The organism is Variovorax sp. GrIS 2.14 (assembly GCF_046115955.1).
GTDB lineage: Bacteria > Pseudomonadota > Gammaproteobacteria > Burkholderiales > Burkholderiaceae_C > Variovorax.
Map to the genome: position 1 here is coordinate 171,921 of NZ_JBJXIA010000003.1, position 57,255 is coordinate 229,175.

Below are 57,255 nucleotides of genomic sequence, written 5' to 3' on the forward strand. Positions count from 1 at the left end.
GCGCCGCACTCGCGAAGCACCTCGAACATGCGCGAAGGTGTGCTCTCCATCAGGCCGCGCGCCAGCTCTTGCCAAACCCGTTCGGGCACCAGCGCGTCGACCTCTCCAGCGGAGACCATCTCGCACATCAAGGCCATCGTCTCGGGCGCGATAGTGAAGTCTGAGAAGCGGGCAGCGAAACGGGCCACGCGGATGATGCGCACCGGGTCTTCGCGGAACGCGTCGGTCACGTGCCGCAGCACCTTGTCGTGCAGGTCGCGCTGGCCGTTGAAGGGGTCGACGAGCGCCTCGATGCGGAGATCGGCAAGGTGTGCCACGTCGGCTTGCCCGGCGGCAAGTGCGATCGCGTTGATCGTCAAATCGCGGCGCGCCAGATCCTGTTCGAGCGTGACGTCGGGCGAGGCGTGTACGACGAAGCCGCGGTAGCCCGGCGCGCTCTTGCGCTCGGTGCGGGCCAATGCGTACTCCTCGTGCGTTTTCGGGTGCAGAAACACCGGGAAGTCACGGCCGACCGGGATGTAGCGCAACCCCGCCATCTCTTCGGGCGTGCTGCCAACGACCAGCCAGTCGCGATCGCCGCCGGGCCGGCCGAGCAGAGCATCGCGGATCGCACCGCCGACGAGATAAGTTTGCATCCTGCGAGTTTAGGCAGGCGCTCGCGTCCTCAGTACTCCCTCAGCGCGCAGTACGGTAGGGCTCTTCGAAAGCGAGGAAGTCTTCTTCCACGAGCGCGTCGTCGATCCATGCCTTGACGCCTGGCAGCGCTTGCACGTGCTCGATGTAGTCGGTGACCGATTCGGGCACCGGCAGGCCGTAAGTCTTGATGCGCGAGCCGATCGGCGCGAAGTACGCGTCGGCGATAGTGAAGTGGCCGAACAACATGGGGCCGCCGTGGCGTTCGAGCAGGCCGGTCCACATCTGCACGATGCGGTCGAGGTCGTTTTTGACGGTCGGCTCGTCGCGCATGAGCCTTGCGCCGACTTCGGGCAGCGACGCCTCGATGTTCATGCCGCAATGGCCGCGCAGCCCGCCAAAGCCCGAGTGCATTTCGGCGCAGATGCTGCGAGCCCGCGCGCGGTCGTTGGCGAGCCGTGGCCACAACGCCTTTTCAGGGAAGGTTTCGGCCAGGTATTCGGCGATGGCCAGCGTGTCCCACACCACCAGTTCGCCGTCGACCAGCACCGGCACGCGGGCTGCAGGATTGAGCGCGCCAATGGCGTTCTTGAAGTGCGATCCGCGGTCGAAGGAATCGAAGCGGACCATGACCTCGTCGAACGGAATGCCGGCCTGCTTCATCAGGACCCAGGGCCGCATCGACCAGGACGAGTAGTTCTTGTTGCCGACGTAGAGTTTGCGCATAAAACCTTCAGTAGTCATCGATTCAGGGCAGGTCCTTGACGGGCTCGGGCACGCGCTCGTCGCGCGGGCCGATGGTGCCCAGGCGGGCCTTCAAAGATTGCGGCTGACCGGTCAACAACGCGGCGTAATTCGTGGTGTTGGCCAGCACCTTCTTCACGTAGTCGCGTGTCTCGGTGAAGGGCACGTTCTCGGCCCAGATGGCGGCATCCATGGTCGGTCCGTTGCGCCAGCTGCGTGGCCGACCCGGCCCGGCGTTGTAGGCCGCGGCGGCCAGTGCCATCGAGCCGCTGAAGTCATCGAGCGCGAGCTTCAGGTAGTTGGTGCCGATGGTGATGTTGGTTTCGCGGTCGTTGAGCTGGCCGGGCGTGAAGCCGGTCATGCCGATCTTGTTCGCCGTCCACTTGGCGGTGGCCGGCATCACCTGCATCAGGCCCGAGGCGCCGACGCCCGATCGCGCGTCCATGATGAAGCGGCTCTCTTGGCGAATCAGACCGTAAACGTAAGCCGGGTCGAGGCCGATCTCCTGGCTCTTGCGTATCACGGTGTCATGAAACGGCATCGGAAAACGTTGGTCCACATCGATCACGCCCTTGGTCCGCTCGCTGGTGTTGATGCAGCGGTCCCACACCTCGCGTTGGCAGGCCAGGTCTGCGGCTGCCAGCAGCGCGCGGTCGTCCATGCCGCCTTTGTCGTGCAGGTTGGTCGCGTAATTCCACTCGCGGGTGCCTTCGGGGCGAAGGCCCGTTGCGATGGCATAGAGCGCGCGGTTCAACGCGGGGTTGGCGCGGGCCGCGGCTTTTTCTTCGGGCGTGAGCGGCGACGGACGGGTCGGCACTGCGGCGCGTTGACCGAGCTCTTCGAGCGCCAGCAGTTCGTAAAAGCCACGCGTGCCTGCGATGGTGTTGTAGAGCATGCTGGCCTGGGCCTTGTTTTGCTCGCCCCCCAGTCCGGTAAGCGCACGGGCTTTCCAGTAGACCCAGGTCGGATCAAGCTGCGCTTCTTCGCTCATCGCATTGACGGCGGCCTGCACGTCTTTCCATTGCGCGTTGCGAAGGGCTGCGCGCACCTTCCAGCCGAGCATGTCGTCGGAGAGGTCGCTGTTCTTCGTCACGTTGGCAAAGTAGCTGTTCGCCAGCGGCGAAAGCTTGCTGGCAGCTTGCCGGCCGATAGCGCCCCACAGCCAGTTGCGCTCTTCGGGCGACAACATCGGCCCCCATTTGCTGTCGAGTTGCGCCGCGGCCATTTCCGGGTCGGCGATGGCGGTCTTGATGAGCGCCAACACCACCAGTTCCTTGCGCGACTTGGCGGCGACGAAGGCGCGTCCGATCAGGAACTTGGGCGCGCTGGCATTCAGCTCGTCGAACAGCGGCACCGCGTCGGGCGCCACCAGATTGACGGCGTTGCGCGCGGCCTGCGGACGATTGGCTTCGATCGAGAGCCGAGCCTTCTTCCAGGCGTCGTTCGGCGACATCAAGCGCGCCGAGATCATGCGGTCGGCAGCGGTGAGGCAACCATCGTCGGCGTCGCGCTGGACCAGCCAGCTCTTGCGAACCAGGTCCGCTTGCTCTTGCGTCGGCGCACCGGTCCGGGCCAGGCTCGACAGGATGGCATAGCAGCGCACCTGCGCGTCGTCGCCCATTCTGTAGGAGGGATGCATGCCGGCCACGCCGTCCCAGTCGCGACGTTGCCCGAGCACCAGCAGCCAGTCATTGCGCAACCGGTCTTCTTGATAAGTGCCGGCGTAGCGGATCAGAAAGTCTTGCACCTCGAGCGGGCTGGCCTCTTGGAGGCGCGCCTTGAGTTCCCAATAAGCGGCCCACGGTTCGAGCGCGCTGCCGCGGGCTTGCGGCAGCAAGGCGGTGAGGCGGCCCTTGTCTCCACGTTGAAACGCCTGCTTCATTTGCAGCATGACGTCGTCGTTGCCGGTTTGGGCGCAAGCCGGTTGCAGCACGGCAGCAAGTGCGAGCACAACGGCCGAACCTGCGACAGAAATCGCGACGGAAGAAGAGGAACGCGGGCGCAAGCGTTGGGGTGCCAAAATGCTTCGAAACTGCATAGCGGGATTATGGACAAAGCACACGATGGAAACGCCGGAGAAAACCGGTCGGAAACGGCTGCATTTCTCAAAGCGCAATTGCGCGCAGCCTTGATCGAACAACGTCTGGCCTTGCCCGACCGGCTACAGCGCGCCGATCTTTTGCAGCGCGTGATGCGCATCTGGCTGGTCGGAAGGCCCGACACCGTCATCGGCGCCTATTGGCCGATCAAGGGTGAGTTCGACCCGTTGCCGGCACTGCATCGCTGGAAAGAAGACGGCGAACTGCTCGATGAACCGCATCGCCGCCGCATCGGCCTGCCGGTGGTCGACCGTGTGCACAAGACGCTGACTTTTCACTCGTGGTACCCGGGGTGCCCGATGGAAAACGATGCTTACGACATCCCTAAGCCGAAAGACACAGAGATGATCGTGCCGACGCTGCTCTTCGTGCCTTGCCTCGGCTACAGCGCGGGCGGCTATCGGCTGGGTTACGGTGGTGGCTTCTACGACCGCACGCTGGCGACGCTGCAACCGCGGCCGTTCACGGTGGGACTCGGCTTCACGCAAGGTTTTCTGGACGACCTGGAGCCCGAGGCCCATGACATGCCGCTCGATGCGATCCTGAACGATAACGGCGTGGTCTGGCCAGTCGGCTGAAGCCGAATCGAAAGCCCCCGTCGACGCTCTAATCGATGTAGTCGACGGTATCCGGGTCAGGCGCTTCACCGATGACACCGCGCGTCGTGGCGGCCTGCAGCTCCAGCCACTCGCAAAACGCCTTGATCTCCGGACGCATCGCATTGCGCGGCCCGACGATCAGCCAGTAGGCCATCGGTGAGTCCATGCGGTGTTGCGGCAGCACCTCGACGAGATCGCCGTTGGCCAGACTTTCGGAAATGAGCGAGCTGCGCGCAAGCACCAGCCCCTGGCCGGTCAGCGCGGCTTGCACCATCTGGTAGGCGTAGTTGAAGTAGAGCCAGCGCTTGGGTTGCGCGCGGTCGAGCCCGTGTACTTCGAACCAGCGGCGCCAGGTCAGCCATTCGAGGTGCGTGCGGTGCGCGTCGCCAGCTTCGATCAGCGCAAAGCGCGCGATGTCTGCCGGCGTCTTGATGGGCGCTCCGCTCTTGATGAGCCAGGGGCTGGCGACCGGTGTCAGCGTTTCGCCAAAAAGCCGTATCGATCCCGCGGGCATGTGGGCGCCCGTGCCATAGCGCAATGCCATATCGACGTCGGCCACTTCGAGATCGACCGCCGTGTCGCTGGCGTCGATGCGGATGTCGATATCGGGATGGTCGCGCTGAAAGGCTTCGAGCCGGGGGATAAGCCACATCGAGGCGAACGAGGCGAAGGTGGTGAGCGACACGCTTTTGCGTCCCGCGCTTTGCCGGATCTGCCGCACCGCGCCGTCGATGCGCGGCAACGATTGCTGCACCGACAGCAGCAGCTGCGCGCCGGCACTCGTCAGCTCGACGGCGCGTGTATGGCGCAGGAACAGACTCACCCCCACTTCTTCTTCGAGCGCCTGAATTTGCCGGCTCACAGCCGATTGCGTCAGCGCCATCTCTTCGGCGGCGGCACGAAAGTTGAGGTGCCGCGCCACGGCTTCGAAGGCGCGCAGATTGCCTGCCGAAATCGGCCGGGAGCGCAGATGAGTTTGGGAGTGCTGCATATCGATTGATGCGAAAACGGAATCAATAGGCTACCGCGTTTTCATTGGACCGCCAACGGAGGAGAGGAGATCATTCATTCCCGAATCGCGCTATTGATGTCAAGGCGCTTCGGCAACACCGTTCAGGAGAACACCATGGCTGCCGCTTACACCACGTCTTCGCTTTCGCCTCTGTCGCTGCCGGTTCGGGCCGCCGCGGTTCCGCTGGCGGTGCGCCGCGGCGCCTGGCAGCTTCCGGTCGGTCAGGCAGCCAGTCTCAAGGCAGCGAGCACCAGCGTGTTGCGCGTGCGGCAAGGCCGGGTCTGGGTCACACGCGACGCCACCGATAAGTGGGGCAGCGAGGACGTCGTGCTGGCACCCGGCGAGTCGATGACGGTCGAAGCGGGTCAGCGCATCGTGATGGAGCCATGGGACGGCTTCGGCGCAACGTACACGTGGGACGCTGCCACGACGCTGGCGGGTTGAACCAACGTCGATGCCGTTCACGGCGATGGTCGGGTCATTCGAGATCGCCTACCTGGCGGCGAGGTCGCGCAGATCGGTTTGATAAGCGCGCAGCCGTTGCACGGCTTTCTGGCGCTGCTCCGGTCGCGTGGCGTTATGCAGCGTGGCGACGTACCGGCAGCCTTCCTCCAGCATGCCTTGCTGGTAGTCGCGCCATGCACCGGGCCGAGGCTCGGCGATGCGTTGCACGTAAGCGTGGATCACCGGTTGCGCGTCTGCGGCCGAGGTGCGCTCGGCGTTGAACCTGCGCAGCAACACGAGTGCTTCCTGCTGGCGTTTGCGGCGCTCGGCATCGACCCGCTTTGCATCGAACATCGACTGCGCCGTGAGGCGGTTCAAAAGGTCGCGCTGGTCGTTGTCCAGGCGGCCGTAGAAATCCTCGTTCTGTTCCAGAAACTTGTCGTAGCGTTTTTCCTGCTGCTGCGCCGGTGTGCGATCGACCCAGTCTTTCACGTATTCGGCGTCGTTCTTCGCGTACTTGCGCGCCAGGGTTTGCAACTGAGCCTCGCTCAGCGTGACGGCGAGCGCCGCGCCCGGCGCTTCCGCCCGTTCGGCTGCTGCTACTAGACGCGTTCGGACATCGCCCACCAGTTCGCACGCCTGCGCCGACGTGATGTCGTTGGGCGCCAGGGCCTCCGCTTTTTGCAGCACGGCGACGATCTTGGGCAACTCGGTTTCCCGATGCCAGGCGAGCAACGCCGTGAGGTCGTCCTTTGACTTGGGCGTCTGGGCCCCGCTGAAGTCGACATAGCCATCGAGCCACCAGTAGGCGACCTCGGGCAGGTTGTTGTAGGCGAGCTTGATGGCGCTGCAGCCGGTGAGCACGGCGCCGAACGCCAGCGCCGCGATAATTCCGCTCATCCGGGTGCAACGCATTCGGTAAAAAAGACGCATGAATCAGATTCCGCAACAAGAGATCGACGAGCCGGTCGACGTCGTCGTAATGGCGGCCGGCCGCGGCACGCGCATGAAGAGCAGTTTGCCCAAAGTGTTGCACCGTCTGGGTGGGCGCGCGCTGCTCTCGCATGTCATCCAGACGGCCGCGCAAATCGGCGCTCGCAACGTCGTGGTTGTCACAGGCCATGGCGCGGCCGAAGTGGAGCAGGCCATCGGCAGCAGCAACGCCGCGGTGCCGCTCCAGTTCGTGCGGCAGGTGCCGCAGCTCGGTACCGGCCACGCCGTGCAGCAGGCGATGCCCGTGTTGCCCGACGACGGCACGGTGCTGGTGCTCTCCGGAGACGTGCCGCTGATCGGCGCCGATACGCTGCGCGCATTGCTCGAAACCAGCGCCGGCCGTCGGCTCGCGTTGCTGACGATCGAGTTCGATGACCCGACCGGCTATGGCCGCATCGTGCGCGATATCGATGGCGAGTCGGTGCAGGCGATCGTCGAACACAAGGACGCTGACGAAGAGCAACGCGCCATTCGGGAGGTTTACAGCGGCGTCATGGCCGTACCGGCCCGCCTGTTGAAAGACTGGCTCGCACGGCTGGACAACCGCAACGCGCAGGGCGAGTTCTACTTGACCGATATCGTGAAGCTGGCCGCCATCGACGGTGTGCCGGTGCTGGCGAAACTGACGACCGATGCCTTGCAGGTGGCCGGCGTCAACAGTCCGACGCAGTTGGCTGCGCTCGAGCGGGCCTGGCAATTGCGGCAGGCGTCGACCTTGATGGAAGCCGGCGTGCGGCTGGCCGACCCGGCGCGCTTCGATTTGCGCGGCACGCTGTTCTGCGAGGCCGATGTGGAGATCGACGTCAACTGCGTGTTCGAAGGTGCGGTCTCGCTGGGAGCGGGGGTGCGCGTCGGCGCCAATTGCGTGATCGCCAATGCGCGCATCGACACGGGCGCGGTGATTCATCCCTTCACGCACATCGACGGCGAGAAGATGGGCGTGACGGTGGGCGCCGGCGCGCTGGTCGGACCTTTCGCGCGCCTGCGCCCCGGCGCACGGCTTGGGGCCGACGTGCACATCGGCAATTTCGTCGAGGTCAAGAACTCGACGCTGGCGGCGGGTGCCAAGGCGAATCACCTGGCCTACCTCGGCGATGCGACCGTCGGCGAGCGCGTCAATTTCGGCGCGGGCAGCATCACCGCCAACTACGACGGCGCTAACAAGCACCGGACCATCATCGGCGACGACGTTCACATCGGTAGCAACTGCGTGCTTGTCGCACCCATCACCATTGCCGCGGGCGGCACGGTGGGCGGCGGCTCGACGGTGACCAAATCGACGGAGCCGAATGTGCTGACCGTGTCGCGCGGACGGCAGGTGAGCTTCGGTGACTGGACGCGTCCCAAGAAGGCGCCGAAAGCCTGAGGCTCGGCGCAGTCAGGCCAGCGGCACCTTCGGCTCGAACTTGGCTCGCTTCAGGCTGAAGAACGCCTTCAGGTTGCGCACGTTGGCGTCGGCAGAAAAGAGACGCTGCGCCAGCGCAAGGTAGCCGGGCATGTCGCGCGCCGCGACGATCAGCACGAAATCCGGCCCCGGCGACACGCGATAGCACTGCTGCACCGCGTCCTCCGAGACGACGCGCGCCTCGAAAGCATCGAGGGCTTCGGCGCCCTGCCGATCGAGCGAGATCTCGACCACTGCCTGCAAGCCATGTCCCAGTACCGGGGCCAGGCGATCGGGCGACAACAGGGCAATCTGGCGCTCGATGAAGCCGGCCTTGCGCAGGCGCTGCACGCGCCGGAGACATGTGGGTGGCGAGATGTGCGCATCGGCGGCGAGTTGTTGATTGGTCTGCGACGCATCGCGCTGCAGGGCGTCCAAGAGGCGGAGGTCCAAGGCATCGAGTTCAATTGATTCCATAATATTAAATATTATGAAATAAAAGTTTAATAACCGTGGGTGTTGAACTTTAATTTCATTTAAATCGAAATTATGGAAACATCAATTTCTAGCAAGCGACTACGATTCTGCTTCTGAATCCACTTTTCAAGGCCTTCCCATGTGTGGCATCGTCGGCGCGGCTTCCCATCGAAACATTGTTCCCATCCTGGTCCAGGGACTGCAGCGGTTGGAGTACCGGGGCTACGACTCGTGCGGCGTCGCGGTGCACGCCAACGGCCTGACGCGGACGCGCACGACATCGCGCGTGGCCGACTTGCTGGTGCAGGTGCATGACGACCATGTCGAGGGCCGAACCGGGATCGCGCACACGCGGTGGGCCACGCATGGCGCGCCGGTCGTGCACAACGCCCATCCGCATTTCAGCCATGGTGCGGGCGAAGGCATCGACAGCCGCAAGCCAGCGCGCGTGGCGCTCGTGCACAACGGCATCATCGAAAACCATGATGCATTGCGCGCCGCGTTGCAGGCCCGCGGCTATGTCTTTTCGAGCCAGACCGATACCGAAGTGATCGCGCATCTGATCGACAGCCTCTACGACGGCGATCTGTTCGATGCGGTCAAGGCTGCGGTGTTGCAACTGCAGGGCGCCTATGCCATCGCCGTGATCTGCCGGGACGAGCCGCAGCGTGTGGTCGGCGCGCGAGCCGGCTCGCCGCTCATCCTCGGCGTCGGCAAAGACGGAGCCGAGAACTTCCTGGCGAGCGATGCGATGGCGCTGGCCGGCGTGACCGATCAAATCGTCTATCTCGAAGAAGGCGACGTGGTCGATCTGCAGCCGGGCAAATACTGGATCGTGGACCGTGCGCACAAGAGTGTCGGCACCAGCAAGCGACCGGTTCGCACCGTGCTTGCGCACAGCGGCGCGGTCGAACTCGGCCCGTATCGGCACTACATGCAAAAGGAAATATTCGAGCAGCCGCGCGCCATCGCCGACACGCTAGAAGGCGTCGAAGGCATCGTGCCGGAACTGTTCGACGGCATCGGCCACGACGGCAAAACCGGTGCCAGCGCGCACCGCGTTTTCAAGGACATCGACAAGGTGTTGATACTGGCGTGCGGAACCAGCTACTACAGCGGCTGCACTGCCAAGTACTGGCTCGAAGGCATCGCCAAAATCCCGACCCAGGTCGAGATCGCCAGCGAGTACCGCTATCGCGACTCGGTGCCCGACCCCAAAACGCTGGTCGTCACCATCACGCAGTCCGGCGAAACCGCCGACACGCTGGCCGCACTCAAGCACGCGCGCGCTCTGGGCATGGCGCATACACTGACGATCTGCAACGTCGGGACCAGCGCCATGGTGCGCGAGTGCAAGCTGGCGTACATCACGCGGGCCGGCATCGAGATCGGCGTGGCATCTACCAAGGCGTTTACGACCCAACTGGCTGGCCTGTTCTTGTTGACGCTCGCACTGGCAAAGGCCAAGGGTCGCCTAACGTCCGACGACGAAGCGCGCTACCTGAAAGAGATGCGGCATCTACCCGTGGCGCTGCAGTCTGTGCTGGCGCTCGAACCGCAAATCATCGCGTGGTCTGAAGACTTCGCACGCAAGGAAAACGCCTTGTTTCTAGGCCGCGGGCCGCATTACCCGATCGCGCTCGAGGGCGCACTGAAGCTGAAAGAGGTGACCTACATCCACGCCGAGGCCTATGCCGCTGGCGAACTCAAACACGGCCCGCTCGCGCTGGTGACGAGCGAGATGCCGGTCGTGACGGTCGCACCTAACGACGCGCTGCTCGAAAAGCTCAAGAGCAACCTGCAGGAAGTGCGCGCGCGCGGCGGCGTGCTCTATGTGCTGGCCGATGCCGACACGCGCATCGAGAACAGCGAGGGCCTGCACGTGATCCGCATGCCGGAGCACTACGGTGCGCTGTCGCCTTTGCTGCACGTCGTGCCGCTTCAGCTGCTGGCGTATCACACCGCCTGCGCGCGCGGGACCGATGTCGACAAGCCGCGCAACCTGGCCAAAAGCGTGACGGTAGAGTGACGGACGACGATCAGAGGCGGGATGGAGCGCTGAGAACAATCTGCTGCCGGTGTCGAGTCAAGCCGGGATCGCGGCCGGGACCGGCATCGGCGCGAGGCGATATCCGGCGCCGTAGATCGTCTGCAAATGCAATCCATGGGCCTCGAGTGCGAGTCGACGGCGCATGATGAAGATCTGGTTGTCCAGAATGCGGGTGTTCATCGTTCTCAAGTTCTGGTTGGTCGCTTCGAGCAACTCGAATCGCGTCACGATGTGCCCGAGATTTCGAAACAAGGCGAGCGCCAGGCTGAAATGGTGCTCTTTCAGTTCGACGATTTGTTCGGGTGGCCCTGCAAAGACCACGAATGCGCTGTCGTGCAGAAACGTCCAGTCGCCAAAGGTTTCTGCTGCGCTCCGCGCGTTGGTCTCAGGCGGCCGAAACCGGTTCACCCGTGCCAGCATCTCGACCGGCCTGAACGGCTTGATGACGTAGTCGTTGGCACCCACTGTCAGTGCCTCGGCCACTTCGCGCTCCGACCCGCGCGCGCTCAGCATGATCACGGGTGACATCGACTGCTGAAAGCTGCGTAGCCAGCGAACAATGTTCAGGCTGGTCATTCCTTCGGTCGTCGAATCGAGGATAAGAAGGTCGAACTTCTCGCGGCCCAGTGCGCGGCGAAGATCGTCGCCATTGTCGAAGCAGGAACAGGTCGTCTCGGCGTGCGAAGACGGCGCCGAGTTTTCCAAAATTGCGACCAGCAACGCCATTTGGACCGGCTCGTCTTCCAGAATCGCTATTCGCATGTTGACCCCGCCACAAACGCAGTAATGATTTGACGGTACCGGCATTGATTGAAGGTGTCCGTACGCTTGCGCACAGACCAGAGTCAGACATGACCTGACAGTACTTCAGTCGGCTTGTGCAGTTGCGCACGGTTTGCCACCCGCGTCGTTGCGGCCACCGAGCCCTCTGCGCAAAGTGCCAACAAGGTCACGCGCAGTCGATGGCGTTTGCAATCGGCAACGCCGATCATGGGATTCCAACTTCCGGAGCTTTCCATGAACAGCCGCACCCATCGAGTCCGCTACGCACGCCCCGCCACGCGCCAGCCGTCGCGTACGGCCCAGATGCTCGCGCGCTGTATTTCTGCGCTCACCGGCGCGCCGGCCAAGGTCGAAAAGCGGGCGCAAGAGCGCTTTGCTGCGCTGGCTCCCGATCAGCGCGTGCGCGAAATGGGTGAGTGGTAGCCGGATCGCTTTCGTCGCGCAGATTTAGTCAGGCGGTTCGTCAACAATCGTAAATAGACAGGAGGCGAACTTGCGTACAGCGTTGTTTAAGGACGACTCCATCCGGATGCAGCTGTTGGTGAGAGCGCTGGACAACAGGCCGGAAATGGCTCGCAACCATCGGCGACTGGCAGCTGCCTCACGAATTCGGCCTAACCGTTTGACCCTTTCACAATTTGGGTCGCGTGATCTTGCGGGCCTATCTGCCGGACGCAACCATCCAGGGTTTGCAAGACGGGAACATCCGCCTACTGGACAACAGGATCTTAAAACTGCGCCGAAAGTTGTCGGGGGTCGAAAAAAGCTTTTTCAACTGTAGACGGTCTGTGCAAAAGGGGTATGGTCTTTCGATGACGCACATCGGTTTGACGATTGGCGATGATGTTCCTGCATAGGTATTGGGAGGCACTCCGACGCATTTCACGACGCAATGTCGTGCCGCAGTTTTTGCTAGCAGTACTGTTGCCTCTCCTGATCGTTTGGAATGTCGATCCGGTTGCACCGCTTGCGGCGGATGAGATGGTGTACGACTGGGGGATGGCCGCCTTTCCGCCCCCGGCCGAATCCGCCGTCGAGATCATCTCCATCGATGATGAAAGCCTGAAAAAACTGGGGCCTTGGCCTTGGCCGGAATCGGTCCACACAAGATTTCTGCAGCAACTTGCCAAGCAGGCACCCAAGGCGGTTGTGCTTAACTTCAGGCTCGGCGTGCCGATGCAAGCTGGCGACGACGACGTCGCTCTCGGAAATTCGCTGAGGCTTGCACCTGTCTTTTTAAAGGTTCGCGACGGGCAATCGGCGGCCCTTTTGGACCAGAACGCCAGCCTGCGCTTTCGAACGCGAAGATTTGCGCCAATGGTTCAGGGCATCGGACACGCAAACCTTGCGTCGAGGGGTACGAGCGAGTCGGTGCGCTTCATTCGTCTTTTTTCGGGGAAGCCAGACTCCTTGCTGCCCTACTTGGGTGCGCTGGTCGGTCCGTCTCCGGAAGTGCGTCAGGCGGTTGCGAATACCACGCAGTTGCGCATTGGGGCTCACTTCAGGGGCGGAACAGCGCATTCATCTACACCCTACTTTCAAGTGCTCGAAGGCAACTTTCGCCCCGACCAGTTCAGGGGACGCACCGTGCTCGTGGGTCCGTCGCTTGGCTCGGCGATTGGTCTGCCGATGTACGTTGCGGGTGAGAAGGGGGCCGTCTTGGTGTCGTCTACCGAGGTGCACGCCAGCTTCATCGACTCGCTTCAACAGGGTACACAGGTGGCCGTGGCCACGCCGTTCGCGCTGTACGCGTGTCTCGCTCTGTTCATCTGGATTTCTTTTTTCTGGTTTGAAACAATGTCGAAGGCCGCGCCATTGGTGGGTATCGTGGGCCTCGTTGTCGCGCTTTTACTCAGCTTGGGAGCGCTGCGCTTCGTGCGCGTCTGGATACCGCCCTCGTTCTTCGGAATCGGGATCGGGGCTGCCTATGTGTTGTGGACCTGGCAACACATGAACAAGGTGCTCGGCTTTCTCAAGGCGCACATCGTCTCGTTGAGCCAGGTCCCAGCGGGAACCTTCGACCCCGGCGCCCCGCCCAAGTTAGGCGGGAGCGACACGATCGATCGCTATATCGGCGCGCTCGATCACGCGATCTTGCGGCTCGTGCGTTTGCAAACGTTCACCCAACAGGGCCTGGAACGACTCCCCATCGCCATTCTCATCTGCAGATTAGACGGGACTATTTCCCAGCTGAATGCAGCGGCCATGGCGCTGCTTCCAGAGTCTCTGGTCGGCTCACTGGTCAACGAGAGCCTTCCGTTGCTCGTCAAGCGCATGACGGTCAATGCAAACGTCCGGCACCCCGGCATGGATGGGCATTGGACGCAGGCGCTCGGTGGCGAATACAGCACGCCGCAAGGCAAGATCTTTCAAATCGATGCGGCGCGCCTCGGCGACCCACTTAATCAGGCGCCGGGCGCCTGGATCGTTGTGCTTCGCGAGCTCACGCAGCAGCGGCAGGCGGAACGGGAGCGCGCTGACTGGCTAAACTTTCTTTGGCATGACCTGCGCAGTCCGCAGATCAATCTCCTGAGCCTGCTGGAACTGTTCGAGATGAAGCCGTCGCGCATGGGTGTGGCAGAACTGGTGTCGGGCGTCCGGCACGAGGCCGAGCGAACCATGACACTGGCGCAAAATTTCATCAGCAGCAGCACGTCTGAAGCACGCGACTACCGATTTTCCGTGGCGAGCCTTTCTTCGTTGTTGGCCCAAAGCATCGAGGCGCTCGTTTCGTCCGCGAAAGCTCGCAATGTGCGCGTGCTGCTGAGTTCGGCGAACGGCCACCCCGACCTCGTTCGCGCGGACGGCGGCATGCTGACGCGGGCCTTCGTCAACGTGCTTGAAAACGCCATCCGGCACAGTCCTCCCGGCTCCACCATCAGGGTGCGATGCATCGTAGAGACAGACCGCGAGGCGGTCGCCACCATTCATGACGAAGGAACGGGCATGTCGGCCGCCAAACTTGATAACTTGCTTGCCCGCCGAGCCGAACCCGGCGTGGACGTCGGACTGGACGGCCCCTCACCATCTGGACAGGAGTTCGAAGTGGAGCCGGCCAATCGCGAGCCGCCACGCGGTCCCAACCATGGCTTCGGTTTTGCCATGGTGAGGCAGGTGGTCGCGGCGCATGGCGGCTAGATTTCGGGATGGAGCGTGCCGGGCGTCGGCACGACCTTCGCTATCGGATTCCCTCTGGCAAATGCTTAGTTTTTTTTCAAGCGCAAAAAGCTTTTAAAGCATGCAACGTCACCAGTCTGTGCGGTGCCGCACGTAAAAGGACTGAGTTGAACTTTTGTGCGGAACCGAACCGAACGCCAACACAGGCCAACAAATAATTGGGAGAATTATTGGATCGCTATTGAAAATTTATTCGAGATTTCTGGATGAAAGTTGCGCTACAAGAGCTGAATCACAACCTTTTGCTTTCAGCGCTCCCCGAGTCGGAGCGACAGCGGTGGTTGCCAGAACTGGAGCTCGTCGACTTGCCGCTCGGCCATGTGCTGTACGAGTCGAACAGCACCATGACGCATGTCTACTTTCCAACGACGGCGATCGTGTCTCTGCTTTATGTTCTGGAAAATGGCGCGTCGGCCGAGATTGCAGTGGTCGGCAACGAGGGTGTTGTTGGCGTGTCGCTCTTCATGGGTGGCGGGTCGACCCCCAATCGCGCGGTCGTTCAAAGCGCCGGACACGGACTCAAGCTCAACGCCTCCGCCATGCGCACAGAGTTCGACAGGGCTGGGCCGGTGCTGCATCTGCTGCTGCGCTACACGATGGCGTTGATCGTCCAGATGTCTCAAACGGCAGTGTGCAATCGCCATCATTCACTTGACCAGCAACTTTGTCGCTGGCTGTTGCTCAGTCTCGACCGGCTCGCTGGCAACGAGTTGTCCATGACGCAGGAACTTATCGCGAACATGCTGGGCGTTCGCCGCGAAGGCGTCAGCGAGAGCGCACTGAAGCTGCAGAAAGACGGGCTCATCCGCTATTCGCGCGGTCGCATCACGGTGCTCGACCGCCCCGGGCTCGAGCTTCGCACTTGCGAGTGCTATGCAGTCGTCAAGGCCGAGTACGACAGGCTGCTGCCGCTCCTGAAAGACGGGTCTATCGGTGCCGACTCGGCTGTCAAAAAATAACGCTCGATCAACCGAACAGATTGGCGGGCAGGCCCTCGGCGTCGACCTCGACAGCGAACAGCCCCCCCGCCAGCGGCTCGGCTTTCTGCTGCGCCGGCGTAAGCCCGGTGGCGGCGCTGGTGATGAACAAGGTGCGCATGTCAGCCCCGCCGAAAGCGCAATCGGTGATGTGTCGCGTCGGCAACGTGACGCGGCACAGCTCGGCGCCGCTGATGGGCTCGTGGCAGCTGACGCAAGCGCCGCCCCAGTGCGCGATCCAGAGTCGGCCCGCTGCATCGGTGGTCATGCCGTCGGGCAGGCCGTCGCCTTTGGCGAAGCGCAGCCATTGGCGCTTGTTCGACACGCTGCCCGTGGCCATATCGAAGTCGTAGGCGTAGATGCGCCCGGTGACGGTGTCGTTGAAATACATCGTCGTGCCATCGGCGGACCAGGTCGGGCCGTTGGTGACCGCAAAGCCCTGGTCGTGACGTGAGCAGTCTCCGCCGGGGTCTTTTTCGTGGAGCTGATAGCGGTACAACGAACCGGTCGGCGCCTCGCAGGCCGCGTCCATCGTGCCGGCCCAGAAGCGACCGCGTGCGTCGCATTTGCCGTCGTTGAATCGATTGCCGGTTAACTCCGGCTCGGGCTGATGCAGGTATGTCGGGGCGGTATCCGGTAGCGCCGGATCGAACAGCGCAAAGCCCCGGCGCAGCGTGATCAAGAGACCCGGCGCATTGGATCGCTCGGCCAATGCGGAGATCTCTTCATCGAACGTCCAGGTGCTTTGCGCCGCGTCGGCGGGTCGCCAGCGGTGCAACCGAAAGCCGAGGATGTCGACCCAATACAGCGCCTGTTCACGCGGCGACCACACTGCTCCTTCTCCCAGCGTCGCGCCCGCGGGCCAGATACATTCAGGCTCGCCGAGCAGCGTCGGTGCCACACGGGATAAAAGTGCATTGCTCATAGTCGTTGTCTCCGTTTGCTTGACGCGGCAAATCCTAACAAGGCAAATTCGCACCTACGCAAGTCACTCCGGATCGAGCCGCTTTCCGTAGACCGTCAGGCTCGCTGCCTTCAGCGCGTTCATCATGATCTTCGCAGCCGGCGACAGCAGCCGGTCGGTGCGGGTGATGATGCCGAAGGCGTCCATGTGGCAAGGCATTGCCAGTGGCAGCACGGCGACGATGCCATGCGATGCGTAGTAGCGCGCCACGTCGGTGGCCAGCACCGCGATCATGTCGCTCTGCTGCAGCATGCGCGTGATGAACAGCAGCGCTGCGCTCTCGATCACGTTGATCGGCGGGGGCAGGCCTTCTTCCTGGTACATCAGTTCGAAGCGGTGGCGCAGCACGCTGCCTGCGGGCGGCACGATCCAGCCGGCGGACACCACGTCGCGCAGCGTGAGTCCGGCCATGCCTAGCAGCGGATGGCCGGGGCGCACCATGGCGCACATGGGCTCTTCCGTAAGGGCCTCGTAGCGCAGCTTCGATTTGTCGTGCTCCGCGAAAAGACGCGCGACCAGGATGTCGAGCTTGCCGTGCTCCAGCCGGTCGAGCAGCACCGGACTGGTTTCGATCTCGAGCGCGATGCGCAGATTGGGCTGGTCGCGCTTGACCATTGCTGCAGCGGGGGGCAATAACACCAGGCCGGGCGCGGTAATCGCACCGACGTTCACTTGCCCGAAGCGACCCGCTTTGAGCGCCATTACCTCGTCGTGCGCCTGATTCAGGCTCGCAAGCGCGACGCGCGCATGCCGGATCATGGTTTCCCCGTACCAGGTCGGCCGCATGCCGCGTGGCAGCCGATCGAACAGCGAAACCTCAAGCACTTCCTCCAGATCTTTCAGCAACTTGGACGCTGCCGGCTGCGTCATGTTGAGCACCTGCGCTGCGCGATGAATGTTGCCTTCCTCGGCCAGAGCGACAAGCAACAGAAGCTGCCGCGTCTTGAGTCGCGCACGGATGAACCAGTGCGTGTAATTGGTCATGTTTCGTTGTTCTTGTTTGCGTTGATAGGGGTTTACCTGAATGCGATTTTCGGTATCGATTGCACCCAATTTTTGATTGGAAAGATATTGGTGAGATTTCCATACTCGCCCCACCTTGAAGCGCACAGAACTTTCGCACGTCACTCATACCGCACGGCAGTACATCAACGGTCGTTGGCAGACCGGCGTGACCACCGGGTCGAGCGAGAACCCGTCCGACACCAGCGAGGTGGTCGCCGAATACGCCCGAGCCGACCGCAGCCAGACCGAGGCGGCCATCCGTGCCGCCGCCGATGCGTTCCCGCACTGGCGCCGCACCACGCCGCAGCGCCGTGCCGACGTGCTCGACCAGATCGGCAGTGAGATCCTGGCGCGCAAAGACCAGCTCGGCCTTTTGCTGGCGCGCGAAGAAGGCAAGACGCTGCCCGAAGCCATTGCGGAGGCCGCACGCGCCGGCCACATCTTCAAGTTCTTCGCTGGTGAGGCATTGCGCGTCGGCGGCGAATCGATGGACTCGGTACGGCCCGATGTGCTGGTCGACGTCACACGCGAACCGGTGGGAGTTGTCGGCCTGATCGCGCCCTGGAACTTTCCTTTGGCGATACCCGCATGGAAAATCGCTCCGGCGCTGGCTTACGGCAACACGGTGGTCTTCAAGCCTTCTGAACTGGTACCGGCCTGCGGCTGGGCGCTGGCTGAAATCATCGCCAGGGCCACATTGCCGGCCGGCACCTTCAATCTCGTGATGGGCAGCGGGCGGGAGGTCGGGCAGACGATCGTCGAAAGCCCGCTCGTCGATGCCTTGAGCTTCACCGGCTCGGTGGCCACCGGTGAGCGCGTGTTGCAGGCGGCTTCGGCACGACGCGCCAAGGTGCAGCTGGAAATGGGCGGCAAGAACCCGCTGGTGGTGCTGGCCGACGCCGATCTCGATCGCGCGGTCGACTGTGCCGTGCAGGGCGCGTACTTCTCGGCCGGGCAACGTTGCACTGCGTCGAGCCGATTGATCGTCGAGGCATCTGTGCACGACGCCTTCGTGGTGCGGCTGCGTCACCGGCTGGCCGCCTTGCACATCGGCCATGCGTTGGAGCGCGGTGTCGACATCGGCCCGGTGGTCAATGGCGAACAGCTCGCTCAAAACCTCGAATGGATGACCATCGCGCGCGACGAAGGCGCCGAGCATGTTTATGGCGGTGAGGCGCTGCAGCGCGCAACGACAGGCCACTTCATGAGCCCGGCGTTGTTCCTCGCCAAACCACAACACCGCGTGGCTCGGGAAGAAATCTTCGGCCCCATTGCCTGCGTGCTGCAGGCCGACGATTACGAGCATGCGCTGCACCTTGCCAACGACACGCCCTTCGGCTTGTGTGCCGGCATCTGCACGACGTCCCTCAAGTACGCGATGCATTTCAGGCGTCATGCCGAGGTCGGCATGACGATGGTCAACCTGCCCACGGCGGGGATCGACTTTCATGTTCCTTTCGGCGGACGTAAGGGTTCCAGCTATGGACCGCGCGAGCAGGGCCGTTACGCTGCCGAGTTCTACACGTCGATCAAGACGGGCTACATGATGGCGTGAGTAAGAAAGACTACAAAGCAGCCCGCAACCGACCACGAGAACCGGCAAGAGCCGCGTTCGCAAGAGTTTTCGCAGAGCGTTTTTTCACCAAAATCACAGGAGACAAACCATGGCAATCAATCGTCGCACTCTCACCACCGCACTCGGTGCCGCATCGCTCATCGGCATGCTGCCGGTCACCGCGCTGGCGCAGAAGAAACTCGTGCTCGGCTTCGCCCAGGTCGGCGCCGAGAGCGAGTGGCGCACCGCCAACACGGAGTCGATCAAGTCATCGGCCAAGGAAGCGGGCATCGACTTGAAGTTCTCCGACGCACAACAAAAGCAGGAGAACCAGATCAAGGCCATTCGCTCGTACATCGCACAGAAGGTCGACGTCATTGCCTTTTCTCCAGTGGTCGAAACCGGTTGGGACACTGTGCTGATGGAAGCCAAGGCTGCCAAGATTCCTGTGGTGTTGACCGACCGCTCGGTCAACTCGAAGGACGACTCGCTGTACGTCACCTTCATGGGTTCCGACTTCGTCGAAGAAGGACGCAAGGCCGGACGCTGGCTAACCGAAAAAATGAAGGACCAGAAGGGCGACGTGAACATCGTCGAGCTGCAGGGCACTGTGGGCTCGGCCCCGGCCATCGACCGCAAGAAGGGCTTCGAGGAAATCATCAAGGCCGACCCCAAGTTCAAGATCATTCGCTCGCAGACCGGCGATTTCACGCGCGCCAAGGGCAAGGAAGTCATGGAGGCATTCCTCAAGGCCGACGGCAAGAAGATCAACGTGCTGTACGCGCACAACGACGACATGGCGATCGGCGCGATCCAGGCGATCGAAGAAGCCGGCATGAAGCCGGCCAAGGACATCGTGATCATCTCGATTGACGCAGTGAAGGGTGCCTTCGAAGCCATGATGGCCGGCAAGCTGAATGTGTCGGTCGAGTGCAGTCCGCTGCTGGGCCCGCAGCTCATGAGCGCGGTGAAAGACATCAAGGCCGGCAAGACGCTGCCCAAGCGCATCGTGACGGTCGAGAGCATCTTCCCGATGGAAGTTGCGGCCGCCGAATTCCCGAAACGCAAGTACTGAAAGCCAGCACAACATGAAACGCATCTTCCTTAAAACACTGCTCGCTTCGGCCGTTGTCGCCACGATCGGCATCGCGCCGCTGGCCTATGCGCAGGACAAAGGCCCTATCGCCATCTCGATGCCGACCAAGTCGTCGGCGCGCTGGATCGCCGATGGCGCCAACATGGTCAAGTACTTCAAGGAGAAGGGCTACAAGACCGATCTGCAATACGCCGACGACGACATCCCCAACCAGCTCGCGCAGATCGAGAACATGGTGACCAAGGGCGCGAAGGTGCTGGTGATCGCGGCCATCGACGGCACCACGCTGTCCGACGTGCTGCAAAAGGCGGCCGACAAGGGCGTGAAGATCATCGCGTACGACCGGCTGATCAAGGGTTCCAAGAACGTCGACTACTACGCCACCTTCGACAACTTCCAGGTCGGCGTGTTGCAAGCGCAATCGATCGAGAAGTCGCTCGACCTGAAGGGCGGCAAAGGGCCCTTCAATGTCGAGCTGTTCGGCGGTTCGCCTGACGACAACAACGCCTTCTTCTTCTACAACGGCGCGATGTCGGTACTGAAGCCCTACATGGACAGCGGCAAGCTGGTCGTGCGGAGCAAGCAGATGGGCATGGACAAGGTCGGCACGCTGCGTTGGGACGGCGCGGTGGCGCAGGCGCGCATGGACAACCTGCTGTCGGCTTACTACACCAAGGACCGTGTCGATGCGGTGCTGTCGCCATACGACGGTTTGTCGATCGGTATCCTGTCGTCGCTGAAGGGCGTCGGCTACGGTTCGCCCAAGCAGCCGATGCCGATCGTCACGGGGCAAGACGCAGAGGTGCCGTCGGTCAAGTCGATGATTCGCAAGGAGCAGACATCGACCGTGTTCAAGGACACGCGCGAACTTGCCAAGGTCACTGTCGCCATGGCCGACGCCATGCTCTCGGGCAAGACGCCGGAAGTGAACGACACCAAGACCTACAACAACGGCGTGAAGGTCGTGCCTTCGTATTTGCTGAAGCCGGTGAGCGTCGATCTGTCGAACTGGAAACCGGTGTTGATCGACAGCGGCTACTACACCGAGAGCCAGGTCAAGTGAGCGTGCGAGCAAGGACGCGACCTGGAGCGCAACAGGTTTGACCGACGCCATTCTGGAGATGCGCGGCATAACGAAAACGTTTCCGGGCGTGAATGCGCTCGACAACGTCAACCTCGCGGTGCGCGCAGGCGAGATCCATGCGGTCGTCGGAGAGAACGGGGCCGGCAAGTCGACGCTCATGAAGGTGCTGAGCGGCGTCTACCCGGCCGATTCGTACACCGGCGAAATCCGCTTCGAAGGCGAGCTGCGTCGCTTCAAGGGCATCGCCGACAGCGAGAAGCTCGGCATCATCATCATTCACCAGGAGCTGGCGCTGGTGCCGTTGCTGTCGATCGCCGAGAACATTTTTCTCGGCAACGAAACCGCGCACGGCGGCGTCATCGATTGGTTCGAAGCCTATGCGCGGACGCAGGCGCTGCTCGCGAAGGTCGGGCTCAAGGAGCCACCGACGGCGTTGATCACCAACCTGGGCGTCGGCAAACAGCAACTGGTCGAGATCGCCAAGGCGCTGTCGAAAGAGGTCAAGCTGCTGATCCTCGACGAGCCGACCGCCAGCCTCAATGAAAGCGACAGCGACGCATTGCTGGCGCTGCTGCTCGAACTCAAGGTGCAGGGGATCGCGTCGATTCTGATCTCGCACAAGCTGAATGAAATCGCCAAGGTCGCGGACTCGATCACCGTGTTGCGCGACGGCGCTACGGTCGAGACGATGGACTGCCGTACCGAACCGATCAGCGAAGACCGCATCATCCGCGGCATGGTCGGGCGCGACATGGCGCACCGCTACCCGCAGCGCAATCCGAAGATCGGCGAGACGATCTTCGAAGTCCGCGACTGGCATGTGAACCATGCGCAGCACGCCGACCGCGAAGTCATCAAAGGCGTCGACCTGCATGTCAAGCGTGGCGAGATCGTCGGTATCGCAGGACTCATGGGCTCGGGTCGCACCGAGTTTGCGATGAGCGTGTTCGGTCGCTCCTATGGGCAACGCATTCGCGGCACGGCGTTCATGCACGGCAAGCCGGTCGACCTCGGCACCATCCGCAAGGCGATCGACTGCGGCATTGCCTATGTCACCGAAGACCGCAAGGGACTTGGTCTGGTGCTCGACGAAGACATCCAGAAGAACGTGAGCCTCGCCAACCTTGCGGCGGTGTCGAGCGCGATGGTGATCGACGACGGGCTGGAGTTCGAAGTCGCGAACAACTACCGCAAGGCGCTGAACATCCGCTGCTCGGGCGTCGGCCAGCAGGTGGTCAACCTGTCGGGCGGGAACCAGCAAAAAGTGGTGCTGAGCAAGTGGCTCTTTGCCAAGCCCGAACTGCTCATCCTCGACGAGCCCACGCGTGGCATCGACGTGGGCGCCAAGTACGAGATTTACACCATCGTCGACCAGCTTGCGAGCGAAGGAAAAGGCATCTTGATGATCTCCTCGGAAATGCCCGAACTCCTCGGCATGTGCGATCGTATCTACGTCATGAACGAAGGGCGCTTCGTGGCCGAGTACACAGCCGCCGAGGCGTCGCAGGAGCGGATCATGCGCGCCATCGTCAACGCCGGGAGTTCCGTTCATGCCGAGTGAAGTGAATACCGTGGAGTCCGCGGTGCCTGCTGCGCCCCACCCGCGGCTGCACGTGGGTTTCATCAAGAACAACCTGCGCGAATACGGCATGCTGATCTCGCTGGTCGCGATCATGGTGCTGTTCCAGGTGCTGACCGATGGCACGCTGATGCGGCCGCTCAACATCACCAACCTGCTGCTGCAGAACAGCTACATCGTCATCATGGCGTTGGGCATGTTGCTGGTGATCGTGGCGGGCCACATCGATTTGTCTGTCGGCTCGGTGTGCGGCTTTATCGGCGCGCTGGCGGCCGTGCTGATGGTCGAGTACCACTGGCACTTCGTGCCGACGACCATCGTGTGCCTGATCGCCGGTGGCGCGATCGGCGCGGCGCAGGGGTGGTTCGTGGCGTTCTTTCGCATCCCGTCGTTCATCGTCACGCTGGCGGGCATGCTGGTCTTCAAAGGGCTCTCGCTGGCGCTGCTCGAAGGCCAATCGGTCGGGCCCTTTCCGGTCGAGTTCCAGCGGCTGAGTTCAGGCTTTATTCCCGACGTGTTCGGCGGTGAAGAGTTGCGCACGACATCTGTCGTGCTCGGCGCCATCGCCGCGGCCGCGTTGCTGTTCTTCAAGCTGCGCGGCCGTGCCAAGCTGGCGAAGTACGGAATGGACCAGGAGCCCTACGCCTTCTTCCTCGTCAAGAACGTTTTCTTTGCCGGCGTCATTCTGTTTTTGAGCTACCTGCTGGCGTCGTACCGGGGCCTGCCGAACGTGCTGATCGTGATGGCGGTGCTGATCGTCGCCTACGACTTCGTCACCAACCGCACCACCATCGGCCGGCGCATCTACGCGCTGGGCGGCAACGAGAAGGCGGCGCGGCTGTCGGGCATCAAGACGCAGCGGCTGGCGTTTCTCACCTTCGTCAACATGGGCGTGCTGGCCGCGCTGGCCGGGCTGGTGTTCGCGGCGCGGCTCAATACCGCGACGCCCAAGGCTGGACTGGGCTTCGAGCTCGACGTGATCGCCGCGTGCTTCATCGGCGGCGCGTCGGCCTCGGGCGGCGTCGGCAAGGTCATGGGGGCGGTCATCGGTGCCTTCGTCATGGGCGTGATGAACAACGGGATGTCGATTCTCGGTGTCGGCATCGACTACCAGCAGGTGATCAAGGGCCTGGTGCTGCTGGCGGCCGTGTTCATCGACGTCTACAACAAGAACAAGTGAGCCGCAACCCGTGAGTACGACCGCGCCGGTGCTGGAGCTCTCCGGCATCCACAAGGAATTTGCAGGCATCAGCGTGTTGCGCGATGTGCAACTGAAGCTCTATCCCGGCGAGATCCACGCGCTGATGGGCCAGAACGGCGCCGGCAAATCAACTCTTATCAAGGTGTTGACGGGCGTACTCGCATCCAGCGGCGGCGAGATGCGGCTGGCCGGCGAAACCATCCGGCCGGGCTCTCCGCTGGAGGCACAGCAGCTCGGCATCAGCACGGTCTACCAGGAGGTGAACCTTTGCCCGAACCTGTCGGTGGCCGAGAACGTGTTCGCCGGGCGCTATCCGCGTCGCGGCATGGCGCAAGGGTGGCGCATCGACTGGGCCGCGGTGAACCGGGAGGCGCAGCAACTGTTGGCGCGCATCGGGCTCGACATCGACGTCACGCGGCTGCTGTCGAGCTATCCGGTTGCGGTGCAGCAGCTTGTCGCGATTGCCCGCGCGCTCGGCGTGTCGGCCAAGGTGCTGATCCTCGACGAGCCGACATCGAGCCTCGACGACGACGAAGTGAACAAGCTCTTCGACGTGTTGCGGCGCCTGCGCGACGAAGGGCTGGCGATTCTTTTCGTGACCCACTTTCTGAACCAGGTGTATGCCGTGTCGGACCGCATCACCGTGCTGCGCAACGGCGGCTGGGTCGGCGAATGGCGCGCGGCCGATCTCGGCCCGCAGGCGCTCATTGCCGCCATGCTCGGCCGCGAACTGGCAGCGCAATCGGCGCGGCCGACGGCGCTGCCGGCCTTCGATGAATCGGCGACAGCGCTGCTGCAGGCCGAGGGCCTGGCGCAAGCCGGTCAGTTGCAGGCGACCGACTTGCGCGTGCGGGCCGGCGAGGTGGTGGGCGTGGCCGGGCTGCTCGGCGCCGGCCGGACCGAGCTCGCGCGCCTGCTGTTCGGGCTGGAGACGCCCGACCGCGGCGTGCTGAAGATCGACGGTCGCAGCGTCACGTTTTCGAGCCCGGCCGATGCCATTCGCGAAGGACTGGCGCTGTGCCCCGAAGAGCGCAAGACCGATGGCATCGTCGCCGAGCTTTCGCTGCGCGAGAACATCGCGCTCGCGTTGCAGGCGCGACTCGGTGTCCGGCGCTTTCTCTCTCTCGCCGAGCAGACCGAGTTGGCGGAACGCTTCGTCACCTCGCTGGGCATCAAGACCGCGAGCGTCGAGACGCCCATCGGCTTGCTGTCGGGCGGCAACCAGCAGAAGGCGATGATCGCGCGCTGGCTTGCGACCGAGCCGCGCCTCCTGATCCTCGACGAGCCGACGCGAGGCGTCGACGTCGCCGCCAAGCAGGAGATCATGGAACAGATGCTGCAACTCGCCAAAGCAGGAATGGCAGTGATCTTCATCTCCTCCGAAATGAGCGAGGTGGTGCGCGTGGCGCATCGCATCGTGGTGCTGCGCGACCGCCGCAAGGTCGGTGAACTGCCGGGCGGCAGCACCGAAGACGAGGTTTACGAAATGATCGCGGCCGAGCATGTCTGAGGCACTCCCTTCGGCCGGCAAGTTCGCCGTCGTCATGCGGCATCGGCTCGCGTGGCCGGTGATCACACTGCTCCTCCTGCTCGCGCTCAACACCGCATTCAACGCCAGCTTTCTGCACATCGAAGTGCGTGGCGGCCATCTCTACGGCAGCCTGATCGACATCCTCAACCGCGCGGCGCCTCTGATGCTGGTGTCGCTCGGCATGACGCTGGTGATCGCTACGCGTGGCATCGACATTTCAGTGGGTGCCGTGGTGGCGATCGCCGCGGCGGTGGCGGGCTGGATGATCGGTGGCTCGGTTGCGGGCAACGTCGCGCGCTTTCCGATGTCGCTCGCTATCGTCGCGGCCGTTGCGCTGGCGCTGGTGTGCGGCGTATGGAACGGCTTGCTGGTCGCCAAGGTCGGCATGCAGCCGATCATCGCGACACTGATCCTGATGGTGGCGGGGCGCGGCATTGCGCAGCTCATCACCGGTGGGCAGATCATCACGATCTACTACACGCCGTATTTCTTTCTCGGCAGCGGTTATCTGCTGGGCTTGCCGTTCTCGCTTTTCATCGCGGCCGCAGTGTTCGTGCTGCTGTATCTGGCGATCACGCGGACGGCGCTCGGGCTCTTCATTCAGGCGGTCGGCATCAACCCGACGGCGGCGCGCGTGGCAGGCATCCAGTCGCGCCGGCTCGTCGTCGGCGCCTTTGCGTTCTGCGGCGTGTGCGCGGGCATCGCGGGTCTGTTGATCAGCTCCAACGTCAAGAGCGCCGATGGCAACAACGCCGGGCAGTTGCTGGAGCTCGACGCGATCCTCGCGGTCACGCTCGGCGGCACCGCGCTCACAGGCGGGCGCTTCAGCCTGGTCGGCAGCGTGATCGGCGCGTTGATTATCCAGACGCTGACGTACGCCATCTATTCGCTCGGCGTGCCACCTGAGATCAACCTGGTGGTGAAGGCGGTCGTGGTGTTCTTGGTGATGCTGATGCAGTCGCCGGAATTTCGTGGGCAGGTGCGGGCCCTGGCGGTACGAGCGCCACGCGGGGAGGTACGCGCATGAGTGCTGTCATCGCGCCGCCGGGGAATTCACCCTCACCCCGACCGACTCCCGCCAACGGGCGAGGGGGCAAGACACTGAACCCTAAATACTGGCCCCTCGCTGCGACCGTCTCATTGTTCGTCTTGATGGCGACGCTTGGCTCGGTGCTCTACGACGGGTTCTTCTCGGCGCAGGTCTTCTTCAATCTGCTGATCGACAACGCGTTTTTGATCATCGTCGCGGTCGGCATGACCTTCGTGATCCTGTCGGGCGGCATCGATCTTTCGGTCGGCTCGGTCATCGCGCTCACCACCATGGTGTCGGCCACGCTGGTCGAAAAGCACGGCTGGAGTCCGTGGGTCGTCATCCCGCTGGTGCTGCTCATGGGCACCGCGTTCGGCGCGTTCATGGGCGTCTTGATCGAGCGCTTCAGGCTGCAGCCTTTCATCGTCACGCTGGCTGGCATGTTTCTCGCGCGCGGCCTGTGCTATCTCATCAGCATCGACTCAATCAGTATCACCAACCCGTTCTACGAGGCCGTGTCGCAGGTGCGTATTCCGGTGTGGAGCGATGCGTCGCTGTCGATCAGCGCGGTGATCGCCATCGTGGTGGTGCTGGTCGCGATATTCGTCGCTCATTGCACGCCGTTCGGTCGCGCCGTGTACGCCATTGGTGGCAGCGAACATTCGGCCATGCTGATGGGCTTACCCGTGCGTTCCACCTTGGTCGGCGTGTACACGCTGTCGGGCTTTTGCTCGGCGCTGGCGGGCGTGGTGTTCACCTTCTACATGCTGTCGGGCTACGGCCTGCACGCGGTCGGCCTGGAGCTGGACGCCATCGCAGCCGTCGTCATCGGCGGCACGCTGCTCACGGGCGGCGTGGGCTACGTGGCGGGTACGCTCTTCGGCGTGCTGATGCTCGGCATCATCCAAACGCTGATTTCATTCGACGGGACGTTGAGCTCGTGGTGGACGCGCATCGTCGTTGGTGCGCTGTTGTTTGCGTTCTGCCTGCTGCAGCGCTTCTTCACCTCGCGCGCCCCGCGGCGCTGATCACTGCATCATCAGATCAGCGGATCGGCGTGACAGTTTCTCGGATCACACCGCCGCCCAGTACGCTGCCTTCGATCTCGGTTTGTCCCGTACCGCGCACGCGCGCTTCGCAGGCACTGCGTTCCATGGGCGGTTGCAGGCTGCAGCGTGCCAGCGCGTTTTGTAAATAGTCAGGGGCGCCTGTCAGCTGGCCTTGGGCCGCAGCCTGGCGCGCTGCACCAGCCTCGCGGATGCACGCGGCGCGTTCTTGCTGGATATGACCGCACACAGCGAGTTCTTCTCGGTAAGTGCTGGCGCTGCCCGCAGGGTAGCCATCCGACTGATGTCGCGGCCCGGCGGCCGAAGCGACCCCGGCAAATGCAATGCCCCCGGCGGCGAGCAGGACCGCCAGTGTCGACCGAACAGGTGAGTTTTTCATGGTGATGGCTCCGTCGGAAAACTAAGGGGGTTACCAAGGATCACTTGGCGGGAATGGTCGTCACGGTTTCGCGGATGACGCCGCCGCCCATCACGCTGCCGCTGGTGGAGGTCGAGGTGTCGCCGGCGCCTCCCTGAATGCGCGCCATGCAGTCAGCCTGGTCGGCTGCGGGCTGAAGCTTGCAACGCTCCATCGTGTTCGCGCTGTTGCCGGCAGGGCCGGCGGTCGTGAGCCCGGCACGACCGGCTTCCTGGCGCGCCGCACCGGCTTCGCGCAGGCAGGCGGCTTTGTCCTGCTGAACGCCATCGCATGTGGCCTTTTCGCTTTCCATGCGAGCCGCGGTACCGGGTGCCGCAGCCTGCTGCGCCCAGGCGACGGGCGCGACGCCCAGCGTGACGACTGCGAAGAGTGCGCCGGCGGCCAGATGGTGCGCGAACGGAAGTACGAGAGATTTGTTGTTCATGAAAGAGGTCCTTATGGTCTCTTTGAACTGTCATGCCGGAAGCGCCCCCTGGGTGTGGGACTGCACAGCCTTTACAGGCGCTCCACGAGCCCGCGCGCTGCAGGAATTTTCCTACAAATCCCCCGAATGGAACGGCACGAGCCATCGCTCGCAGCCATGCAGGCCCGATCGGTTGCGCGCGATGTCGGCGGCACTTATCCGGCAGCGATCCGCATCGCAAGGTGCGCCAAGGCCTCTTCGACCTGGTCCACCAGAATCAACGACAAATCGCCCGGCTGCAAACGCGCCAGCGCCGTGTCGATGGCGATGAACTCGCCGCGGATCTCGTCGATGAGTTGCGTCCGCGATGCGCCCTGCAGACCTTGCCGCAGAAGTGCCATGACCTCTCCATCGGCGCGGCCACGCTGCGCCGCGTCCTGGTACAGGATCACTTCGTCGAACGCTTGCCCGAGGATGGCGGTCTGGTCGCGGATGTCGCTGTCGCGTCGGTCGCCGGCACCGCTGATGACCACTGAGCGCTTGTTGGCCGGCATGGTGTCGACGGCGGACACCAATGCGCGCATGGCGTCGGTGTTGTGGCCGTAGTCGGCGATGACGGTGGCACCGCGATAGTCCATTACGTTGAAGCGCCCGGGCACGCCGGCCGCGTCGTTCATGAAGCTCGCGACGCCGCTGCGGATGGTGCCCCAGTCAAGGCCGACGGCCCAGCCTGCGGCCACTGCCGCCATCACGTTGTCGACCTGAAAGCTGATCGTGCCGCCACGGGTGATCGGCACGTCGCGCAGTGGAATGCGTTCCCGCCACGAACCTTCGGCTGCGATCAGGGTGTCCTGGTCGACGTAGACGGTGCGCTTGCCTTGCGCGCGGTGCGTTGCCATCACCGGGTGCTGCCGGTCGGCGGCAAAGAAGATCACGCTGCCGGGGCAGCCTGCGGCCATGGCGGCGACGTTCGGGTCGGCGGCATTGAGCACCGCATACCCGTCGTAAGCCACGTTGCGGACGATCACGCGCTTGAGCACGGCGAGGTCTTCGACCGTGGTGATGTAGTTGAGGCCCAGGTGATCGCCGCTGCCGATGTTGGTCACCACTGCGACCTGGCAGCGGTCGAAGCCGAGGCCTTCTCGCAGCACGCCACCGCGCGCGACTTCGAACACAGCCGCATCGACCTCGGGGTGCATCAGAACGTTGCGCGCGCTCTTCGGGCCGCTGCAATCGCCGCTGTCGATCTGCCGGCCATCGACCCACACGCCGTCGGTGTTGGTCATGCCGGTGCGCAGTCCGCTCGATGCGAGCAGATGGTTGATGAGGCGCGCCGTCGTCGTCTTGCCGTTGGTGCCGGTGACTGCGACTACCGGGATGCGGCCGGTGTCGCCGGGTGCATAGAGGGTGTCCATGATGGCCTCGCCGACCGCGCGGCCGCGGCCGAACGAGGGGGAGATGTGCATGCGCAGGCCGGGCGCGGCGTTGACTTCGACCACGCCGCCGTGTTGTTCTTCGAGCGGCCGCAGCACGCTCTCGCAGACCATGTCGACACCGCAGATGTCGAGACCGACCATCTGCGCTGCATCGACCGCGCGCGCTGCGATTTCGGGGTGCACGGTGTCGGTCACGTCGGTGGCGGTGCCGCCCGTGGAGAGATTCGCGTTGTTACGGAGCACGACCCGCTGACCTCGTTTCGGCACGCTTTCGGGCGTCAGGCCCTGCGATTCGAGACGCCCGATGGCGATGTCGTCGAGCTGGATCTTGGTGAGCGAGGTCGAATGGCCTTCGCCACGGCGCGGGTCGAGGTTGACGGTGTCGACCAGCTGCCGCACGGTGCAGGTGCCGTCGCCGATCACCTGCGGCGGATCGCGTCGCGCCGCGGCGATGAGCTTGTCGCCGACGACCAGCAGGCGGAAGTCGAAGCCGGGCAAGAACTTCTCGACCATGACCTCGCCGTAGACAGCGGCCGAGTCGTAGGCGGCTGTGAGTTGCTCGCGCGTGGTGATGTTGACCGTCACGCCCTTGCCCTGGTTGCCGTCTTGCGGCTTCACCACCACCGGCAGGCCGATGTCCATCGATGCGGCCCAGCCGTCGTCGGCGCTCGCCACCGGCCGACCCAACGGCACGGGCACGCCAGCGGCGTTGAGCAATTGCTTGGTGAGTTCCTTGTCTTGCGCAATCGACTCGGCCACGCCGCTCGTGCTGTCGATCTCTGCCGCCTGGATGCGTCGCTGCTTGGCGCCCCAGCCGAACTGCACCAGGCTGCCGCGCGTGAGGCGTCGATACGGAATGCCGCGCGCGACAGCCGCATCGACGATCGAGCCGGTGCTCGGGCCGAGGCGTTCGGATTCGTCTTCTTCGCGCAATTCAGCGATGGCCGCATCTGCGTCGAAGGCGGTGTCGTGCAACGCCGCGTTGATGAGTTGCTCGGCCAGTTCAATGGCGCGTCGGCCGACCGACTCTTCGCCGTACTGCACCGTCACTTGGTAAATGCCCGCTTCCGCCGTCGGCTGGGTGTGCCCGAAGTTGACCGCACAGCCGGCTTGCGCCTGAAGTGCCAACGCGGCGTTTTCAAGCACGTGTGCCAGGGCCAGCGGCTGGCCGAGCACGATCGGATGCAGTTCGCCGATGGTCGGAAACAGCGAGCGCAGGCGCGCGTCGAAACCGGAGAGCCGTTCCACGGCGTTCTCGTCGCCGGTGCACGAAACGATCGCCTCGATGGCGGTGTGTCGGCTCCAGAGGTTGGGGCCGCGCAGGGCGCGAATGCGTGTGACTTCCATGCCGGCTCTTCAGGAAAATTGTTGAAAGGACGACGAGGCGTGCGGTGCCGAAGGAGACGGCGCCGTCTGAGAAAGTTGCAGCGATGCGAGCGCCGCCTGCAGGTCGGCTTCGAAGGCCTCGACACCGGCACCGATCAGGTTCAGTGGTATGCCGAGCGCCCAGCCGGCCGCGACCGCCGCCAGCAAGCTGTCGATGCTCACACCCGCATGGGTCGCGCTCCAGATCGTGAGGCGCCCGAGGCCCGGCAAGAACGATTCACTGCTGCCGTTGGCCAGCACCACGCGGTCTTGCCGCACCAGAACGGCTTTGCCGCCGCTGGCCTGGTGCGTCGACAGTGTCGCTGCGTGCGCGTCGGTCGAATACAGAATGACCACGCCATCGCACAACGGCGCTAGCCCGGCAACGCGGTCATCGGCGGCGTTCAGCACGGCGGTGCCTTCGGGCAGCACCACGTCGACTTGGGTGCGCAGCACCTTCACCAGCTGGTCGCTCTCCGTGATGTCGAACTCGGCGAGCGCGGCAGCGCCTTCCAGGTCGGTCACGATGCCGACTTCGCAGCGGTCGTAGGCCAAGCCGTCGCGCAGGATGGTCTCGGCACCGTTCTCGATGACGACGGCCTGCACCGCACGGTTGACCAGCAGGCGATGGCCTGCGCCCCAATTGGCGCTGTTGCGCGCATCGACGCGGCGGCGTTCCAGAAAGAGGCCGTCGCCGCACGCGAGCCCGGTGTACCGGCCGCCGAGGCCGATGAGCCAGGCCACCAAGCGCGCCAGCACAGCGGTGTCCTGCGAGCCGGCGATGCCCACGATTGGAATCCGGCCTGAGGCTTCATCCGGGAACAGGTGATCGCAAATCGCACGGCCGACCGGCCGTGGCGAACCGACCGCAGGCTTCAGGTGCATCAGCAAGCCCGGGCCGGCATTCACTTCGACAATGGCGCCGCCTTGCGCTGCCAGCGGCCGGCCGATGTCTTGCGCCACCAGGTCGATGCCGGCGATGTCGAGCCCGACGACGCGGGCCGCGAGCACGGCTGCGTGAGCGACTTCAGGGTGGACCTGATCGGTGCAGTCGACACCGAGGTTGCCGTTGCGCTGGATGGTGACCACGCGACCGGCCTCGGGCACCGAGGTGCCATCGAGCTTCTGGCGTTGCAGCTCGAGCTGCAGCTTGGCGTCGGTCGGCAGGTCGATCAGGTCGAGTGGAAATTCTTCTTCGGCGCCGCGGCGAGGGTCGCTGTTGAGTTGCTTTTCAATGAGGTCGGCGACAGCGGTGATGCCGTCGCCCGTCACGGTGATGATCTCGCCACGGGCCGCCGCCACGACCTGGCCACCGACCACCAGCAGGCGGTGTTCGCTGCCACGGATAAAGCGCTCGACCATCACGTCGCTGCCCTCGGGCTCGGCGACGGCGTAAGCGCCCATGACTTCTTCGCGCGTGTTGAGTTCGAGCGAGACGCCGCGGCCGTGGTTGGCGTCGGACGGCTTGACGACCACCGGCAGGCCCATGCTCTCGGCAACGTCCCAGGCTTCTTCGGCACTGTCGACCACTTCGCCTTCAGGCACCGGCACGCCGCAGCTCGCGAGAAGCGACTTGGTGAGTTCCTTGTCGCTGGCAATCGATTCGCCGATGGCGCTGGTGTAGTCGGTCTCGGCAGTCCAGATGCGGCGCTGGCTGGCGCCGTAGCCGAGCTGTACGAGGTTGCCGCTGTTCAGGCGCATGTGCGGAATGCCGCGGTCGGTGGCGGCGCCGACGATGCACGCGGTGCTCGGGCCGAGGTAGCAGTCTTCGACCTGGCCCTTGACCACGTCGACCGCGCGCTGCACGTCGGCCGCACCGAAAGGATCGTCGTTGATCGCGCTCATCAGCAGGCGATGGCCTTCTGCCAGAGCGGCGCGCGCAACTTGCTCGTCGCGTGCCCGGAACACCATGCGGTACACGCCGTGCTCGGAAGTGCTGCGGGTCTGGCCGAACCCGGTCGGCATGCCGGCGAGGTTGAGCAATTCGATGACGACGTGTTCGAGCACATGGCCCGACCAGGTGCCTTCGTTCAGCCGCGAAATAAATCCGCCGCGTTCACCGACGCCGCAGTGGTGCTCGATGAGTGCCGGCAGCAGGGTCGTCAGACGCCCGGTGAAGCCGTCGATGGTGTTCGACGGAAAATCTTCCAGCCGGCCGAGATCGAGCCAAACTTCGAGCACCGGCCGATAAGTCCAGATGTTGGGCCCGCGCAAATAGTTGATGCGCAGGAGTCGGATGTCGTCGAAACGGGTCATGGGAACGTTCGATGTCTTTTCGAAATGATTTGGCAGGGCACCGCGGCGCGCTCAGGCGCGCGCATGGCGATCGGTCAAAATCGGCGCCCATCGCGCGCCACGGCGGGTCCCACGGGGCTCGGCGGGCCTGCAACAGGCGAGAGTCAAATAAACACAATGCAACATCACGATCCAGTGGGTACCCGGCAGGGAGAAATAGAGGCGGTCTCAGACGCGCTGAAAAGCCGGCTCACCACCGCCGAAAACGTTCTGGCGACGCTCGCGGTTGACCTCGACAACGAACTTCGGTTCTCGTCCGGGCTCGTCGCGCTAGCAGATCATCGCCTGCTGGCGCGAGACGCCGCAGGGGCGTGGCGCGAGTGGCCACTTTCGGAACCCGGAATCGCGCTGCATCTGATCGACCATGCGGGCATCGGCACGCTCGAGTTGCAGGGTGCGCAGGGCCAGCTGGCACGCTGGCATTACACGCTCGAGCAGCAGGCTTCGGCGCTCAGGCTGTTGAAGCTTTTCGGGCAGCGGATGGCTGTTGCTGTTGACCCGAATGCAGGCGCTGCTGCAATCGCCGAGCTGGCCGACGTCGATGAACTTCCCGAGGCAGTCGAGGCGCAGGCGCCGCCGTCGACATGGGTGCTGCTGCGGCTGGGCCGCTTTGCCAAGCCCTATCGCAAACAATTGATCACCGGCTTCCTGCTCACGCTGGCGTCGACCGCTGCCACGTTGGTGCCGCCCTATCTGACCATCCCGTTGATGGACGACATCCTGATTCCGTTCCAGAACGGGCAGCAGATAGCCATCGCAAAGGTTGTGCTTTTTCTTGGGGCGCTCTTGCTTTCGGCATTGGCTGGCTGGGCGTTGGGCTGGGCGCGCACCTACCTGCTGGCACTCGTGTCGGAGCGCATCGGCGCCGACTTGCGCACGACGACGTACGAGCATCTGCTGACATTGCCGCTCGACTACTTCGGCGGCAAACGCACTGGCGACCTGATGTCGCGCATCGGCTCCGAGACCGACCGCATCAATGTTTTCCTTTCGTTGCACGCGCTCGACTTCGTGACCGACGTGCTGATGATCGCGATGACCGCGGTGATCCTGTTTTCGATCAATCCGTTGCTGGCGGTCGTCACGCTGGTACCGCTGCCCTTCATCGCCTGGATGATCCATGTGGTGCGCGATCGTCTGCGCACCGGCTTCGAGAAAATCGACCGCGTGTGGAGCGAAGTGACCAACGTGCTGGCCGACACCATTCCAGGCATTCGCGTGGTCAAGGCCTTCGCGCAGGAAAAGCGCGAGGCCGATCGCTTCCATTCCGCCAATGCGTACAACCTGCAAGTGAACGACAAGCTGAACAAGACGTGGTCGCTGTTCACGCCCAGTGTGTCGCTGCTCACCGAGATGGGCCTGCTCGTGGTCTGGGGCTTCGGCATCTGGCAGGTGGCGCGCGGGCGCATCACGGTCGGTGTGCTGACCGCCTTCATCGCTTATATCGGCCGCTTCTACACGCGGCTCGATTCGATGAGTCGCATCGTCTCGGTCACGCAAAAAGCAGCCGCCGGTGCCAAGCGCATCTTCGACATCCTCGACCATGTGAGCAACGTGCCGGAACCGGCGAACCCGGTCAAGGTGCAGCGCATTACCGGACGCATCGAGATGAAGGACGTGGGCTTTCGATACGGCTCGCGTGCGGTGATTCGCAACCTCGACCTGGTGATCGAGCCCGGCGAAATGATCGGCCTTGTCGGCCACAGCGGCTCGGGCAAGAGCACGCTGGTCAACCTGATCTGCCGCTTCTACGACGTGACCGATGGCGCCATCCTTGTCGACGGCACCGACATCCGGCGCTTCGCAGTCACCGACTACCGGAGACATGTCGGGCTGGTGCTGCAGGAGCCGTTTCTGTTTTTCGGCACCATCGCGCAGAACATCGCCTACGGCAAGCCCGACGCCACGCGCGAAGAGGTCGTGGCTGCCGCACGCGCGGCCCACGCGCACGACTTCATCCTGCGGCTCGCGCACGGCTACGATTCGCTGGTCGGCGAGCGCGGACAAGGCCTGTCGGGCGGTGAGCGACAGCGCATCAGCATCGCCCGCGCGCTGTTGATCGACCCGCGCATCCTGATACTCGACGAGGCCACATCGGCGGTCGACACCGAGACGGAGAAAGAGATTCAGCGGGCACTGGACAACTTGGTGAAAGGACGTACGACCATCGCCATCGCGCATCGGTTGTCTACGTTGCGCAAGGCCGACCGGCTGGTCGTGATGGACCGCGGCGAGGTCGTCGAGGTCGGGCCGCACGACGCGTTGATGGAAAGGCAGGGCGCCTATTGGCGGCTCTACCAGGCGCAATTGCGGCAGGCGGACGAAGAGGCGAGCGATGGCGCGGTGAGCGAGCGCGCTGCGGTGCAAGTGGCGCTCGGCACGCACCCGGCACATCCGGCGGGGCTGCAATGAACACGACGACAACGCGAATAAAGATGGACATCGAACGCGACACCTTTGGGCGACTCGTGCTGATCGACGCCGACGGCGTGCGCCACATCGGCATCGTGCCGGTACGCGCCTTTCCGCTCAGTGCGCCGGACGCCGGCGTGTCCCTGGTCGGCAGCGACGGCAAGGAAGTGCTGTGGCTAGACCGGCTGGATGATGTGCCTCCAGAGGCGCTCGCTTTGCTGGCGCAAGACTTGGCGGTGCGCGACTTCGCGCCGACGCTGCAGCAACTGCATGCGGTGTCGAGCTTCGGTGTGCCGAGCACATGGACCGTCAGCACCGACCGCGGCGAGACCAGTTTCGTGCTTAAAGCCGAAGAAGACATTCGCCGGCTCGACGGCGGCGCATTGCTGATCGCCAGCGCGCATGGCGTGCAGTTCCGCATTCCCGATGCGAAGGCGCTGGACCGTACTTCGCGCAAGTTGCTCGAGCGCTTTCTTTAGTTCGCTGTAGCCAGAGACCAGATCAATCTGCGGAGTAAAACCGCGCAGATCGACATTTGCCAAATAGATACTAGTTGTAATGTAAGTCTTTTGTTGTAACATCGCGCCAACACAAAGCACTGAATTGCAATCCGGATAGAGCGGGGCGCAATAGGCAGTTCGTTGGCGAAACATCGTTTCGCGCTGCCTTGCTTTCAATCCGGAGGTTTCGATGTCCAGCTTCTCCGCCACGTTTCGTTCGCGCGGATCGTACAAAGGGTCATAGGCGTGAATCTCAGCACTTTCGCCATTATTTTTGCGGGTGTGCTGCTGAATTCGGCAGCCCAGCTGATGCTCAAGGCGGGCGCCCGAGCGATCGGTTCAGTGTCCATGGCAAGCATCGGATCGATGGTCGATGCCGCGTGGAGCGCTGCCTTGCAGCCTTGGATACTGGTCGGCCTGACCTGTTATTTCATCAGTGCCGGACTGTGGGTCGTTGCATTGACGCGAGTCGACGTCACAGTCGCATACCCCATGCTCTCGATGGGATACGTCATCGCAGCGGTCCTTGCATGGCATTTTTTCGGTGAGGCATTAACGACGCAACGCTTGCTGGGGATCGCAATCATCCTGGTCGGCGTCGTTGTTCTCGGCAGGGGTTGAGATGGCATCGAGCCTCACTCTCGCGGTCTCGCCCCAGCCGCTCTACGTCGATCTCGACGGTACATTGATCGCTACCGATCTGCTGCACGAATCATTGCTGCAGTTGGTGCGCTCAGCACCGGGTTCGTTGCTCAGCCTTCCATGGTGGCTCGTGCACGGAAAATCCGCTTTCAAGCGAAAAGTCGCACTGCACGTCGACATCGATGTCGTCACGCTGCCATATCGCCCCGCTGTTCTGGAATTGATTCATAACGCACGTGTGGCCGGACGCCGAGTGGTGCTCGCCACCGCCAGCGACGCCGAATTCGCGCGCAAGGTTGCAGACCATTTGGGTCTGTTTGATGCCGTTCTGGCGTCGGACGGGCTCATCAACATGCGCGGCGCGGCCAAGTTGAAGGCCATTCAAGATGACGCCGAAGGTGAGCCGTTCTGCTACGCGGGTGACAGCACCGCGGATCTGGACGTGTGGAGCGGTGCTGCCGCCGCGGTTGTCGTGAGTCGCTCGCATTCTTTGGTACAGCATGCCGCCCGGTTGACAAAGGTCGATGCAGTCATCGAACCTCCGGCTACCTCTTTGCGGCGATACCTCTATGGAATGCGGCTGCATCAATGGCTTAAAAACGTGTTGGTGTTTCTGCCGCTGATGCCAGTGCTGCATAACCTCAGCAGCGCGCTGCTGCTTAACGGCGTCTTTGCCTTTTTTGCTTTTGGGCTGGCTGCATCTGCGGTCTATATCGTCAATGATTTGCTCGATCTACAGTCTGATCGACTGCACCATCGCAAACGGTCACGACCGTTTGCGGCCGGCGAGATCTCGGTGCTCCGCGGCCTTGCGCTGGCGACTGGACTTGCCTTGGCGTCGCTTGCGTTTTCGTTGCTCTTTCTCCCGAAAGTTTTTCTGTGGGTGCTGCTCTTCTATGTCGCACTGACCACCGCTTATTCCCTGTTTTTGAAGCGTCGTGCGGTGGTCGATGTCTTTTCGCTGGCCGGCCTCTACACAGTCCGGGTCGCGGCGGGAACTGCGGCAACCGGCCAGCCACTGTCATTCTGGATTTTGTCGTTCTCGCTCTTCATATTCCTGAGTCTTGCATTGGCCAAGCGCTACGTCGAACTGACGACCGGATCGCCGGATGCCCTGGAGCGAATGACGCGCGATCGCGGCTATCAACCTGGCGACGTTACTTTCGTGCTTAGCGCAGGCGTCGCCGCAGGGCAAATGTCGGCGCTGTTGCTCAGCTTGTATTTGCAGGACTCGCAGATGTCGGAGAGATACGTCAACCCTGTTTACCTATGGGCATTGATTCCGGTTTTCTTGTTTTGGGTCATGCGCATCTGGCTTAAGGCGATTCGTGGCGCGTTGCACGACGACCCGGTGGTTTTTGCCGCGCGTGACTGGGTCAGCCGACTTGCCGTCGGCATGGCTGCAGTTGTCCTATACCTGGCCGGTTGAGCTCCGAACACAATTTCCTTTAGCAAAGATTTGAACAAGCAATGAACAACATCAATACGGCGCACAGGCGCAGTTCTGCAACGGGCAGGGAAAGCATCCTGATCGTGCTGGCAGTCGTACTTTTGTTGACGATGCTTCATCTGCACTACCCGTTCAACGAAGACCAGGCGCTGTTCATGTACGCGGCGCGCGAGATGACCGATGGCGCACAGATGTACCGCGAGTTCTGGGATATGAAGCAGCCTGGGATCTATTGGTGGTACCTGGCGGTCGGATCGATCTTCAGCTTCGATGCAGTCGGCCTGCGCTGGATGGATGTTGTCTGGTCTCTCTGTGTTGCCGGCGTTCTGTGGGCGGCTGTGCGACAGCGAGGCGCACTCGCAGCCGTCCTTGCGCCGTGCTTCGGTTTCGCGAGTTTCTACGGTCGGGCTTCCATCAACCAGTTTTCACAGGTCGAATGGATTGTGGGCGGCCCCATCGCGGTCGTGCTGTGGTGCGTCGGTGTCGAGTCGAAGCCAGGCAAAGAACGCGCGACGGCAGGGCGCTACGCGATTGCCGGCGCGATGCTTGCAATCGTTGCGTTGTTCAAAACCATGCTGGTTATTCTGCCCATGGCTGTGATCGTGACTGCAATCGCCCACGCCAGGTGGAAAGACAGGATAGATGGAGGTAGTTTGATCAGGTGGCGAGTGGCACCGATGTTCGCGGGTTGCCTGTTCACGTTGTTGCCGGTGGTGATCTGGATGCAACTCAATGGCACCTTGACCGAGGCGCTCTGGACGGCCTTCGTGTATCCCGGGATCGCAGTGCGAGAGTACGAGCACAACACCATACTCAGGCTCCTGGGTTCGACGCGCTGGTTCCTTATCGGCACAGTTGCGTTGGTTCCCTGGGCCGCATGGGCTGCCTTCAACGGGTTGCGGCATCGGTCGCGCCTGGAGTTGCTCTGTACCGCGTGGTGTGCAGGGGCGATGATTGTGATCCCCATGCAGGTGCTTTCATTCTGGGACTATCACTTCGACCTGCTTTTCCTGCCACTCGGCGTACTCGCGGCACTGGGCTTCGTCGATGCACTGTGCCGGCTTGGTTCCACGAAGAATCTGCGCTATCGACAAGCCGCCATTGCGCTAATGATCATCAGCGTATTGATTAATTTCGGATGGCCATTGGGCCGAAAAGTTGTGAAGGTGTTTGCTGCGATGCCCTTTACTGCGGCCAGTCAGAGCGCGTTGGACAATTCGCTCGATGCTCGGTTGTCAGAGTACAAAGAGTCCGTGGAGGCTGTGAGAGGCATTGCCGGCGAGCAGGACCGTATCGTTGTCTGGGGTGATGCGAGGATGCATTTCATGCTGCAACGTCGGCCGGTGATTGAAATCAATGGCTCAACGTTTTATCTCGCTCGCCAGTTGGAACAGGTAGTCAGCGAGATTCGCGAGAAAAAGCCGAAGCTCATTTATCTGAGCAAAGAGAGAGACCGTATGACCTATCACGGGGGCGGCATATTACCGATAACGATCAAGGAGATGTACGAGCCGGCATACGACAACCGTTTTGGTACATGGTATCGACTCCGAAATGGCGCCATTGTCAAAACAACTCCCTGAAGCAGACTAGTCGAAAGTCTGCACTGAGCCGGGTATGCCTATGGAAGAAAGAATTTCACTACCCCATCGTGTGTGATCGGTGCCAGTGCCAACTGGAAAGCTTTCCAGGATTTCTTGTTCATCAAGGCAAAAAGGTTCGACAGTCAGTCGAAACGGCACAACCTGCGGGACTGCGAAAATCAGGCCAGCCGGCCACGAGGCGTGGCGCACAGTCGACGTGCCATGCACCGCGCCGATCGCCCACCATATCTTTCACGAACATGCCGCTCCACACCACCGCACTCGTCCTCTTTTCCGGCGGCCAGGACTCGACGACTTGCCTCGCCGAAGCCCTTTCGAAGTACCAGCGGGTCGAGACACTCGGTTTCGATTACGGCCAGCGCCACCGCATCGAGCTCGACATGCGCGGCAGCATTCTGGCGAAACTGCGCGAGTGCTTTCCGCGCTGGGTATCGCGGCTCGGCGAAGACCATTTGCTGACGATCGACGCGCTGGCCCAACTCGGAGGCTCGTCGCTCACCGAAGAGGTCGCTTTCGCGATGCAGGCCGACGGCTTGCCGAACACGTTCGTGCCCGGCCGCAACCTGCTGTTCCTCACGCTCGCCGGTGCGCTGGCCTACCGGCGCGGACTCCAAGTGATCGTCACCGGAGTTTGCGAAACCGACTTTTCCGGCTACCCCGATTGCCGCGACGACACGATGAAGGCGATGCAACTGGCCCTGTCGCTCGGGCTGGAGCGACGCCTGGTCATCGAGACGCCGTTGATGTGGATCGACAAGGCCGAGACTTGGCAAATGGCCGAGCGCCTCGGCGGCTTGCCGCTGGTCGAACTCATCGTCGAAGAGACGCACACCTGCTACCTCGGCGACCGCACGCATCGGCACGCCTGGGGTTACGGCTGCGGCACCTGCCCGGCGTGCGTGCTTCGAAAGAACGGGTGGGAGCGCTACGTCGTCCGCGACTGAGCAGTCGACGAGTTCACGCGGCAGCGCCGGCTGGGCTTCCCGCATCGGTGCTCAATCGGTAGCGCGCTTTGCCTTCCGATCCAGTGCCCTCGGCTTGCGGCACCAGCGTCCAACGCTGCTTGTGGTGATCGCCTACGGAAGGTCGATGAGCGATCGACACCATGGCACCACCGCCTACCTGCACCGTGGCCGCTAGTCGTTGGTACAACACGGCCTCTGCCTCGGCATCGAGCGCGCTGGTGGCCTCGTCGGCGAACAGCCAGGCCGGCTTCTTGAGCAGCACGCGCGCGATGGCGAGGCGTTGTTGCTCGCCGCCGGAGAGCTTCTGGCTCCAGGCGTCGCTGTCGTCCAGCCGCTTTGCGAGCTCGGGCAGAAGCGCGTCATTCAACGCCTGGCGCAATGCGTCGTCGTCGTAGTCGGATGCGGGGTTCGGGTAGGTCAGCGCATCGCGCAAGGTGCCATCCGGCACATACGGCCGCTGGGGAATGAACATCGTGTTGGTTGGCACGTGCACGGTGCCGACGGCAAAAGGCCAGATGCCGGCGAAGGCACGGAACAGCGTCGACTTTCCGCTGCCCGACGGGCCCTGCAGCAGCACGCTCTCGCCGGGCTGCACGGTCAACGCGGTGTGATGCAACAGCTTGGTGCCGTCGGGCAATGCCACGTCGAGGTTGTCGGTGTGCAGGCGCGAGCCGGGCTGGCGCGCGACCGCTGCCTGCGTTTCTGCGTGCGCGCGCATGGCGTCGTCGAAGGTGGAGAGCCGGTCGGCGGTGGCGCGCCAAACTGCGACCCGATCGTAGTTGTCGACGAACCACGAGAGCGAGTCCTGCACCGTGCTGAAGGTCCGTGAAATCTGCATCAGCTCGCCGAACTGGATCGCGCCACTGAAGAAGCGGGGCGCCGCCAGAAAGAACGGAAAGACCACGGACAGCTGCCCGAACGATGCGGTGAACGCCACCAGGTTCTTCTGTTGCTTGATGAGCGAGAGGTAGTTGCGCAGCACGCTGGAGAAGCGCGTGTCGAGCTGGCCGTGCTCGACCTTTTCACCGCGATCGAGCGCGATCGCTTCGCTGTTCTCGCGCACCCGGATCAGGTGATGCCGGAAATCGGCTTCGAAGCGCTGCTGACGGAAGTTGAGGCCGATGAGCGGCCGCCCGATGTAATGCGTGATGGTCGTGCCGACGGCACAGTAGATCACCGCGACCCACACCATGTAACCCGGCACCGAGAAGCTCTGCCCGCCCAGCGTGAACGCCAGCGGACCCGACAGGCCCCACAGAATGCCGATGAAGGTGACCAGCGTCACGACCGAGTTCAGGATGCCCATCGACAGCGTCACCGTGTAGTCGGTGAAGAGCTGCATGTCTTCCTGGATGCGCTGGTCCGGGTTGTCGGGGTTGGCAGTTTGCGCGCCATCGACAGTGGTTCGAGCCGAATATCGCGCGAGCTCGATCCGGTAGAAGGTGTGGTTGGCGAGCCAGCGCGTCATGTAGCTGCGCGTCATCCAAGCGCGCCACCGCACTTGCAGCAGCTGCGTCAAATAGAACTTGAGGACAGCGACCAGGATGCCGGCCATCGCGATGTAAGTGAAGCGCAGCAACTGCGTCCAGAACACCGGCTGGTTCTTGGCCTGCAGCGCGTCGTAGAACACGCGGCTCCAGTCGTTGATGAGCACCGTCACGTAGACCGTGCCCAGGTTCAGCGCGACGACGCCGATCAACAGGCCCCAGGCCTTCCACTTTTCTTCGGAACGAAAGTAGGGTGCCGAAAGGCGTCCTATGCGCCTCAGCGTCTGCAGGAAAGACCGAGAAGGCTCCGCGAGCGACGTTGCGGGAAGAGTGGAAGAAGCAGAAGACATCGAACCGCCATCATCGTGAAGCGCGTCGGTACGCGCGGTGCGGGGATCCTACCGGCGTGCCTCGCGCCAAAGTTAAGCGGCACTGAAGCGCAGTGATTCAGTCGGGCTTGTCGTCAGCCTTCGGCTTTGGCAGAACGGGTGTCGAGCCCGGTGCCAGCAAGCCGGTGCGCGTGTAAGTCATCAGCTTGTCGCGCGTGTCGATGATGTCGAGGTTGCGCATGGTCAACTGACCGATGCGGTCGCGCGGCGAGAAAGCGCCCTCTACCTTTTCCATGCTCAAGCGCTCGGGCTTGTAGGTAAGGTTCGGCGAATCGGTGTTCAACAGCGAGTAGTCGTTGCCGCGGCGCAGTTCCAGTGTCACTTCACCGGTGATCGCGCTGGCAATCCAGCGCTGCGCAGTCTCGCGCAGCATGATCGCCTGCGGGTCGAACCAGCGGCCCTGGTAGAGCAGGCGGCCGAGTTTCAGGCCGTTCATGCGGTACTGCTCGATGGTGTCTTCGTTGTGAATGCCCGTCACCAGCCGCTCGTAGGCGATGAAGAGCAAGGCCAGGCCGGGTGCCTCGTAGATGCCGCGGCTCTTGGCTTCGATGATGCGGTTTTCGATCTGGTCGCTCATGCCCAGACCGTGGCGACCGCCGATGCGATTCGCTTCGAGCAGCAGCGACACCGAGTCGGCGTAGCTCACGCCGTTGAGCGCCACTGGCATGCCTTCTTCGAAGCGCACTGTGACCTCCTCGGTCTTGACCTCGACCGTCTCTTTCCAGAAGGCCACGCCCATGATCGGATTCACGATCTTCATGCCGCTCGACAGGTGCTCCAGGTCTTTGGCCTCGTGCGTCGCACCGAGCATGTTGGAGTCGGTCGAGTAGGCCTTTTCAGCCGACATCTTGTAGCCGAAACCGTGCTGGGTCATGAAGGCCGACATCTCGGCACGGCCCCCCAGCTCGTCGATGAACAACTGGTCGAGCCACGGCTTGTAGATCTTGAGCGACGGATTGGTGAGCAGACCATAGCGGTAGAAACGCTCGATGTCGTTGCCCTTGTAGGTGCTTCCGTCGCCCCAGATGTTGACGTCGTCTTCCTTCATGGCCGCGACCAGCATCGTGCCGGTGACCGCACGGCCGATCGGCGTCGTGTTGAAGTAGGTGACGCCGGCGGTCGAAATGTGGAAGGCACCGGCCTGCAGCGCGGCGATGCCTTCGTTGACCAGCTGCGTGCGGCAGTCGATGAGCCGCGCCTGGATCGCGCCGTACTCCATCGCCTTGCGCGGGATCTCTTCGTAGTCCGGCTCGTCGGGTTGGCCCAGGTTGGCCGTGTACGCATAGGGGAGGGCACCCTTTTGCTTCATCCAGAGCAAGGCGGCACTGGTGTCGAGGCCGCCGGAAAAGGCGATGCCGACTTTTTGGCCGGCGGGGATGTCTTGGAGGATGGTGGACATGGGCAGGAGGTGCCGTAGCACGCAGAAAAATGGAATGACGAAACGACCGTATTTTCGGTGGGTTTTTCAGTGCGGATTGCTGATGCCGCTCGACACGTGGCCAGACGGCACATGGCGGGCCGCCGCGTCGACGTGGCCGGTCTGGTCGTCGAAAAAGAAATCGGGTTCGAACTCGCGCAGGAACTCGCCCTTGGGCAGGCCGCCGAGGAACATCGCTTCGTCGACGCGGATGTTCCATTTCATGAGCGTGCGAATGGCGCGCTCGTGCGCCGGCGCGCTGCGCGCCGTCACCAGTGCAGTGCGAATGCGCATATCGACATTGCCGGCGTGTTGCAACCGGTGCAGCGCGGCCAGCAATGGCTTGAACGGGCCTTCAGGCAAGGGCAGCTCGGCCTTGCTGGATTCGTGCGCCTGGAACGCATCGAGCCCCTGGCTCTGGAACACGCGCTCGGCCTCGTCGCTGAACAGCACCGCGTCGCCGTCGAAAGCGATGCGCACTTCGTCCGGGTAGGCGTCGCTCGCCTTGACCGATTCGACCAACACGCGCGCCGCCGGGAAGCCGGCGTTCAGCGCTTCGCGCACGTCCTGTGCATTCACCGACAAAAACAGATGCGCGCGCAAAGGTCGCAGGTAGCCGAAGGGCGGCCGGCCCTGAGTGAACACGCCGCGCTGCAGCTTGATGTCGGCGGCCACGCTCGACTTAAAGATGCGCATGCCCGACACCGGATCGTTGCGCGACAGGATCACGACTTCGACGCGCTGCACGCCGTCGTCGTTGAAGCGCAGCAGCTTGCGTACCAGCGAGTACGCGATGCCGGGTTGGGCCGGCACGTCGAGCCGCTCGAACTGCAGCTTCATGTAGCCCTCGGGATCGCCCGAATCGAACAGCCGGTTTTCTTCTTCGAGATTGAAGAGTGCGCGGGAAGAAATGGCGACGACGAGCTTGTCGTCCAGGGTGACGGCCATGGGTTGTCGCTTGCTACTTGACGAACTGGTTGAGCTGAATGATCGGCATCAGCACCGCCAGCACGATGAGCATGACGACGCCGCCCATCGCCACGATCAGCAGCGGCTCCAGGATGGTCGCCAGATGCATCGCGCGCCGTTGGACCTCGGCGCCGAGCTGGTTGGCAGCGCGCTGCAGCATCAGCGGCAGCGTGCCGGTTTGCTCGCCGAGCCGCGCGAACATCGAGACGATGCCGGGAAAGCGTTTCTTTTGCGCCAACGCCGAAGCCAGCGGTGCGCCTTCGCGCACCAGCACCAGGGCATCTAGCGCATCGGCGCGCATGGCGGTGTTGCTCAGCGTTTCGGACGCGGCCTGCAGCGCTTTCAGGATCGGCACGCCGGCCGTCGTGAGCATGGCCAGCGTGCTGGAAAAGCGCGCCGCGTTGTACTGACGCGCGAGCTTGCCGACCAATGGAAGGTTGAGCCACGCGGCGTCGAACTTTTCGCGGAAGGCCGCCCGGGCCAAAGCGAGCCGTGCGCTGAACACGATGAAGGCGATCGCCACCAGCATGGCCCAGCCGTAGTTCCGAACGAACGCGCTCAGGCCCAGCATCGCGACTGTCAAAAACGGCAACGCGCGTTTGGTTCCGGCGAACACATTCGCGACTTGCGGCACCACGTAGCTGACCAGAAAGATCACGATCGCAATCGCGACCAGCGTGACGATGGCCGGGTACAGCGCCGCGCCGACCAGCTTTTGCCGCAACGCCATGCTTTGTTCGAGGTCGTCGGCAAGTCGCTCCAGCACCATGCCCAGGTTGCCGCTTTGCTCGCCGGCGCTGATCACCGCGGTGTAGATCGGCGAGAACTCGTGCGGGTGCTGCGACAAGGCGCGTCCGAAGGGCGAGCCGCCGTTGACTTCGGCACGGAGCGACGCCAGCAGGTTGCGCTGGCGCTCGCTCTCGGCTTCGTCAGTCAGCGCGGTGAGGGCGCGTTCCAGCGGCAGTCCGGAAGAGACCAATCCTGCAAGTTGCCGCGTCCAGATGGCCAGGGCGGTGGAATTGAAGATGCGACCGCCTGCCAGTGCGCGACGCCAGCCGCTGGACGATGGTGCATCGGCCCCGCCACTGCCGACGGATGTGACGGTCAGCGGGATGAGCGATTGCGCGCGGAGCAGGCCGCGGGCGCTGCGGGCGGTGTCGGCTTCGAGCACGCCTTTGCGGGCCAGGCCTTGCTGGTCTATGGCTTCGAAGGAATAGGCAGGCATGAGCGGATAGGTGGCGAGGGTTCGCTAGTTCGCATTGTCAGTGTTTGCAGGCGGCACGGGTCGTGCCCGGCGAGACGTCCTCAGTCTCGCGTCACCCGCAACAGTTCTGCCCGCGACGTCACCCCGGCCTGCACCAGTCGCTCCCCGTCCTCGCGCATCGACCGCAAGCCGCCGCGCTCGGCAGCGACGAAGAGCTGGCTCTCGGGCGCGCGGCTGTGGATCAGCGACTGCACTGTTTCGTCCGCGACCAGCAGTTCGAAGATACCGGTGCGGCCCTGGTAGCCGGTTTGGCCGCAAGCTTCGCAGCCGGCGCCGGTGCACACGGTGCAGACCTTTCGCACCAGTCGTTGCGCCAGCACGCCGAGCAACGACGAGCTGAGCAGGAACGGTTCGACGCCCATGTCGGTCAGCCGCGTCACCGCACTCACCGAATCGTTGGTGTGCAAAGTCGCCAGCACCAGGTGTCCTGTCAGCGACGCCTGGATCGCGATCTGCGCAGTCTCGAAATCGCGAATCTCGCCGATCATGATCACGTCGGGGTCTTGCCGGAGGATCGCGCGCAAGGCCTTGGCAAAAGTCAATTCGATCTTGGCGTTGACCTGCGTTTGCCCGATGCCAGTCAGCTCGTACTCGATGGGGTCTTCGACCGTCATGATGTTGCTGCGGCCGGCGTCGAGTCGGCCGAGTGCGGCGTACAGCGTCGTGGTCTTGCCTGAGCCAGTCGGTCCCGTCACCAGGATGATCCCGTGCGGCTGGCCGATGAGCTGCTCGAAGCGCGCCAGCGTGCCGCCCTGCATGCCGACAGCCTCTAGCGTGAGCTTGCTTTCGGTCTTGTCTAGCAGCCGCAGCACAGCGCGTTCGCCGTGCGCCGAGGGCAGCGTCGACACGCGCACGTCGACTGCACGGGTGCCGATGCGCAGGCTGATGCGGCCATCTTGAGGCAGGCGCTTTTCGGCGATGTCGAGGTCGGCCATGATCTTCAGGCGCGAGATCAGCGCCGCATGCAGCGCGCGATTGGGCTGCACCACTTCGCGCAGCGTGCCATCGATGCGAAAGCGGACCGACGAGGTGCGCTCATACGGCTCGATGTGGATGTCGCTGGCGCCGTCGCGCGCGGCCTGCGTCAATAGCGCGTTCAGCATGCGAATGATGGGCGCGTCGCCGGCGCTTTCCAGCAAGTCTTCGACGGCAGGCAGCTCCTGCATCATTCGCGACAAGTCGGCATCGCCTTGCACTTCGCTCACCACCGCGGCAGCGTTCGATTCGCCTTGCGCGTAGGCGGCGCTGATGCGTTGGGCCAACTGTCCGGGCGGCAACGCTTCGAAGGTCTTGATGGCGTACTTGCGCATCACCTCGCCGACAGCACTGCGCGGCGGCGCCTGCGGCATCCACAAGGTGTAAGCGCCGTCGTCGGCCTCTTCGAGCAGCAGTTGCTGGCCGCGAGCGAACGCGTAGGGCAGGGGGTAGCGCATCAGGAGGCCAATTAATCTCAGGGCAATTCGCGTGTGCTCGTCGGATCCGCGGTCGGCGGCAGGGCACCGCGCAAGGGGCTGGGTGCAACCGGCTTGAAGCTCTCGTTCACCAGGGGTGGAGGTATCAGACGGGTGCCTTCTATGCGGGTGTTGCCCAGCTTCGACGGTGGCAGTTCGGGAAGCAAAGGCGCCTCGCTTACGCCGCGCAGTGCCAAGTTGCTTTCGGGCTGAACGGCGATTTGCTGCGCACGGATCGCATCGTAGCGGTCGTAGGCAAAGGCTTCGCTGGCAGCGCCGTCGCGAATCACGACCGGGCGCAAAAAAATCATCAGGTTGGTCTTGTTGCGCGAGCGGGTTTCGCTCTTGAACAGGTTGCCGATGATCGGAATGTCGCCGGCCAGCGGCACTTTTTCGTTCGAGCGCGAGTAGTCGTCCTGCAGCAGGCCGCCCAACATGACGATGCTGCCGTCTTCGACCAGCACGTTGGATTCGATCGAACGTTTGTTGGTGGTCGGGCCATTGATGTCGGTGCGCGTGGCCGGATCGACGTTCGACACTTCCTGAAAGATCGCCAGCTTGACGGTGCCGTTCTCGTTGATCTGCGGCCGCACGCGCAAGGTCAGGCCGACGTCCTTTCGTTCGACCGTGGTGAACGGATTAATGGTCGACGTATTGCCGTTGGTGCTGGCGTATTGACCGGTCACAAAGGGCACGTTCTGGCCGATCACGATCTTGGCTTCTTCGTTATCGAGCGTCAGCAAATTGGGTGTCGACAGCGTGTTGCCCTCGCCATTGCTTTCGAGAAAGCGCGCCAGGAAACCAAGCACGTACTTTCCATTGATCTTGTGGCCGATGCCGAAGTTGATGCCGGTAGAAGGCCGCGTTGCCGCGTTCTTGGTGGCGATGCCTACGGCCAGGTCGATGATGTTTTGACCGCCCAGGCTCGAGTTGGTGCCGAGCACCCCGACGTTTTCTCCGCTGCCGCCCAACGCGCTCTGCCATTGCACGCCAAACTCCGCCGCCTTGGTGGCGCTCACTTCGATGATCAGGCTTTCAATCATGACCTGTGCGCGGCGACTGTCGAGCTTGTCGACGACCGCACGAATCTGTCGGTATTGCGGCTCGGCCGCTGTGATGATCAACGAATTGGTCGACGGATCGGCCTGGATCTGGCCGCCGGTCGACGGCTGGTTGGTGTTGTTGAGCGGCGTGTTGGCGGCCGACGTGCCGGCCTGGGTGGGCTGCACCTGCGACACCGGTTGAATGCCCGTAGCGTTGGGAAACGACGCACCCGCAGCACTGCCGCCGCGCGCTTCGGTCGACAGCGCAGCCCGCAGCGTGGCGGCTAACTTCACTGCGTCTGAGTTCTTGAGGTAGATGACGTAGATGTTGCCAGCTGCACCGTTGCCGCTGTCGATGGGCGCGCGGTCGAGCTTGTCGACCAGCGTGCGAACAAGCTGCGCGCGCGCCGGATTCGCGGCCCGCACGATGATGGCATTGCTGCGCGGTTCGGCCAGCAGCGTGGTGCGAAACGACGCGTCGACCGTGCCGGGCGCCGTACCTTGCGAGCCGGTGCCTTCAAGCAGTCGCGTGACCAGGGGCACCAGGTCGGTGGCGACCGAATGCTTGAGCGGAATGATGTCGACGTCTCCGGCGTTCGGCACGTCGAGTGCGGCCACGATGCGCGCCAGGCGGCGCATGTTCTCGGCATAGTCGGTGATGACCAGCGAGTTGTTGCCTGGGTTCACATTGATCGTGTTGTTGGGCGCGATGAGCGGGCGCAGCACCGGCAGCAGGTTGGCCGCCGACTCGTAGTTGAGCTTGAAGACTTGCGTGACGATCTGGTTGCCAGAGAGCGTCGAGGTGGCGCTGGTCGACGTTGTCACCGCGCTGCTTTGCAGTTTGGCGTCGGCTTCGGGAACGATCTTGTAGAGGCCGTCGGCCTGCACGATCGCAAAGCCCTGCAGTCGCAGTGCGGCAGCGAACTGGTTGAAGGCGGCGGCCGGCGAGATCGGCCGATCGGTTTGCAGATTGATGGTGCCCTTGACGCGCGGGTCGACCACCACGTCGCGGCCGGTGACGACGGCCAGTGTGCGCGCTACCGATTCGATTTCGGCGTTGTTGAAGTTGAGCGTGATCGGCTCGCCGCGGCGCGGGCCTGCGACGTCTTGAGCGAACGCGGATGGAATGCAAGCCGCTATCAAAATCTGTGCCGCGAGTGCGACCAGACCGATGCGAACGCCATGCGAAGACAAGTGCTTCATGGTCAACCCAAGGTGATGAGCGAACGCGCGCCGCTGCGCCGTCCGATGATGTTCAAAAGATTCGAAAGCGCGTCTTCGCGGCCGGCGGCGGCACTGGCCTCGCCGTCGAAGCGAAACGCCTTGCCGTTCCAGCGGCCGCTGCCGCTCAATTGCAGACTGCCTTCACGCGTGGTGAGCAGCAACGTCGGTGCCGGACCGCCGTCGAGCAGCAGCTGGTAGCTGCCCATCGGCCGCAGTGTCGAGAGGCTGGATGAAATGTCGGTGGCCGCCAGCGTGGCGCGGCCAGCCATCGCGAGTCGAGGGCCGTCCCAGCGCATCGACCAGGCGCGGGTCGACAGGTCGAGCACGCCTTCGGGCTTGAGCGTGTTCCAGGGCGCGCCGAAGCCGCTCAGAAGCGCCGCGGGCCAGCGCGACTGGCCGTCTTGCCAGTCGACCTGCACGCCGTTGGCATGCGGCGCGGCAATGAAGCGCAACGACTGTGCGGCGCAACAAGGAATGTCGAGCGCACCGGCGATGGCGTTCCAGCGCGGCCGCAGCGTCCACGCCAGCGTGCCTGGCAGCGAGATCGACTCCGCCCCGCCGCCACCGCTGGAGAACACCACGCCGGCCGTGCCGTTCCACACCGTGCCGCGTGGGTTGACCAGTTCGAGGCGCCCGTTGCTCCACTGCGCGAGGCTGGCGGCCAGCCAGCGGGCCGGTGCGAACAGCGCGAGAGCCATCGCAATGCCCAGCACCGTACCCAGGAGCGCCCAGCGCCAGCCGATGACGGCGGTCTCTGGCGCGAGGGTGGAGCGAGGGCGGGTGGCCATGGTGTTGGACGATGCGATCAAGGACGCAATCAGCGTGCCGGAAGGCTCATGACCAGGGTGCCGTCCCAGCGGACCCTGGCTGCTTCTGCAGCCGCGGCTGCAGAAGCAGCAGCGTTGGACGATCCGGTCTGGCCGAAAGCGCCCGGCGTGGCGCCACCGCCGCCGGGTGCGCGTGTCAGATGCGCTTCTCGCGGCACGGCGTGTGCGTTGCTGCGAGCCTGGCCAAACCATTGCGCCAGACCTTCGGCGGGCGCAGCGCGGACCTGCACGGTAACGCCTTCGTTGGCACCAGCAGTCTGCAGTTGTGCGTTGGCACCGAGGCTTTGGCGGACCGAAGTTTCGAGCGCACGCAACGCGTCGTCCCGGTTGGAACGGGGCTGCGACTGGAGCGCTCGCGCTTGCGTTTGCAAGGTCGTCATTTGCTGCAGTTGAGCGTCGAGCTGTGCGTGTTCCGCGGGCGCAGAGGCTAGCGTTCGCAGTGCCGGCGCCAGCGCCACCCACCAAAGCAGCGCCAGCGCGACGACCGTCGCCGCGATGATCACCAGCCGTTGCTCGCGCGGCGGAAGGTCTGGCCACCAGGCTTGCCAGCGTTCGTTGAGGGAATCGAACCACGTCATCGGGTCGCCTCCGCTTGCACCAGCAGCAAGTCGCCTTCGAGCCGGGCGCTGTAGCCTCGTGCCGAGAGCGTGGTCGCCAAGCTGTTTTCGTCGCTCGGCTGCAAGCCCAGGCCGCGCAGCCGGAGTTGTCCGGCGCTGTAGTCGATCGCCGTGGGCACGCGTCCCGGCGGCAGGCTGGCTGCCAGTGCTCCAAGCATTGGTTCGAGGTCGGCGCCGGCCACACCGCCGGTTGCCTGCTGCAGTGCGGAGACTTCGCGCGCCATTTGCAGCGGCGCATCGACCACCAGTTGCACCGAGGGAAAGGTTTGAGTCAGCACCGTGCGTACCGCGCTGCGCTTGGCATCCAGCGCGCTGCGTTCTTTCCAGGCCCAGGCATTGAGGCCGAAGAGCTGCGCCATCACAAGCACCACGGCGCCCCATCGGGCGGCTCGCCAGCGCGGTGCACGCAGAAGCGCCTGCGTGATCGATGCGAGCTTTTTGCTGGCGCGCGCGCGGCCGGTCGAGGCGAGGTCGAACTGCGCCAAGTCCCACGGCGAGTTGCTGGCCTGCATCCAGCGCTCGGCGGGCTTGACGATCGGCACGCGCCGATTGAAAAGGCCATCGGCCAACTCCGCGACGCCGGGTTCGGCCAGCAACGCGGCGCCCTCCGGCAACGGCCCGATCAACGCGAGGCTGGCGCTGTCGAGCGGCAGCACCGACACCCCCGCCGTATCGCAGACGGTGAGTTGCGCCGCGCCGGGCTCGCCGGTCGCAACCAGCATGGCTGCTGCGCCGACCGGCTGCGGGGTGAATTCAGGAATGATGCGGGCGATGCGCCGGTTGGCGGCTTCTAGCGCCTGCACCCAGCTGCGCAGCCAGATGCGGTTGCAGGCGGCGACCCAGACCGAGCCGCCCGCGCGCGCGCCGGGCTCTAGCGCGAAGTGGAGAAGCTCGGGCTCGTCGAGCAGCCGGTCTTCGAGCAGGCCGTTGAGCACCGAGCGCAGCCGTACAGCGCCACTCAGGCTGCCCGGTGGCAGGGTGAGCTGGTGCCACGACAACATCGAGGCCGGTACGCACAGCGTCACTTCATCGCTGGACGGCAGCAGCGCGGGGAGTGCACTGCCCTGAGCACGCAGCCGCCGCCCGTCGTTCGACCACGCCGCCCACGCCAGTTCAGCGCTGGCCGCGGCGGGTGACAGGGGGGCAACAACCAGTAACTGAGGCATGAATCGGCGTTTGAATCAGGGCGTCTATTGTAGGAGTTGACTGATGGATATCGCTACGAATTTGATAGCGCCGCCGGCAACCATGACGGGCGGTCCAGCTTTTTTTAACTGAGAAAGGTGACAGTGGCCGCAGTGTTCATGGTTTGCCGGCCACAGCCGTGGCGCCGGCGCCACGTTCGCGCCATACCAGCTTCACTTCGACGCCGTCTCGCTGGAGCAAGGAATGCTCTTCGACATAGGTGCGGTCGATTCGCAGACGCCCTTCGACTTCGAAAAACCGGGTGCCGACGTTGAATTCCGCGTCCTTGAGTTCTGCGGCAACCTGCGGAACCACAGTCCCTGCGTCCGCCACGGCTTTGAAAGGGTTCCGGGTACGCTGCGCGACCAGCCGCTTGGCGCCGGCCAAGTCGAGTGTGGGCACGCTGGCGAACAGCGCCTCGGCGGTGGCGGTATTGAGGTTGAGCGGCGTACCGACCGGCAGGATCGTCACATAGGGCGAAATCGCAGTCACGGTCGAGGGCGACAGGCCAAGCCATACGAGCTGGCCTGTGCGTTGCGGTAACAGCGGGCCGTTGGGATCGCTGGTGCCGGTTGCTCCTGTGGTGCTCGCGATGCCACCGCTCGCTGCGGTCGTTCCGGCGCTCCCCGTGCTGCCTGCGACGTTGGCCGTCGCAATGGTTGCCGTCGCGGCCGCGGCGCCTTGCGTCGTATTGGCACCGGCAGCCGTCGCCGAAACCGTGGCGGGCGCTGCACGTTGCAGGTTGGCGGTGAGCACCCCTACCTCTTGTGCCGGCAGTCCGAGCAGCTCGAACAGCTTTGAAAATGCCGCGACCGATGCCGGGACCGGCTTGCCGCCCGACACCAGGTTCATCACGTTGAGCTTCGATTGCGCATCGATGATTCGGCCCGACAAAAAGGCGTCGGGCAGCCCTTCGAGCGCATCGCTTGCAATGTTCTTGTCGTCTGCCAGAAAGCTCGAAAGCCGCGCTTCCTCCAGCGGCACCGCCCATGGTTCGGCGAGCGAGTCGGGGCCACCGGCACGCGCGTCTTCTCGCAGGATGAGGCGCGACCAGTCGAGCGCGCCGATCAGCACCCACGCCGCCTGCACCCGGCTGCGTTCGGCAGCTTCGACTTCGGTGGCGCGCCATTGCTGCCAAAGTGCGGCGGCGGCGAAAGTTGCGACCAGCGTCACGGTGAGCATCGCCGCCAGCAGCGCGGCCCCGCGTTGGCGAACCAGCGAGAACGACGCGTGGCGCGAGGCCGAAGTCGAACGGGTTCTCATGACTTGGGCACGTTCGCGGTCGGACGAACCCAGTCGCGCACCAGCTGGCCCGCCAGTGCCGGGCCGGGCGGCAAGTCCAGCACCAGCCGGACGCCGTCGGGCACCGGGTTCTCGGTGCCCAGCGCTTCGCTGGTCACTGCCGCGGTCCACAGGTTGGCGCGAAAGTAAGCGATCTGCCAGTTCTGCAATGGCATCAGCGCCACATCGGCACCACGGGCATCGCTGCCGCCGCCTTGTGCCCAACTGGCCGCGCGATCCCACGCCAACTGCCACTCCGTGCGCGTCACGAAGGGGGCGGATTGCCAACGACGCCAACGCTGGACGCCATCGGTGTCGCCGCGCACCGTCCATGCGACCACGTACACCACGGGCTGTGCCTGATCGGGGCCGCGCCGCGTCAGCCGCAGGGTGCGGCCGTCCCAGTCGATCGGATGCGTTTGCGACAGCGCGATCGTTGCGTCGAGATCGGCGCTCCATTGCGACAGCGTGGTCTGCAGTGTGAGCACGGCGTCACCGCGCGCGCGGTTTTGTTCGTGCGCGCGGCTCATGCCGTCGAGGCCGCGCCAGCTCATGATTGCGAGCAACGCCATCACCGCGATGGCGACCATCAGCTCGATGAGCGTGAAGCCTGTGGCGGAAGGTTTGCGCATCAGTACCTCCCGACCACGGTGGACACCCGAAGCACCGTGGCTTCGGTCGCGTCGCGCACCTGCACGTCGACGCGCCTGAAGTTGGGGTTGAGCGTTTGCGTGGTCGAGACCGTCATGCCGAAGCTGGTGTTGGCCTGGGTGCACACGGAGCCGGCCTCGCCGACGGGCGGCATCACGCGGGCAAGCCGTGCCTTGACGAGTTCGTTCTCTACGCAAAGCTGAGCCAGCAACACGTCGGATTGCCGTTGCGCGTTGCGAGTCAAGGCCATGGTGGCTTGCGTGCCCGCGGCCAGTGCGATGGCGACGATGGCGAGTGCGACGAGCACTTCGATCAGGGTGAAGCCGCGAGAGCTTCCGTTCGATCGACATGACCTCATGGCGCGCTCACCGAGAAGGGGCGTAGCCCGTCGGTCGCGATGCGCAGCGTGCGCGCCGGTGGACCATCGGCCGTCAACAAAAGCTGTTGCGCCGCAATGATCGGATCAGGCCCCAGCAACAAGGCGACCGCGGCGGTGCCATCGGTCGCGACCGGTTGCGCGTGCATGCCGGTGCTCATCCAGCTGGTCGGCAAGGCGCCCGGCGGCAACCCGTCGAACACAAATGCTTCGGGGCCATTGGGCGTCGGCCGGAAGCGCACTGCGGTGCCACTGGAACGTGACTGCGCGCGCGCCGATTCGAGCAAGGCCGCAAGCCGTTCGGCCTCGCGGTCAAGCGTGGCCTGGCCCGAATCCCGCAGCGCCAGACCGACACCGGCTGTCGCCAGCGCGATGATCGCGATGACGACGATGAGTTCGAGCAAGGTGAAGCCGGTCGCGCGCAGACCGGATCGCTGGCAGCCGACTTGGCCGCCAGCGCCGCCGTAGCCGCTGTGCAGGTTGCGGCTGTAGCGGCCGCAGCGACTATTGCCAACTGCCGATGTCGGCATTCTTGCCTTCGCCACCTGGCTGGCCGTCGGCGCCGAGCGAGAGCACATCGATTTCGCCCTTGATGCCCGGATTCATGTACTGGTAGGAGCGGCCCCACGGGTCGTTGGGCAGCTTCTCGACATACGGCTTCCAGTTGGGCGCGGCAGGCCCCGCCGTGGGCCTCACCAGCAGCGCCTGCAGCCCTTGTTCGGCCGTCGGGTAGCGCTGGTTGTCCAGGCGATACAGCTTGAGCGCCTGCATCAGGTTGTTGACATCGGTCTTGGCCGCCGTGACGCGCGCATCGTCGGCCCGCTCGATCACGTTCGGCACGATCAGCGCCGCCAGCACGCCGATGATGACCAGCACCACCATCAACTCGATCAGCGTGAATGCACGCTGCAAGAACTGCTGCCGACGGCGCTGCAGATGTCGCACGAGGGAACGGGGTGAGCGGGTCAAAAAGGTCATGAGCAATGATAATGCGGCCCCATGGCACTTCCCTACGCTCCCGCCCGTTGGCCCTCCGCGACCGCTACCGTGGTGTTGTGGGGGGTCGCTGCCGCAAGCATCGTTTTCTGGGGCCTGCGACTCACGGCACCGGCCGATGCAGCGCCGCCGCCAGCGGTCGGTGGGCTGGCCATTGTCGCGGTCGATTCGACGACCTTGTCGCGCTTTCTGGGCGGCGTGTCGACCGACCCGGTGGTTACCGCAACACCCGATGCGGCGAGCCGTTTTGCGCTGCTCGGCGTGGTGGCCGACACCGATGGTCAGGGCGTGGCGCTGATTGCGGTCGATGGCAAGCCGCCTCGCCCGTTCCGCGTCGGTGGCAGCGTGGGTGGGCGCTCAGCCGGAGGTTATGTGCTGCAGTCAGTCGGCCCGCGCGCGGCAACGTTAGGTGCAGCCGGTACCTCTGGGCCGGCCTTCACGCTGCAGATGCCTACGCGTCCGCTGGCCGTGCTGTTGCCGCCGCAAGTGCTCTCGTTGCCAGACGCGAACTGAGCGCTTCCGCGTCTGCTTTCAAGCCTTCAGGAACAGCCGATAGACCGGGTTGGCGGTTTCGTCGACATACGGATAACCGAGTGTTTCGAGAAATTCGCTAAAGGCGCCATGGTCGGCCGCCGGCACCTGCAGCCCGACCAGAATTCGGCCATAGTCGGCGCCCTGGTTGCGGTAATGAAACAGGCTGATGTTCCAGTTCGGCCGCATCAGGCTCAAGAACTTCAAGAGTGCGCCCGGCCGCTCCGGGAACACGAAGCGCAGCAATCGTTCTTCATGCGCGAGCCCTGTCCGGCCGCCGACCATGTGGCGAATGTGCTCCTTGGCCAACTCGTCGTGCGTGAGGTCGATCGTGCCGAACCCATGCGCGACGAAGGTGTCGGCAATCGTCTTCGATTCGCCACGCGTCGAGGTCGTGAGGCCGACGAACACATGCGCCTCACTGGCGTCGCTGATGCGGTAGTTGAACTCGGTGACGTTGCGTGATGCTCCCGGCACCTCGCCCACCAGTTCGCAGAAACGGCGAAAGCTGCCGCGCTCTTCAGGAATGGTGACGGCGAAAAGTGCTTCGCGTTCTTCGCCGACTTCGGCCCG

General features: G+C 63.7%; 50 protein-coding genes (2 of these 50 running past the window's edge). 22 read left to right on the forward strand and 28 right to left on the reverse strand.

From position 1 onward, the window contains the following. The 3 genes in view from RCH10_RS06865 to RCH10_RS06875 are tightly spaced (at most 40 nt apart) and all read right to left on the reverse strand, a layout consistent with a single transcriptional unit that may run on beyond the window. Positions 1-635: the 5' portion of a multifunctional CCA addition/repair protein gene (locus tag RCH10_RS06865; RefSeq protein ID WP_409051815.1), read on the reverse strand. 634 nt of this gene lie to the left of the window's left edge; only the first 635 of its 1,269 coding nucleotides appear in the window; it begins with the start codon at positions 633-635; its stop codon lies beyond the left edge, outside the window. 40 nt (positions 636-675) lie between these two features. Next, positions 676-1,359 carry a glutathione S-transferase family protein gene (locus tag RCH10_RS06870; protein ID WP_409051816.1) on the reverse strand — a complete coding sequence of 228 codons (684 nt, stop codon included), beginning with the start codon at positions 1,357-1,359 and terminating at the stop codon, positions 676-678. Between the two features lie 22 nt (positions 1,360-1,381). After that, on the reverse strand, positions 1,382-3,415 hold the full coding sequence (locus tag RCH10_RS06875; RefSeq protein WP_409051817.1) for a transglycosylase SLT domain-containing protein: 2,034 nt from the start codon (positions 3,413-3,415) through the stop codon (positions 1,382-1,384). A 9-nt stretch (positions 3,416-3,424) separates the two neighbouring features. On the opposite strand from RCH10_RS06875, the gene RCH10_RS06880 reads away from it, so the two are divergent. Beyond that, positions 3,425-4,054 carry a 5-formyltetrahydrofolate cyclo-ligase gene (locus RCH10_RS06880; protein WP_409051818.1) on the forward strand — a complete coding sequence of 210 codons (630 nt, stop codon included), beginning with the start codon at positions 3,425-3,427 and terminating at the stop codon, positions 4,052-4,054. Between the two features lie 28 nt (positions 4,055-4,082). Here RCH10_RS06880 and RCH10_RS06885 read toward each other — a convergent pair whose 3' ends face one another. Beyond that, complete coding sequence (locus RCH10_RS06885; RefSeq protein ID WP_187054417.1) at positions 4,083-5,066, reverse strand: LysR substrate-binding domain-containing protein; 984 nt, start codon at positions 5,064-5,066, stop codon at positions 4,083-4,085. 135 nt (positions 5,067-5,201) lie between these two features. Between RCH10_RS06885 and RCH10_RS06890 the strand changes: the two genes are divergently transcribed. Next, a complete protein-coding gene (locus tag RCH10_RS06890; protein WP_409051819.1) occupies positions 5,202-5,531 on the forward strand; it encodes a DUF2917 domain-containing protein in 330 nt (109 codons plus the stop codon). 48 nt (positions 5,532-5,579) lie between these two features. Here the strand turns inward: RCH10_RS06890 and RCH10_RS06895 are convergent, their stop codons facing one another. After that, entirely contained in the window at positions 5,580-6,431 is an 852-nt protein-coding gene (locus RCH10_RS06895) for a DUF6279 family lipoprotein (RefSeq protein ID WP_409051820.1), read from the reverse strand. A 31-nt stretch (positions 6,432-6,462) separates the two neighbouring features. Between RCH10_RS06895 and glmU the strand changes: the two genes are divergently transcribed. Next, positions 6,463-7,890: a bifunctional UDP-N-acetylglucosamine diphosphorylase/glucosamine-1-phosphate N-acetyltransferase GlmU gene (glmU, locus tag RCH10_RS06900; RefSeq protein ID WP_323499995.1), complete on the forward strand. Its 1,428-nt coding sequence runs from the start codon at positions 6,463-6,465 to the stop codon at positions 7,888-7,890. Between the two features lie 12 nt (positions 7,891-7,902). Here the strand turns inward: glmU and RCH10_RS06905 are convergent, their stop codons facing one another. Continuing rightward, on the reverse strand, positions 7,903-8,385 hold the full coding sequence (locus RCH10_RS06905) for an Lrp/AsnC family transcriptional regulator (protein WP_409051821.1): 483 nt from the start codon (positions 8,383-8,385) through the stop codon (positions 7,903-7,905). Positions 8,386-8,524: 139 nt separating this feature from the next. On the opposite strand from RCH10_RS06905, the gene glmS reads away from it, so the two are divergent. Continuing rightward, entirely contained in the window at positions 8,525-10,414 is a 1,890-nt protein-coding gene (gene glmS, locus RCH10_RS06910; RefSeq protein ID WP_409051822.1) for a glutamine--fructose-6-phosphate transaminase (isomerizing), read from the forward strand. 57 nt (positions 10,415-10,471) lie between these two features. Here glmS and RCH10_RS06915 read toward each other — a convergent pair whose 3' ends face one another. Beyond that, positions 10,472-11,197, reverse strand: coding sequence for a response regulator transcription factor (locus RCH10_RS06915; protein ID WP_409051823.1), 726 nt, complete (start codon positions 11,195-11,197; stop codon positions 10,472-10,474). A 255-nt stretch (positions 11,198-11,452) separates the two neighbouring features. Here RCH10_RS06915 and RCH10_RS06920 point away from each other — a divergent pair, with 255 nt between their 5' ends. The 3 genes from RCH10_RS06920 to RCH10_RS06930 all read left to right on the forward strand — a co-directional run bounded on the left by RCH10_RS06920 (position 11,453) and on the right by RCH10_RS06930 (position 15,354). Continuing rightward, positions 11,453-11,641 carry a hypothetical protein gene (locus tag RCH10_RS06920; RefSeq protein ID WP_323499989.1) on the forward strand — a complete coding sequence of 63 codons (189 nt, stop codon included), beginning with the start codon at positions 11,453-11,455 and terminating at the stop codon, positions 11,639-11,641. Positions 11,642-12,058: 417 nt separating this feature from the next. Then, positions 12,059-14,356: a CHASE2 domain-containing protein gene (locus tag RCH10_RS06925; protein ID WP_409051988.1), complete on the forward strand. Its 2,298-nt coding sequence runs from the start codon at positions 12,059-12,061 to the stop codon at positions 14,354-14,356. Positions 14,357-14,601: 245 nt separating this feature from the next. After that, positions 14,602-15,354, forward strand: a complete 753-nt coding sequence (locus tag RCH10_RS06930; protein ID WP_409051824.1) for a Crp/Fnr family transcriptional regulator — start codon at positions 14,602-14,604, stop codon at positions 15,352-15,354. 7 nt (positions 15,355-15,361) lie between these two features. On the opposite strand, the gene RCH10_RS06935 is transcribed toward RCH10_RS06930, so the two are convergent. After that, entirely contained in the window at positions 15,362-16,297 is a 936-nt protein-coding gene (locus RCH10_RS06935; protein WP_409051825.1) for an SMP-30/gluconolactonase/LRE family protein, read from the reverse strand. A gap of 63 nt (positions 16,298-16,360) precedes the next feature. After that, positions 16,361-17,320: a LysR family transcriptional regulator gene (locus RCH10_RS06940; protein ID WP_409051826.1), complete on the reverse strand. Its 960-nt coding sequence runs from the start codon at positions 17,318-17,320 to the stop codon at positions 16,361-16,363. Between the two features lie 115 nt (positions 17,321-17,435). Between RCH10_RS06940 and RCH10_RS06945 the strand changes: the two genes are divergently transcribed. From RCH10_RS06945 to yjfF, 8 genes are all read left to right on the forward strand, one after another. Continuing rightward, a complete protein-coding gene (locus tag RCH10_RS06945; RefSeq protein WP_409051827.1) occupies positions 17,436-18,896 on the forward strand; it encodes an aldehyde dehydrogenase family protein in 1,461 nt (486 codons plus the stop codon). 109 nt (positions 18,897-19,005) lie between these two features. Further along, positions 19,006-19,971, forward strand: coding sequence for an ABC transporter substrate-binding protein (locus tag RCH10_RS06950; protein ID WP_323494791.1), 966 nt, complete (start codon positions 19,006-19,008; stop codon positions 19,969-19,971). A 13-nt stretch (positions 19,972-19,984) separates the two neighbouring features. Continuing rightward, positions 19,985-21,055 (forward strand): multiple monosaccharide ABC transporter substrate-binding protein, encoded by a 1,071-nt coding sequence (gene chvE / locus RCH10_RS06955; protein WP_409051828.1) that lies wholly within the window; start codon positions 19,985-19,987, stop codon positions 21,053-21,055. 58 nt (positions 21,056-21,113) lie between these two features. Continuing rightward, on the forward strand, positions 21,114-22,637 hold the full coding sequence (gene mmsA / locus RCH10_RS06960) for a multiple monosaccharide ABC transporter ATP-binding protein (RefSeq protein WP_409051989.1): 1,524 nt from the start codon (positions 21,114-21,116) through the stop codon (positions 22,635-22,637). Beyond that, a complete protein-coding gene (gene mmsB, locus RCH10_RS06965; RefSeq protein ID WP_323494789.1) occupies positions 22,627-23,835 on the forward strand; it encodes a multiple monosaccharide ABC transporter permease in 1,209 nt (402 codons plus the stop codon). The genes mmsA and mmsB overlap by 11 nt, the downstream gene beginning before the upstream one ends. Before the next feature lie 10 nt (positions 23,836-23,845). Further along, positions 23,846-25,366 carry a sugar ABC transporter ATP-binding protein gene (locus tag RCH10_RS06970; protein WP_409051829.1) on the forward strand — a complete coding sequence of 507 codons (1,521 nt, stop codon included), beginning with the start codon at positions 23,846-23,848 and terminating at the stop codon, positions 25,364-25,366. Further along, complete coding sequence (locus RCH10_RS06975; RefSeq protein ID WP_409051830.1) at positions 25,359-26,414, forward strand: ABC transporter permease; 1,056 nt, start codon at positions 25,359-25,361, stop codon at positions 26,412-26,414. The genes RCH10_RS06970 and RCH10_RS06975 overlap by 8 nt, the downstream gene beginning before the upstream one ends. Beyond that, positions 26,411-27,445, forward strand: coding sequence for a galactofuranose ABC transporter, permease protein YjfF (gene yjfF / locus RCH10_RS06980; protein WP_409051831.1), 1,035 nt, complete (start codon positions 26,411-26,413; stop codon positions 27,443-27,445). Before RCH10_RS06975 ends, yjfF begins: the two co-directional genes overlap by 4 nt. A gap of 16 nt (positions 27,446-27,461) precedes the next feature. Here the strand turns inward: yjfF and RCH10_RS06985 are convergent, their stop codons facing one another. The 4 genes from RCH10_RS06985 to cphA (RCH10_RS07000) form a co-directional block, all read right to left on the reverse strand. Then, positions 27,462-27,863, reverse strand: coding sequence for a hypothetical protein (locus RCH10_RS06985; protein ID WP_409051832.1), 402 nt, complete (start codon positions 27,861-27,863; stop codon positions 27,462-27,464). Between the two features lie 40 nt (positions 27,864-27,903). Further along, the gene (locus tag RCH10_RS06990) at positions 27,904-28,326 is read right to left on the reverse strand and encodes a hypothetical protein (RefSeq protein ID WP_409051833.1); all 423 of its coding nucleotides are present in this window, start codon (positions 28,324-28,326) and stop codon (positions 27,904-27,906) included. A gap of 194 nt (positions 28,327-28,520) precedes the next feature. Beyond that, positions 28,521-31,088 carry a cyanophycin synthetase gene (gene cphA / locus RCH10_RS06995; RefSeq protein WP_409051834.1) on the reverse strand — a complete coding sequence of 856 codons (2,568 nt, stop codon included), beginning with the start codon at positions 31,086-31,088 and terminating at the stop codon, positions 28,521-28,523. 9 nt (positions 31,089-31,097) lie between these two features. Then, on the reverse strand, positions 31,098-33,362 hold the full coding sequence (cphA, locus tag RCH10_RS07000; protein WP_409051835.1) for a cyanophycin synthetase: 2,265 nt from the start codon (positions 33,360-33,362) through the stop codon (positions 31,098-31,100). Between the two features lie 156 nt (positions 33,363-33,518). Between cphA (RCH10_RS07000) and RCH10_RS07005 the strand changes: the two genes are divergently transcribed. The 6 genes from RCH10_RS07005 (at position 33,519) to queC (ending at position 40,953) form a co-directional block, all read left to right on the forward strand. Beyond that, positions 33,519-35,813 carry an ABC transporter ATP-binding protein gene (locus tag RCH10_RS07005; RefSeq protein ID WP_409051836.1) on the forward strand — a complete coding sequence of 765 codons (2,295 nt, stop codon included), beginning with the start codon at positions 33,519-33,521 and terminating at the stop codon, positions 35,811-35,813. Next, positions 35,810-36,292 (forward strand): DUF1854 domain-containing protein, encoded by a 483-nt coding sequence (locus RCH10_RS07010; RefSeq protein WP_409051837.1) that lies wholly within the window; start codon positions 35,810-35,812, stop codon positions 36,290-36,292. The genes RCH10_RS07005 and RCH10_RS07010 overlap by 4 nt, the downstream gene beginning before the upstream one ends. A 267-nt stretch (positions 36,293-36,559) precedes the next feature. Beyond that, positions 36,560-36,934 (forward strand): SMR family transporter, encoded by a 375-nt coding sequence (locus tag RCH10_RS07015; RefSeq protein ID WP_323499970.1) that lies wholly within the window; start codon positions 36,560-36,562, stop codon positions 36,932-36,934. 1 nt (position 36,935) lies between these two features. Beyond that, positions 36,936-38,384, forward strand: a complete 1,449-nt coding sequence (locus RCH10_RS07020) for a UbiA family prenyltransferase (protein WP_409051838.1) — start codon at positions 36,936-36,938, stop codon at positions 38,382-38,384. A 41-nt stretch (positions 38,385-38,425) separates the two neighbouring features. Continuing rightward, a complete protein-coding gene (locus RCH10_RS07025) occupies positions 38,426-39,988 on the forward strand; it encodes a hypothetical protein (RefSeq protein ID WP_409051839.1) in 1,563 nt (520 codons plus the stop codon). A 260-nt stretch (positions 39,989-40,248) separates the two neighbouring features. Continuing rightward, the gene (gene queC, locus RCH10_RS07030; RefSeq protein WP_409051840.1) at positions 40,249-40,953 is read left to right on the forward strand and encodes a 7-cyano-7-deazaguanine synthase QueC; all 705 of its coding nucleotides are present in this window, start codon (positions 40,249-40,251) and stop codon (positions 40,951-40,953) included. A gap of 13 nt (positions 40,954-40,966) precedes the next feature. Here the strand turns inward: queC and RCH10_RS07035 are convergent, their stop codons facing one another. The 14 genes from RCH10_RS07035 to gspG all read right to left on the reverse strand — a co-directional run bounded on the left by RCH10_RS07035 (position 40,967) and on the right by gspG (position 56,133). Further along, positions 40,967-42,811 carry an ABC transporter ATP-binding protein/permease gene (locus RCH10_RS07035; RefSeq protein ID WP_409051841.1) on the reverse strand — a complete coding sequence of 615 codons (1,845 nt, stop codon included), beginning with the start codon at positions 42,809-42,811 and terminating at the stop codon, positions 40,967-40,969. 97 nt (positions 42,812-42,908) lie between these two features. Continuing rightward, positions 42,909-44,249, reverse strand: a complete 1,341-nt coding sequence (gene argG / locus RCH10_RS07040; RefSeq protein ID WP_409051842.1) for an argininosuccinate synthase — start codon at positions 44,247-44,249, stop codon at positions 42,909-42,911. Positions 44,250-44,315: 66 nt separating this feature from the next. Then, positions 44,316-45,215, reverse strand: a complete 900-nt coding sequence (locus RCH10_RS07045) for a 5'-nucleotidase (protein ID WP_187054444.1) — start codon at positions 45,213-45,215, stop codon at positions 44,316-44,318. A gap of 13 nt (positions 45,216-45,228) precedes the next feature. Then, positions 45,229-46,461 (reverse strand): type II secretion system inner membrane protein GspF, encoded by a 1,233-nt coding sequence (gene gspF, locus RCH10_RS07050; RefSeq protein WP_409051843.1) that lies wholly within the window; start codon positions 46,459-46,461, stop codon positions 45,229-45,231. Positions 46,462-46,541: 80 nt separating this feature from the next. After that, positions 46,542-47,933, reverse strand: a complete 1,392-nt coding sequence (locus tag RCH10_RS07055; RefSeq protein ID WP_323494773.1) for an ATPase, T2SS/T4P/T4SS family — start codon at positions 47,931-47,933, stop codon at positions 46,542-46,544. A 17-nt stretch (positions 47,934-47,950) separates the two neighbouring features. Continuing rightward, the gene (gene gspD / locus RCH10_RS07060; protein WP_409051844.1) at positions 47,951-50,197 is read right to left on the reverse strand and encodes a type II secretion system secretin GspD; all 2,247 of its coding nucleotides are present in this window, start codon (positions 50,195-50,197) and stop codon (positions 47,951-47,953) included. 2 nt (positions 50,198-50,199) lie between these two features. Further along, positions 50,200-51,006 carry a type II secretion system protein N gene (gspN, locus tag RCH10_RS07065; protein ID WP_409051845.1) on the reverse strand — a complete coding sequence of 269 codons (807 nt, stop codon included), beginning with the start codon at positions 51,004-51,006 and terminating at the stop codon, positions 50,200-50,202. 29 nt (positions 51,007-51,035) lie between these two features. Next, positions 51,036-51,623, reverse strand: a complete 588-nt coding sequence (gene gspM / locus RCH10_RS07070) for a type II secretion system protein GspM (RefSeq protein WP_409051846.1) — start codon at positions 51,621-51,623, stop codon at positions 51,036-51,038. Then, positions 51,620-52,828, reverse strand: a complete 1,209-nt coding sequence (gene gspL / locus RCH10_RS07075; protein ID WP_323499959.1) for a type II secretion system protein GspL — start codon at positions 52,826-52,828, stop codon at positions 51,620-51,622. Before gspL ends, gspM begins: the two co-directional genes overlap by 4 nt. Before the next feature lie 136 nt (positions 52,829-52,964). Beyond that, positions 52,965-54,110 (reverse strand): type II secretion system minor pseudopilin GspK, encoded by a 1,146-nt coding sequence (gene gspK / locus RCH10_RS07080; RefSeq protein ID WP_409051847.1) that lies wholly within the window; start codon positions 54,108-54,110, stop codon positions 52,965-52,967. Next, the gene (locus RCH10_RS07085) at positions 54,107-54,760 is read right to left on the reverse strand and encodes a type II secretion system protein J (RefSeq protein WP_409051848.1); all 654 of its coding nucleotides are present in this window, start codon (positions 54,758-54,760) and stop codon (positions 54,107-54,109) included. Before RCH10_RS07085 ends, gspK begins: the two co-directional genes overlap by 4 nt. Beyond that, a complete protein-coding gene (gene gspI, locus RCH10_RS07090; RefSeq protein ID WP_187054453.1) occupies positions 54,760-55,137 on the reverse strand; it encodes a type II secretion system minor pseudopilin GspI in 378 nt (125 codons plus the stop codon). The genes RCH10_RS07085 and gspI overlap by 1 nt, the downstream gene beginning before the upstream one ends. Next, the gene (locus RCH10_RS07095) at positions 55,134-55,685 is read right to left on the reverse strand and encodes a GspH/FimT family pseudopilin (protein ID WP_323494765.1); all 552 of its coding nucleotides are present in this window, start codon (positions 55,683-55,685) and stop codon (positions 55,134-55,136) included. Before RCH10_RS07095 ends, gspI begins: the two co-directional genes overlap by 4 nt. Beyond that, positions 55,660-56,133, reverse strand: coding sequence for a type II secretion system major pseudopilin GspG (gene gspG / locus RCH10_RS07100; protein ID WP_323494764.1), 474 nt, complete (start codon positions 56,131-56,133; stop codon positions 55,660-55,662). Before gspG ends, RCH10_RS07095 begins: the two co-directional genes overlap by 26 nt. 21 nt (positions 56,134-56,154) lie before the next feature. On the opposite strand from gspG, the gene RCH10_RS07105 reads away from it, so the two are divergent. Beyond that, positions 56,155-56,664, forward strand: coding sequence for a hypothetical protein (locus RCH10_RS07105; RefSeq protein WP_323494763.1), 510 nt, complete (start codon positions 56,155-56,157; stop codon positions 56,662-56,664). 18 nt (positions 56,665-56,682) lie between these two features. Here RCH10_RS07105 and ilvA read toward each other — a convergent pair whose 3' ends face one another. Next, positions 56,683-57,255, reverse strand: partial view of a threonine ammonia-lyase, biosynthetic gene (gene ilvA / locus RCH10_RS07110; RefSeq protein WP_187054456.1) — the 3' portion only. Its footprint extends 972 nt past the window's final position; 573 of the gene's 1,545 nt are visible here — the last part of the coding sequence; its start codon lies beyond the right edge, outside the window; the stop codon is at positions 56,683-56,685.

Bases quoted from the DNA above. Each gene is read 5' to 3' on its own strand.
- gspG (WP_323494764.1), bottom strand. From the start codon at position 56,133: ATGACCTTTTTGACCCGCTCACCCCGTTCCCTCGTGCGACATCTGCAG.
- RCH10_RS06870 (WP_409051816.1), bottom strand. From the start codon at position 1,359: ATGCGCAAACTCTACGTCGGCAACAAGAACTACTCGTCCTGGTCGATG.
- RCH10_RS07025 (WP_409051839.1), top strand. From the start codon at position 38,426: ATGAACAACATCAATACGGCGCACAGGCGCAGTTCTGCAACGGGCAGG.
- gspI (WP_187054453.1), bottom strand. From the start codon at position 55,137: ATGAGGTCATGTCGATCGAACGGAAGCTCTCGCGGCTTCACCCTGATC.
- glmS (WP_409051822.1), top strand. From the start codon at position 8,525: ATGTGTGGCATCGTCGGCGCGGCTTCCCATCGAAACATTGTTCCCATC.
- yjfF (WP_409051831.1), top strand. From the start codon at position 26,411: ATGAGTGCTGTCATCGCGCCGCCGGGGAATTCACCCTCACCCCGACCG.
- gspD (WP_409051844.1), bottom strand. From the start codon at position 50,197: ATGAAGCACTTGTCTTCGCATGGCGTTCGCATCGGTCTGGTCGCACTC.
- chvE (WP_409051828.1), top strand. From the start codon at position 19,985: ATGAAACGCATCTTCCTTAAAACACTGCTCGCTTCGGCCGTTGTCGCC.
- RCH10_RS06940 (WP_409051826.1), bottom strand. From the start codon at position 17,320: ATGACCAATTACACGCACTGGTTCATCCGTGCGCGACTCAAGACGCGG.
- cphA (WP_409051835.1), bottom strand. From the start codon at position 33,362: ATGACCCGTTTCGACGACATCCGACTCCTGCGCATCAACTATTTGCGC.
- gspK (WP_409051847.1), bottom strand. From the start codon at position 54,110: ATGAGAACCCGTTCGACTTCGGCCTCGCGCCACGCGTCGTTCTCGCTG.
- cphA (WP_409051834.1), bottom strand. From the start codon at position 31,088: ATGGAAGTCACACGCATTCGCGCCCTGCGCGGCCCCAACCTCTGGAGC.
- RCH10_RS07035 (WP_409051841.1), bottom strand. From the start codon at position 42,811: ATGTCTTCTGCTTCTTCCACTCTTCCCGCAACGTCGCTCGCGGAGCCT.
- RCH10_RS06930 (WP_409051824.1), top strand. From the start codon at position 14,602: ATGAAAGTTGCGCTACAAGAGCTGAATCACAACCTTTTGCTTTCAGCG.
- RCH10_RS07085 (WP_409051848.1), bottom strand. From the start codon at position 54,760: ATGCGCAAACCTTCCGCCACAGGCTTCACGCTCATCGAGCTGATGGTC.
- RCH10_RS06880 (WP_409051818.1), top strand. From the start codon at position 3,425: ATGGACAAAGCACACGATGGAAACGCCGGAGAAAACCGGTCGGAAACG.
- RCH10_RS06905 (WP_409051821.1), bottom strand. From the start codon at position 8,385: ATGGAATCAATTGAACTCGATGCCTTGGACCTCCGCCTCTTGGACGCC.
- RCH10_RS06895 (WP_409051820.1), bottom strand. From the start codon at position 6,431: ATGAGCGGAATTATCGCGGCGCTGGCGTTCGGCGCCGTGCTCACCGGC.
- RCH10_RS06975 (WP_409051830.1), top strand. From the start codon at position 25,359: ATGTCTGAGGCACTCCCTTCGGCCGGCAAGTTCGCCGTCGTCATGCGG.
- RCH10_RS07105 (WP_323494763.1), top strand. From the start codon at position 56,155: ATGGCACTTCCCTACGCTCCCGCCCGTTGGCCCTCCGCGACCGCTACC.
- RCH10_RS06920 (WP_323499989.1), top strand. From the start codon at position 11,453: ATGAACAGCCGCACCCATCGAGTCCGCTACGCACGCCCCGCCACGCGC.
- RCH10_RS06935 (WP_409051825.1), bottom strand. From the start codon at position 16,297: ATGAGCAATGCACTTTTATCCCGTGTGGCACCGACGCTGCTCGGCGAG.
- mmsA (WP_409051989.1), top strand. From the start codon at position 21,114: ATGCGCGGCATAACGAAAACGTTTCCGGGCGTGAATGCGCTCGACAAC.
- queC (WP_409051840.1), top strand. From the start codon at position 40,249: ATGCCGCTCCACACCACCGCACTCGTCCTCTTTTCCGGCGGCCAGGAC.
- gspN (WP_409051845.1), bottom strand. From the start codon at position 51,006: ATGGCCACCCGCCCTCGCTCCACCCTCGCGCCAGAGACCGCCGTCATC.
- RCH10_RS06885 (WP_187054417.1), bottom strand. From the start codon at position 5,066: ATGCAGCACTCCCAAACTCATCTGCGCTCCCGGCCGATTTCGGCAGGC.
- glmU (WP_323499995.1), top strand. From the start codon at position 6,463: ATGAATCAGATTCCGCAACAAGAGATCGACGAGCCGGTCGACGTCGTC.
- RCH10_RS07005 (WP_409051836.1), top strand. From the start codon at position 33,519: ATGCAACATCACGATCCAGTGGGTACCCGGCAGGGAGAAATAGAGGCG.
- RCH10_RS06925 (WP_409051988.1), top strand. From the start codon at position 12,059: ATGATGTTCCTGCATAGGTATTGGGAGGCACTCCGACGCATTTCACGA.
- gspF (WP_409051843.1), bottom strand. From the start codon at position 46,461: ATGCCTGCCTATTCCTTCGAAGCCATAGACCAGCAAGGCCTGGCCCGC.
- RCH10_RS07095 (WP_323494765.1), bottom strand. From the start codon at position 55,685: ATGCCGACATCGGCAGTTGGCAATAGTCGCTGCGGCCGCTACAGCCGC.
- mmsB (WP_323494789.1), top strand. From the start codon at position 22,627: ATGCCGAGTGAAGTGAATACCGTGGAGTCCGCGGTGCCTGCTGCGCCC.
- RCH10_RS06985 (WP_409051832.1), bottom strand. From the start codon at position 27,863: ATGAAAAACTCACCTGTTCGGTCGACACTGGCGGTCCTGCTCGCCGCC.
- RCH10_RS06950 (WP_323494791.1), top strand. From the start codon at position 19,006: ATGGCAATCAATCGTCGCACTCTCACCACCGCACTCGGTGCCGCATCG.
- RCH10_RS06990 (WP_409051833.1), bottom strand. From the start codon at position 28,326: ATGAACAACAAATCTCTCGTACTTCCGTTCGCGCACCATCTGGCCGCC.
- argG (WP_409051842.1), bottom strand. From the start codon at position 44,249: ATGTCCACCATCCTCCAAGACATCCCCGCCGGCCAAAAAGTCGGCATC.
- RCH10_RS07010 (WP_409051837.1), top strand. From the start codon at position 35,810: ATGAACACGACGACAACGCGAATAAAGATGGACATCGAACGCGACACC.
- RCH10_RS06890 (WP_409051819.1), top strand. From the start codon at position 5,202: ATGGCTGCCGCTTACACCACGTCTTCGCTTTCGCCTCTGTCGCTGCCG.
- RCH10_RS06875 (WP_409051817.1), bottom strand. From the start codon at position 3,415: ATGCAGTTTCGAAGCATTTTGGCACCCCAACGCTTGCGCCCGCGTTCC.
- RCH10_RS07045 (WP_187054444.1), bottom strand. From the start codon at position 45,215: ATGGCCGTCACCCTGGACGACAAGCTCGTCGTCGCCATTTCTTCCCGC.
- gspL (WP_323499959.1), bottom strand. From the start codon at position 52,828: ATGCCTCAGTTACTGGTTGTTGCCCCCCTGTCACCCGCCGCGGCCAGC.
- RCH10_RS07055 (WP_323494773.1), bottom strand. From the start codon at position 47,933: ATGCGCTACCCCCTGCCCTACGCGTTCGCTCGCGGCCAGCAACTGCTG.
- RCH10_RS07020 (WP_409051838.1), top strand. From the start codon at position 36,936: ATGGCATCGAGCCTCACTCTCGCGGTCTCGCCCCAGCCGCTCTACGTC.
- RCH10_RS06915 (WP_409051823.1), bottom strand. From the start codon at position 11,197: ATGCGAATAGCGATTCTGGAAGACGAGCCGGTCCAAATGGCGTTGCTG.
- gspM (WP_409051846.1), bottom strand. From the start codon at position 51,623: ATGACGTGGTTCGATTCCCTCAACGAACGCTGGCAAGCCTGGTGGCCA.